This window comes from Streptomyces sp. (assembly GCF_019510245.1).
In the GTDB taxonomy this organism is placed as follows: Bacteria; Actinomycetota; Actinomycetes; order Streptomycetales; family Streptomycetaceae; genus Streptomyces.
In genome coordinates, this window is the sequence record NZ_JAEKKT010000152.1 from 1 (window position 1) to 54,701 (window position 54,701).

The following is a 54,701-nucleotide window of genomic DNA, read 5'->3' on the forward strand; positions in this document are numbered from 1 at the left end:
CGCCGTAGTGCCCGCCGTGACCGCCACCGTGGTGACCGCCACCGTGCGGGGCGCCCCAGGCCGGCGCGGGCGGGGCCGGGTACGCCTGTGGAGCCGGCGGCGGCACGGGCTTGGACCACTGCGCCTCCAGCTGGGTCAGCGCCTCCAGCTCGCCGTAGTCGAGGAAGATGCCCCGGCAACCGCTGCACTGCTCGATCTGGACGCCGTTGCGGTTGTAGGTGTGCATCGGCGCATGGCACTTCGGACACTGCATGGTCGGCTCAACTCCTCGCCGGTAAAAACTGCTTCACGTTCTTCCAGGACAGACTCCGTCCGACCCTGGCCGGTTGCAGCCTACTTCGGGAAATCGTGCGCCAACCGGGCCGGACGGAGGGTCATTCCGGTGCCATTCGGGCGCAGGCGTCGATCAGGGACTGCTCCACCGTGTCCAGGGGGCGATCCGCGGCGATCGCCTTCGCGAGGTAGCGCGCGCCGGTCTGGACGGTGAGGGCGCGGGCCGGGACGTCCAGGGCGGCCCAGGGGTCGCCGTCCTGCGGTACGGCCGGGCCGCCGGCCGCGCGGTAGGCGCCGAGGAAGCGGGACCACTCGTCGGGCGGAAGAAGGCCGCAGGCGTACCAGGCCGCGGGGCGGGCGAGGTCCCAGGCGGGGTCGCCGACACCGAGATCGTCCACGTCGATGAGCCGCCACGGGCCGTCCGGCGCCGGATACCGGACCAGCTGGCCCAGGTGCAGGTCACCGTGGCACAGGGTGCGGGGGCGGTCCGGCACGGGTGCCTCGGCGCGGGCCCAGGGGGGCAGGGCGGACCAGGCACGGAGGACGGGTGCGGCGGCGGGGTGGGCGCCCGTGGCGGCGAGGGCTTCCCCGAGCCGGGCCATGGCGTGGGCAGCCTTGGCGGGGCCGCGCATCGGGGGCGCGGCGGCGGTGGGCGGGGTGCGGTGGAGCAGGGCGAGGAGGGTGGCGGCGGCTTCCCAGGGGGCCTCCTCCGGGGCGTCGGGGTCCAGGGGGGCGCCGTACGGCCAGAGGGTGACGGGACGGTCGCCGACGAAGGCGGCGGGGGCCGGGGCGAGGGGCGGGAGGAAGACGTCGGGGAGGCCGGTGGCGATGGCCAGGCGGAGAGTCAGGGCGGTGGGGTCGGTGTCGGGGGCGTGGGCCTTGGCGACGGTTGCCGCGTGGCGGAGGACCGTGGTGTCGGGGCGGTGGGCGAGGGTGGTGGTGCCGCAGGCGCACGGGGACGTCGGGCCCGGGTGAGCGGCAGCTCTGATCCTGGCGGTCAGCTGGGGCAGTACGTCTGCGGTCATCGGGTCCCCCGGGTCTGCGGCTGTGCTGGGGTGAGGGTACGTGGGTGCGGTGGGCCGGGGTTCACCTGCGGCCGGGGTGGGGGCTGGGGTACCGGCGTGTCGCTCGCCCGCGCCTGCGGGGTGCCTCCCCCAGCCTTCGGCCGGAGGGGACCCCAGCACCCACCCGTGCCGCCCCGCGGCACGACTGCCCGCAGCTATGTATGTAGGACACGGCTGGGCAGCGCCCGTAAGGGGCGCTGGGGGTACCCCGGCCGAAGGCTGGGGGAGGAACTGCGCGATCAGCCCCCAGCCGCCCGCAGTCGACGACGCACGCCGCCGCCCCGCAGAAAAAGCAATGCCGGCGCAGCTCCCCAGCTGCGCCGGCATTTTGCCGTCCGCCGCACCCCCGTCCCCACGGGGTTTCATGGGTGGATGTCCCCGCCCGGACCGCTCTTCCGGGCCTGGGGTCGCCGCTCAGCGCCCCAGCATCACTCCCACGGACGACGCCTGTGTGGCCACTGTCTCCCAGCCGTCGAAGACGACGAGGAGCAGGACCGCCAGGGGAAGGGCCATCAGCGTCGCCACCAGTGGGTGGCGGCGGCCCTGTCGGCGGGGGCGGCTGGTGTGTGTCCGCTGTGCCGTAAGGGCCATGGTCCCTCTCCTGACCGTGCTCAGTTGTCGTTGGCAGCGGCGGGTGTCTGACCTCGGGGGACGAGTGCTGCACCCGCCGCTTGACCTCAAATCTAGGCGCGTGCCACCTCGCGGACGTCATGCCCTCGTACCGAATCGCGGGCCTCCGAGAGGATGAGCCGTGACCTGCGGTCTACTCCCCTGGGTGGAGACGGGTCCTACGTCTCGTCCTACCCCTCAGGGTCTTCCCGGAGGGGGTGCCCGGTCCTGCCCGGTTTTTCCGAGCTGTCCTCGCGGGGCACCGGCTGCTCCACGAGAGCCAGGACCCGGGTCGCCATGAAACGGGCGGTCCGGACGACGGCCCCGTTGCGCGTGACTTCGCTCACTTCCACCACCCCCCGTCGTACCGCCGTCTCCACCCGGCGCCCCGCCCTGCTCGCCACCACCTCGTACGTACGGGTCGTGTCGCCGGCGTCCACGACTATCTCCACGCGGTCACCCTTCACAGCATCAATCCCCCTTCTGTGACGGCTTGTTGGAGCAGACGGGTACTCAAAGGCGCCGATAACGGCGCCTTCCTGACCACTCCTCAAGTCTCGCACCCGGCACTGACAATCCATCGGGCCGAGAGGGCGCGGCCTCTGCGCACGGGCGGCCCGGTAAACGTAAGCTGTGCCACGTCAGACGGACCGGGCAGCGGGGATGAACATGGCGATGATGCGCCTGAGGCGCGAGGACCCGCGCGTCGTCGGCTCGTTCAGGCTTCACAGAAGGCTCGGCGCCGGCGGGATGGGTGTGGTCTACCTCGGCTCCGACAAGAAGGGGCAGCGGGTCGCGCTGAAGGTGATCCGGCCCGATCTGGCGGAGGACCAGGAGTTCCGGTCCCGCTTCGCCCGTGAGGTCTCGGCGGCCCGGCGGATCAGGGGCGGCTGCACCGCGCGGCTGGTCGCGGCCGACCTGGAGGCCGAGCGGCCGTGGTTCGCCACCCAGTACGTGCCCGGCCCTTCGCTCCACGACAAGGTCGCCGACGACGGCCCGCTCGGCGCGGCGGACGCGGCGGCGGTCGGCGCGGCGCTCTCCGAGGGCCTGGTCGCCGTGCACGAGGCCGGGGTCGTGCACCGGGATCTCAAGCCGTCGAACATCCTGCTGTCCCCGAAGGGGCCGCGGATCATCGACTTCGGCATCGCCTGGGCCACCGGGGCCTCCACCCTCACGCACGTCGGTACGGCGGTGGGCTCCCCCGGGTTCCTCGCGCCCGAGCAGGTGCGCGGGGCGGCGGTCACCCCGGCCACGGACGTCTTCTCGCTCGGCGCGACCCTCGCCTACGCCTCGACCGGCGACTCGCCCTTCGGACACGGCAGTTCCGAGGTGATGCTCTACCGGGTCGTCCACGAGGAGCCGCAGCTGCACGGCGTACCGGACGCGCTCGCACCGCTGGTGCGGGCCTGCCTGGCCAAGGACCCGGAGGAGCGGCCGAGCACGCTCCAGCTGTCGCTCCGGCTGAAGGAGATCGCCGCGCGCGAGGCGCAGGGGCTGGCCGACGTACGGCCGCCGGCGCCGCGTGCCGCGGAGGCGGACCGGCCGACCGGGCGGCTCGCCGACACCTACTCGACCTACCCGGATCCGCAGCGCACCCAGCGCCGGCCGCAGTCCTCGTCGGGTGCGTCGGGCGCGCCGGTGCGGGGCAACGCTCCCTCGCGCGGCGGCAGCGGTCCGCGCCAGGCCGGCGGTGTGCCGTCGCGGCCGAACGGCGCGCGCCCCACGCCCGCCCCGCGCGGCAACGGCACCCGGCCCGGGAACGGGACCGGCAACCGGCCCGCGTCGCGCGGTGGCAACGGGCGTCCGGCGCCGCGTCCCACCGGTACCGGACGGCGGCCGGCCAATCCCCGGCTGCTGCGCCAGCGGCTGTTCGTGTTCGTCGTGGTGACCCTGCTGGTGGCGCTGGGGATCGCGCTGGCCCAGGGCTGCTCAGGACCGGCGCACGGAATGGGCGTGCCCGGTACCGGTGCCGTACCGGCGAAGGCCATGGCCCTCAGGGAGTAGCGGGCCCGGCTACACCTCGGGGCGGCCGGCGGTCACCGCGTAGAAGGCGACTGCGGCCGCCGCGCCCACGTTCAGGGAGTCGACGCCGTGGGACATCGGGATGCGCACCCATTCGTCGGCGGCGACCAGGGCCTGGGTGGAGAGGCCGTCGCCCTCCGCGCCGAGCATCAGGGCGACCCTGTCCATCCGGTGCGGGGCGGCCTCGTCCAGACTGCGGGCCTTCTCGTCCGGGGTGAGGGCGAGCAGCGTGAACCCGGCCTCGCGGACCGAGTCCAGCCCCTTGGGCCAGGTGTCGAGACGGGCGTACGGCACCGAGAAGACGGCGCCCATCGAGACCTTCACGCTGCGCCGGTAGAGCGGGTCGGCGCAGTCCGGGGACAGCAGCACCGCGTCCATGCCGAGGGCGGCCGCCGAGCGGAAGATCGCGCCGATGTTGGTGTGGTCGTTGACCGACTCCATGACGACGACCCGGCGGGTGGTGCGCAGCAGTTCGGCCGCCGTCGGCAGCGGCTTGCGCTGCATGGAGGCGAGGGCGCCGCGGTGCACGTGGTAGCCGGTGACCTTCTCGGCGAGGTCCGGGCTGACCGCGTAGACGGGGGCCGGGAGTTCGTCTATGACGTCGCGCATGACGTCGACCCACTTGGCGGACAGCAGCATGGAACGCATCTCGTAGCCCGCGTCCTTCGCCCTGCGGATGACCTTCTCGCCCTCGGCGATGAACAGGCCCTCGGCCGGTTCGCGCTTGCGGCGCAACTCGACGTCGGTCAGGCCTGTGTAGTCACGGAGGCGGGGGTCGTCGGGATCCTCAACGGTGATGAGATCGGCCACAGGGTGATACTGCCTTGTCCTGGGTGGGGTGCCAATGGTCTGGAGCGGGTTGTGTTACCCGGGGTTACGCCGGCGCCCTTCAGGGCGCCGTCGGCGGGCCGACGTTCACGACCTCGCCGATCACGATGACCGCGGGGGGCTTCACTTCCTCCGTGCGGACGACGTCCGCCACCGTGGCGAGGGTCGCGTCGACCCGGCGTTGAGCGGCCGTCGTGCCTTCCTGGACCAGAGCGACCGGGGTGTCCGGGGACTTCCCGTGCGCGACCAGCGTCTCGGCGATCTTCCCGATCTTGTCGACGCCCATGAGGACGACGAGGGTCCCGGTGAGCTTGGCGAGGGACGGCCAGTCGGCCAGCGAGCGCTCGTCGTCCGGCGCGACATGACCGCTGACCACCGTGAACTCGTGGGCGACACCCCGGTGGGTGACCGGGATGCCGGCGGCGGACGGCACGGAGATCGAGCTGGAGATGCCGGGGACGACCGTGCAGGGGATCCCGGCCTCGGCGAGCGCCTGGACCTCCTCCATGCCGCGGCCGAAGACGTAGGGGTCGCCGCCCTTCAGCCGGACGACCGACTTGCCCTGCTTCGCGTGCTCGATCAGGGCGCTGTTGATGGCCTCCTGGGCCATGTAGCGGCCGTAGGGGATCTTCGCGGCGTCGATCACCTCGACGTGCGGCGGGAGTTCGGCGAGGAGGTCGCGGGGGCCGAGGCGGTCGGCGATGACGACGTCGGCGGCCGCGAGCAGGCGGCGGCCGCGGACCGTGATCAGGTCGGGGTCGCCGGGGCCGCCGCCGACCAGGGCGACGCCGGGGGTGCGGGTGCGGTGGTGGGGGGCGACGAGGGTGCCGTCGCGCAGGCCCTCGACGACGGCGTCCCTGATGGCGGCGGTGTGGCGGGGGTCGCGGCCGCGCGCGTCGGTGGTGAGGACGGCGACCGTGACGCCCTCGCTGTGGCCGGTCGCCGGGGTCCAGGCGGTGGCCTGGTCGGCGTCGTCGGAGCGCACGCACCAGACGCGGTGGCGCTCCGCCTCGGCGGAGGCGGCGGTGTTGGCGGCGGGGTCGCTGGTGGCGATCAGCGCGTACCAGGCTTCGCCGAGGTCGCCGTCCTGGTAGGGGCGCCTGGTCCAGGTGATCTCGCCGGCGTCGGCCATCGCCTCGACGGAGGGGGTGGCTTCCGGGGACACGAGGGTGATGTCTGCGCCGGCCGCGATGAGGGCGGGGAGGCGGCGCTGGGCCACCTGGCCGCCGCCGAGGACGACCACGCGGCGGCCGGAAAGGCGGAGGCCTACGGGGTAGGCGGGGTGTTCGGCCATGCGGTGCGGCTCCTCTTTCGGCGGCGGTGCGGTAGCCCTGACGTGCAGATTTTACGGGGCGGGGGTTTCGGTCGGCTGGGGTGTCCGGTGGCTGGGCTGCGTGGCCGGGTGCACGGCGGTGGGTGGTTGTGCCCACCCGTTCCGCCCTGCGGAACGCCTGCCCACAACCACCGGTCGGCCGACAGGGAGCCCGGCGCAGCCGTCCCGTAGCAGCCCAAGGCCCACAGCCGACAGCCGACAGCCAGCCATGCGCAACGGCGCAGGCGGTTCACAGCTACCGGCCGCCGGCCCACCAGCGTCCAGCCACCGGCATCCGGCCTCCCGACCACGGCCAACAGCATCGGCACCCGGCACCCGCCTCGGCAACCGATGCCGGTAACCGGCGTCGGCAACCGGCCACAGCCACCAGCCTCGGCAACCAGTAACGGGTGCCAGCAACCGGCGTCGGCACCCTACGGCAGGCCACCAGCCAGGGCTGCAGGAACGCGGTATCGCGGTTCCTACTTCTCCGTCACGCCCGCCGAATCGAACGTGGCCACCTCGTGCATGGCCCTCGCCGTGCTCTGGACCAGGGGAAGCGCGAGCAGGGCGCCCGTGCCCTCGCCGAGGCGGAGGTCGAGGTCGACGAGGGGGCGCAGGCCCAGTTTGTTCAGGGCTGCCACGTGGCCCGGTTCCGCGCTGCGGTGGCCGGCGATGCAGGCGGCCAGGACCTCGGGGGCGATGGCGCGGGCCACGAGGGCGGCGGCGCCCGCGCTGACGCCGTCGAGGATCACCGGCGTACGCAGGGACGCGCCGCCCAGCAGCAGCCCCACCATCGCGGCGTGTTCGAAGCCGCCGATCGCGGCCAGGACCCCGATCGGGTCGGCCGGGTCCGGCTGGTGGAGTTCCAGGGCGCGGCGGACCACCTCGGTCTTGCGGGCGAGGGTCTCGTCGTTGATGCCGGTGCCGCGGCCGGTGACCTCGGCGGGGTCGGCGCCCGTGAAGACGGAGATCAGAGCCGCGGACGCGGTCGTGTTCGCGATGCCCATCTCGCCGGTGAGCAGCGCCTTGTTGCCCGCAGCCACCAGGTCGCGGGCCGTCTCGATGCCCACCTCGATGGCCTGCTTGGCCTCCTCGCGGGTCATCGCGGGGCCGGTCGTCATGTCGGAGGTGCCCGCGCGGACCTTGCGGGGCAGCAGGCCCGGCGTGGCGGGCAGCTCGGCCGCGACACCGACGTCGACCACGCAGACCTCGGCGCCCACCTGGCTCGCGAACGCGTTGCAGACCGCTCCCCCGCCGAGGAAGTTGGCCACCATCTGGGCGGTGACCTCCTGCGGCCAGGGAGTGACGCCCTGGGCGTGCACCCCGTGGTCGCCCGCGAAGATCGCGACGGCCGCGGGCTCCGGGATCGGCGGCGGGCACTGCCGGGACAGACCGGAGAGCTGGGCGGAGATGATCTCCAGCATGCCGAGCGCACCGGCCGGCTTGGTCATCCGCTTCTGCCGCTCCCAGGCCTCGCCGAGCGCCTTGGCGTCCAGAGGGCGGACGCTGGCGACGGTTTCGGCGAGCAGGTCGTGCGGGTCCTCGCCGGGCAGCGCGCGGCGGCCGTACGTCTCCTCGTGGACGACCCACGACAGCGGGCGGCGCTTGGACCAGCCGGCCTGCATCAGCTCGGGCTCGTCCGGGAACTCGTCGACGTACCCGACGCACAGGTACGCGATGACTTCGAGGTGCTCCGGCAGCCCGAGGGCGCGGACCATCTCGCGCTCGTCGAAGAAGCTGACCCAGCCGACGCCGAGGCCCTCGGCACGCGCGGCGAGCCAGAGGTTCTCGACGGCGAGGGCGGCGGAGTAGGGCGCCATCTGCGGCTGGGTGTGCCGGCCGAGGGTGTGGCGGCCGCCGCGCGTCGGGTCGGCGGTGACGACGATGTTCACCGGGGTGTCGAGGATGGCCTCGATCTTCAGTTCCTTGAACTGCTTCGCGCGGCCCTTGGGAAGGGACTTGGCGTAGGCGTCGCGCTGCCGCATGGCCAGTTCGTGCATCGAGCGGCGGGTGTCGGCCGAGCGGATGACGACGAAGTCCCAGGGCTGGGAGTGGCCGACGGAGGGCGCGGTGTGCGCGGCCTCCAGGACGCGCAGCAGCACCTCGTGCGGGATGGGGTCACTGCGGAAGCCGTTGCGGATGTCACGGCGCTCGCGCATGACCTTGAGGACGGCTTCGCGTTCGGCGTCGTCGTAGGCGGGCGCGGCCGGGCCGGTGGACTGACGTGCTTCTGCCACGGGGGCCGTGCTCTCTTCCTGGTCGGCGGCCCTGGTGTCCAGGTCCTCCGCTTGCTGTACGACATCGGGGTGCTCCGGCAGCGGAGCGGGTTCGGCTTCACGGGGCGCGGGGACCGTCGCGGCCTGTTGGGGCACGGACGGTCCGCCCTGGTCCTGGGCGGGCAGGACCAGCGGGTGGGGCGGGGTGGGGGCGAGATGCGGGGTGGTCGGCACCTGGCCGTCGACGGGGACGAACTCACCCAGCCGGTGGTCCGCGGCGGGTTGGCCCGGGACGGCGGCCGCCGGGGCCTCCCCGGGGGTGAAAGCCGGGCCCTGGGTCTGCGGGCCGGCGAGGGGGACCTCTACCGGCTGGGCGGGCTCGGCGGGGAGTGCCTCGGGGGCCTCGGCCGTCGGCGGTGCGACAGCCGCCGGTACGTCGGCCTCGGTGGGCGGGGCGACCTGCTCGGCGTCCGGGACGACCGGCGCGAGGGGCTCCGCCGGCTCCGCCGGCTGGGGCGGCTGCGGGGCCTCGGTGGCGGCGATGGGCGCGGGGGCTGCCGGGGCGGATTCCTCGGCGGCGGCCTCCTCCGTCTGCACCGGCACGGCGGGCTCGGGCAGGCCGGGCTCGGCCGCGACGTCCTCCGGCGCCGGAACGGACCCGGGCGCAGCGATCTCCGCCACGACACCTTCCGGTACGACACCTTCCGGCGCAGCACCTTCCGGCCAGGCAACTTCTGCCACCACGGCTTCCGGTACTACGGCTTCCGGTACCACTGCGTCCGGTACCACTGCGTCCGGCACGGCGGCTTCCGCCATGACGGCTTCCGGCGCCGGGCCGCTCGGCTCGGGCGCCACGAGTTCCGTGGCCTGCTCCACCCCGACCGGTGCCACGACCTGCTGCTCCGGCGCGGCCGCCATGGCCTCCGCGACCGGCTCCGGCTCCGCGAGCGGGTGAGCGGTCTCCTCCGGTACCGGCGGGGTACCGCCGCCCGCTGTCGCGTCGGCGCCGGCCACCTGCGCGGTCTCCGCACTCACCACGCCCGCCTGAGCCGGCTGCGGCGGTACCGCGTCCGGCCCCTGCGGAGCCTCGGCCATCCCCGGAGCGTCCGGGAACTGCGGGGCCTGCGTCTCCTGAGCAACCTCCGGTGCCTGCACGGCCTGCGGCGCCACCGGCTCGGTCGCCGGCGCGGGAACACCTGCGTCGACCGGCTGGACGGCGCCCTGCGGACCGTACGCGTTCTCGGGCTGCGCGCCGACGCCGGCCGGCTGCACCTGCGGCTCGCCCGCCGTGCCCGTGGCCACGGCCGCCGTGGCGAGGCGGGCGACGGCCGCCTGCGCGGCACCGGCCGGGTCGAGCACGGGCTGCGGCTGCGGCTCGGCTTCCGGGACCACGGGCACCGCGGCCGCGACGGGAGCCGCGACAGTGGCCGTAGCCGTCTCCGCAGCCGTGCCGACCGGGGCAACCGTTTCGGCAGCCGGGGCCTGTGCGGCCACCTGTGCCACCGGAGCGGCCTGCGGTGCCGTCTGCGGCACGGCCTGCTGCGGCACGGCCTGCGGCGCACCCCAGGGCGCGGCGGACTGCGGTACCGCCTCGTGCAGCGGCTGGACGTCGAGGTACTCGGGACCGGCCGCCGGCGCACCCGGCTGCCGTACCGGTGCGCCGGCCGGGCCGCGGTCGGCGAGCGAGCGGACCGGGCTGGCGGAGGCGTCGGGGATCGGCGGGCCGAGGTGCAGCGGGCGGCGCGGGGCCGGGGCGGCCGCCGGGTCGTGCGGCACGGAGAGGATCGGGGACGCCGGTACCGAGTTGGGCAGCCGGACCGCGCTCAGGTCGACCGAGCCGCTGTCCCGGCCGGCCGTCTCGTGCGGGCCGGGTTCGTGGACGGTCTCGACGACCGGCTCCGGTGCCGGCGGTGGCACTTCGTTGCCCCAGGCGCCCTGGGCGCCGGGGAGCAGCAGGTCCTCTTCGTCCTCGGCAGGCGACTCGGAGAGGTAGGTGTACGCACCGTGCGCGGCAACGCCCGGCTGCTCCACCATGCCTGCACTCTCCGGCAGTCCCTCGCCCGGGACCTGGCCGGTGTCCGTCATGCGTACCCCTCGCCCATCGGTTAGTGCCTTCTACGACCAGCTCGCCCGGGGCGGCGCACCGACCGCCCCTGCAGTGAAGAACGAGCGTGCGTGCCCAGCGGCACGAACGACCCGCCGGAAAAGGCGACAAAGCCATTCAGTGGCATTGTCCCGGCCGTTCGACCGTCGCGACAGCGTGATCCGCGACAGCCCGCTGTGGACTGCGCCACGTTGCGCGTCCCCGGTTCTGCCGTACCACACCCGCCCCAAAAGGAGCGTGTTTTCCGGACATTGACGAACAGATTTCCGGGCCACCGGTGCGGTGCAGCGATCGGCCAGCCTACCGCGCGCAGTATGACAACAGGATCACGGGGCGCGCTCGGGGAGAACACCACTGAGCAGGAACGCGACGCTCCGCTCGGTCTCCGTCCAGGCCCTGGTGTCGAGTTCGACGGACTGCAGCAGGGCGCACTCCACCTGGTATCCGTGCTCGGTCAGGTCGCGGCCGACGAGTTCGGCCGCGTCGCGGGTGGCGGCGTGGGTGACGATGCGCTGCGGGCGGCGGTCGGCGACCGCGTTGACCACGGCCGCTCCCCCGCCGCCGACCCGGACGACGTCGGGTTCGGGCAGGTTCTCCAGCACGTGGGGCGCGCCGCCGTGCACGATCTGGAGCAGGACGCCGAACCTCCGGGCGGCCGTCTCGCTGCGCACGCAGGCCGCGAGGTCCCGGTCGACGGCGATGACTGCCGCTCCGGCGCGCGCTGCCTCCGTGGCGAACGCACCGCTGCCGCAGCCGATGTCCCAGACCAGGTCTCCGACCCGGGGTCCCAGCCGGGCGAGTTGGGCGGCCCGCAGCAGATCCGTTTCCCCTTCGCCGAGCGGGGCTCCGTCGCCGTACTCCGCGTCGGGCAGCACCCAACCGCGCGGGCCGGCCGCCGGATCGCGGCCGGCGATCCAGCCGCCGCCCTCGGGTACCGTCACCGCTCCGGTCGTGCCGCCGATGACGATGACGACGTTGGGGTCGCGCCAGGCGTGGTCGGCGGCCTTGTCGGAGGTGACGACGTGCACCTGTTCGCGTTCGGTGCCGAGTTCCTCACAGATGACGAAGGTGCGGTGCACGCCCTCCATCAGCAGGCCGAGTTCGGCGGGTCCGGCGCCTGGTGAGGTGAGGACGGCGACCTTGGTGTGGGCGCGGCACACATTCACCGCGCGTCGCAGGGTGCGCCGGTGTGCGACCACCACCTGTGCGTCGTCCCAGGGCATTCCGGCTCGTGCGAAGGCGGCGGCCACCGAGGAAACCGCGGGGACGACCTCGACCTCCAGGCCGAACTCGGGTGCGCGCAGGGTCCGTACGACGCCGAAGAAGCCGGGGTCGCCGTCGGCGAGCACCACGGCGGTGCCGCGGTGGCCGGCGATGCGGCGGGCCGCGAGGGCCACGCTGCCGAGACGGATGCGTTCCGCGCCGGGCGGCACCTCGGGGAGGGCTAGATGGTGGGCGGCGCCCGCAACGAGCGTGGCGGCGCCGAGCGCGCCGCGTCCCGCGGCGGTCAGGGGCGAGCCGTCCCAGCCGATCACCGTGACCCGGTCGGCCATCGTCGTCAGTCTCCAGGGTTCTCGCAGGTCGTCAGGGTCCGGGCCCGGAGGGCGGGCTCCCTGAGAGTACCTGGTGGAGGTGTACGGCACGCGACGGGGCGAGACCCGCCGCCGTCAGTTCCAGGACGTGAAACCGTCGCTTCCGGCGAGTTCCTCACCCGCGCCCTCCAGGTCCTCCGGGAGCAGGCTCCACACGATGTAGTCGCTGCGCACGTCCGCCCAGGTGCCGTCCTCGGTGCGGACGCGGACTATGCAGGCGTTGCGCAGCACGCCCTCGCTGATACAGCCGATCTTCTGTGCCACCTGCTGCGCGGCGGCGTTGTCGGCGGCGGTGCGCAGTTCGACGCGCTCCAGCTTCTGGTCGCCGAGCAGCCACTGGGCGGTGGCGAGCGCGGCCTCGGAGGCGTAGCCCTCGCCGCGGGCCCAGGGGGCGATGATGTACGACAACCCGGTCGACCGGATGTGCCAGTTGGTCCTGGCGAGCCGGACGACGCCGACCAGTCGCTGGGTCAGGAACTCGGTGACGGCGAGGTCGAGGCCCCGGCCGGCGAGCCGCTCGGCCGGGGCGTGCTCGGTGATCCAGCGCCGGGCGGCGTCCTCGCTGTACGGCTGCGGGACGCTGGTCCAGGCCGCCACCTGCTCGTCGTTCATCATCTCGGCCAGCGCGGGCACGTCGTCCTCGTCGAGGGGACGCAGCACCAACCGCTCCGTGCTGATGGAGATGTTGGGGAAGGTGCTAGTCATGCGCCGCTCCGTAACCTTCGGAAATCCTTCAGGGCCTGCGAACTGCCCAGCATGCAGCATGAAACCACTGAACCGCACGACGGGGGTCCACCCGTGGTGACCGAGTGGACCCCGTGCGTGGCGATACGCCGTATACGTGCCGCCGGAAGGACGGGACGGCTCAGAAGGACGGGATGACCGAGCCCTGGTACTTGTCCTCGATGAACTTCTTCACCTCGGGCGAGGTGAGGAGCTTGGCGAGCTTCTTCACCCGCGGGTCCTTCTCGTTGCCCTTCTTCACCGCGAGGAAGTTGCCGTACGGGCTGTCCTTCGCGGACTCCAGGACGAGAGCGTCCGCGGCGGGCTTGATGCCGGCCGAGATGGCGTAGTTGCCGTTGATGACCGCGGCGTCCACGTCGTCCAGGGAGCGCGCGGTCTGGGCCGCCTCGACCTCCTTGAACTTGAGGTTCTTCGGGTTCTTGGCGATGTCCTGCGGGGTCGCCTCGCTGCCGGCGCCGGCCTTGAGGGTGATGAGGTCGTTGGCGGCCAGCAGCTTGAGGGCGCGCGCCTCGTTGACGGCGTCGTTGGGGACGGCGATCGTCGCACCGCTCTTCAGCGCGTCGGCGCTCTTGACCTTGTGGGAGTAGAGGCCGAGCGGTTCCAGGTGCACCGTGACGACGGGCACGATGTGGGTGCCGCGCTTCTCGTTGAAGTCGTCGAGGTACGGCTTGTTCTGGAAGTAGTTGGCGTCCACCGAGCCGTCCTCGGTCGCCGTGTTCGGCGTGATGTAGTCGGTGAACTCCTTGACCTCCAGGTCGAGTCCGGCCTTCTTCGCCAGGTTGTCCTTGATGTAGTCGAGGATCTCGGCGTGCGGGGTCGGGCTGGCGGCGACGACCAGCGGCCCGCTGTAGTCGCCGGAGCCGGAGGCGGAGCCCTTGTCCGAGCCGCAGGCGGTGAGCCCGAAGGTGAGGGCTCCGGCGGCGAGGACGGCGGTGGTGAGCTTGGCGGTGTTACGCACGAAAAGTGCCTTTCCTTAAGGGTGGAGCGACCCCGCGGTGGGTGGTGCGGGGAGTGCTGGGGAGGGTCGGCTCAGACGGTCTTGCTCGTCGCGGTGGACGCCTTGAGCAGCCGGAGCCTCGGCACCGGGCCCGACTGACCGCCCCGGCGGTGCAGCGAGCGGGCCGCATAGTCGCCGGCGAACTGGATGACCGAGATGACGACGGCGAGGATGGCGACCGTGATCCACATCAGCTCGGTCTCGAACCGCTGGTAGCCGTAGCGGATGGCGATGTCGCCGAGCCCGCCGGCGCCGACCGTGCCGGCCATGGCGGAGTAGCCGATGAGCGCGACGATCGTGGTCGTGGTGGAGGAGATGAGCGAGGGCAGCGACTCGGGTACGAGGACCTTGCGTACGACGGTCCAGGTGTTGCCGCCCATCGACTGCACGGCCTCCACGAGCCCGCCGTCCACTTCGCGGACAGCCGTCTCGACGAGACGCGCGAAGAACGGGATGGCGCCGATCGCGAGCGGCACGATGGCGGCCTCGCGGCCGATGGTCGTCCCGGTGATCCAGCGGGTGAAGTTCATCAGCGCGACCATCAGGATGATGAAGGGCATCGAGCGGGCGACGTTCACGATCTGCCCGATGACCTTGTTGGCCAGCACGTTCTGGAGCAGGCCGCCCCGGTCGGTCAGGACGAGCAGGACGCCGAGCGGAAGGCCGCCGACGACGGCGATCAGCGTGGACCAGCCGACCATGTAGAGCGTGTCCCAACACGCCTGGGACAGCAGCGGCTGCATCGCAGACCAATCGGTCCAGGTCACTTGGCACCGTCCTTCACCAGCGCGGGCTCCTGGCCCAGTACGTCGATCTGCAGGCCCTGCTCGCGCAGGAAGCCGATGGGCACCACGTTGTCCTCGTAGCGGCCGGGCAGTTCGATGCGCATCCGGCCGATCTGGAGGCCGCCGACGGTGTCGATGGCGGCGCCGAGGATCGATATGTCGATGTGGTACGTGCGGGAGAGCTGGGAGATGACCGGCTGGGTGGCGGCCTCGCCGTGGAAGGTGACGTCGAGGACGGTGCGGTCGTCGCCGGAGGCCTCGCCGCCGACCGGGAAGAGCGCGGCGGCCAGCTCGGAGCCGGGGGTCGCGAGCAGTTCGCTGACGGTGCCGTGCTCGACGATCCGCCCCCTCTCCATGAGGGCGGCCGAGTCGCAGACGGTCTTCACGACGTCCATCTCGTGCGTGATGAGCAGGACGGTCAGGCCCAGCTGCCGGTTCAGGTCGCGCAGCAGCTGGAGGATGGAGCGGGTGGTCTCCGGGTCGAGGGCGCTGGTGGCCTCGTCGGAGAGCAGCACCTTGGGGTCGCCGGCCAGGGCGCGGGCGATGCCGACGCGCTGCTTCTGGCCGCCGGAGAGCTGGGCCGGGTGGGCCTTGGCCTTGTCGGCGAGCCCGACCAGGTCGAGCAGGTCAAGTGCCTTGCGGGAACGTTCCTTCCCTGACTTTCCGAGGATTTCCAGCGGCAGCTCGACGTTGTCCTGGACCGTCCGCGAGGACAGCAGGTTGAAGTGCTGGAAGACCATGCCGATCCGGCTGCGCGCCTGCCGCAGTTCCCGGCCGGCCCGGGGACCGCGGCCGGCGAGGGCGGTGAGGTCCTGTCCGTCGACCGTGACGGTGCCGGTGGTGGGGCGTTCCAGCAGGTTGACGCAGCGGATGAGCGAGGACTTGCCGGCGCCGGACTGGCCGATGACGCCGTACACCTCGCCTTCGCGGACGTGCAGGTCGACGCCGTCGAGGGCGGTGACCTCCCGGCCGGGGGAACTGTGGGACCGATAGATTTTCGTCAGGCCCGTGGTGGTGATCACGTGGGTTTCCGTCACTGTTGAGTGCGCGGGCGTGGGTGTGCCCGGGCGCACGGGTGCGTTCGTTCAGGGACGCGGCACGGTTCTCGCAGGGGCGCTGAACCGGGGAGAACATGTGCGCGGGGGGCGGCTTGCGTCACGTACGGGCGTCGTGGCCTCGTACGGACATGCCACCGGTCTCGCTTCGGGGCGCGAGCTCTGGGGTGGTGCGGGGGCCCTCTAGAAGGCGCACATTCGACACATACAACGAGCACCGGGCGTCATGGTCGCCTCGGTCGCAGGGGTGCGGTCGCTCGTCGTGGTCATGTGATCAGTAAACCAGACCTACGGTCCTGACGGACCGCCGCTGTCCGCATGGTGGACAGCGGCGGACACCCTTCAGCCGCGCGGCGATATCTCGACACCGCGCTCGGTGACCAGCGCGGACAAGGCCGAGAGGTCCTTCACCACCAGGTCCGCGGCCAGCTCGTGCGCCTGGTGGGTTGTGGCCAACGCCACGGTGGTCATGCCGGCCGCGCGGCCCGCCTGAAGTCCGGCGGGGGCGTCCTCGAACACCACGCAGTGCGCCGGGTCGACACCGAGTTGCCGGGCGGCGAGGAGGTAGGGCTCGGGGTCGGGCTTGCCGCGGGTGATGTCGTCGGCGCAGACCAGCGTCTTCGGCCGGATCCCGACCGCCTCCAGGCGGGCCTCGGCCAGGCGGCGGGTGGCGGAGGTGACGACGGCCCAGCGGTCGGCGGGCAGGCAGTCGAGCAGGGCGGCGGTGCCGGGGAGCAGGTGGACGCCGCCGTTGGGGACGTCCTCCACCTCCAGCTGTTCGACCCGGGCGACGGCCTCCGGTACGAGGGCCGGCGGGAGCAGGTCGGCGACGATGTCCGCGGCGGGCCGTCCGTGCAGTTCGACGCGGGCGAACTCCTCGGTGACGCCGTACTCCGCCGCCCACCGGGTCCAGCAGCGGTCGACCGATGCGAGGGAGGAGACGAGGGTGCCGTCGTTGTCGAAAAGCAGGGCTTGTGCGTGGATCGTCATGGTCTAGACCCTACGGTGTACGGCAGGGGCGACGGCATCGGGCCGTTTCGGCCGTAATAAGGTCACCGCATGCTCAATGCCCTGCTGCTGGTGACCGGAGTCGCCGCGCTGCTGCTCGCCGCGTGGTGCGGCTGGGCGGCGTACCGGGACCAGCCGACGAAGGACTGGCACTTCATCGGGATGGCCGTGGTGACGGTGCTGGCGGTGATCCAGCTGATCGCCGGCATCGTGCTGCTGGCGCGGGGCGAGAAGCCGGACCAGGGGACGACGATCTTCGTCGCCTATCTGCTGGGCGCGTTCGCGTGCGTGCCGGCCGCGGGGTTCATGTCGCTCGCCGAGCGGACGCGGTGGGGTTCGGTGACGGTCGCCGCGGCCGGTGTGGTGCTGGCCGTGCTGGAGGTGCGGCTCTATGACATCTGGGGAGGGTGAGATGACGGCCGTGGAAGAGAGGCCGAAGCGGCTGACCAGTGGGCCGGGGACGCTGCTGGTGTGGTTCTACGGTGTGATGGTCGTGGGGGCGGTGTCGCGATCTGCTTACCAGATCGCGACGGAGTTCGACCGGGCGCCGCTCGCGTACTCGTTGTCCGCCGTTGCCGGGGTGGTGTACGCGTTCATCACGTACACGCTGGTGCGGGGCGGCGAGACGGCCCGCAGGGTGGCGCGGGTGTGCTGCGCCGCCGAACTCGCAGGGGTGTTGATCGTGGGTACGTGGACCGTGGTCGACGCGTCCGCGTTCCCGGATGCGACCGTGTGGTCGGACTACGGGATGGGGTACGTGTTCATTCCCGTGCTGTTGCCGATTTCTGCGTTGTACTGGTTGCGCAAGGGCGCCCAGGAGGAAGCGGCTTGAGGAACGTGCGCGACTGCGGGTAGTCCCTGGCTGGTCGCGCAGTTCCTCCCCCGGTCTTCGACCGGGGGTACCCCCAGCGCCCCTGAAGGGGCGCTTCAGTGAGGGCGGTGAAAAGCTAGGCCGTTGTCGCGTAGGTACTGGCCGCCTTTTCCAGGACGATCATCGGGACGCCGTCCGCGCCCTTCGAGGTGCCTACGGTTTCGTAGCCGACGCGGCGGTACAGGCGGAGGTTGCCCTCGCTGCGGTGGCCGGTGAAGAGGCGGAACCTCTTGGCGCCGCGCTGTTCGGCGAGGGCCTCCTCGGCCGCGCGGAGCAGGCGGGCGCCGATGCCGTGGCCCTGCAGGCGGGGGTGGACGCAGAGCTTGCCGATGGCGGCGGCGCCGTCCTCGGTGACCGAGCCGCGGACCGAGCCGACGACCTCCTCGCCGAGGCGGGCGACGAAGACGCAGTCGGTGGCGAGTTCCTGGCGGACCGAGTCGAGGCTCTGGACGAGCGGGTCGATGCGGTAGTTGCCGTACAGCGCTGCCTCACTCTGGAAGCACAGGTACTGGAGCCTGAAGATCTGCTCTGCATCCTGCTCGGTCGCCACCGAGATGGTCACGCTCATGCCCATGTGCGCACGCCTCCCGCTCACCTGATCGCCTGTCGTCCTCACTCCTATCCCCGCGCTTCGCGGGGCGCAACCTCCGGCGTCAACAATCGGCGCAGACAACCCAGACATCTGGAGCGTTCCGGGCCGAGGCTGCCCTGTGAGATACCCAACTCCCCCGCGATTTCCCGGTATGTCAGGTCCTTCGGGGAGAGCAGAGCCTGCACGAGGCGGGGGCAGCGGCCGGGGAGGCGGGCGACCGCCTCGCGCAGGGCGCGGTGCCGGGCGGTGATGAGGACACGTTGTTCGGGGGTGGGGGCGCCGGGGTCGGCGGGGTCGGTGGCGTAGGGGTGTTCCCGGCGGGCGGTACGCCGGGTGCGGCGGGACTCGGCGCGCACGGCACGGCGCAGCCAGTCCTCCGGAGCCCGGGGTGGGCCGTGGGTCTCCAGGCGCTCCAGGAGGCGGAGCCAGACGCTCTGCTCGAGGTCGCGGGGGTCGCTGCCGCAGGCATGCGCCTCGGCGGCGGCCTCCGCGGTGAGCAGCGGGTGCAGGGCGGCGACCAGGTCGTTCGTCATATGCGGAACGACGCGGCCGCCCCGGCACGGGTTGCCGGGGCGGCCGGGAGACACCCCGAACGGGGTGCGGGGGCTCAGCCGTTGACGAAGTCGGCGCGGGCCAGCAGGGCGGTGTCGGCGTTGTCGGTGAAGACGCCGTCGATGCCGGTCTCGAAGTACTTCTGGAAGACCGGGAAGACGTTGCCGTAGGCGTCCGCGGCGGAGCCGTTGCGGTAGGCCGGCGGCAGGAAGGGATTCTCGTTGCGCATGGTGTACGGGTGCAGGATCAGACCGACCTTGTGCGCGTCCGCGACGAGGGTGCTCGGCGTGGTGAAGTTGCCGTTCGCGTCCTTCGGGATGATCAGGTCGAGGGTCGGGCCGATGCCCTGCGCGTAGCCGGCGATCTCGCGCAGGCCCTTGGGCGTGATCAGGTCGGCGACGGTGCGCGGGTCACCGGTCGCGACGAAGTCGTAGGGCCGGGTGGTCGCGCCGGACAGCAGGACCACCAGCGGGTTGTCGACCAGTGTGTTCAGGCGCTGGATGCTGGTCGGCTCGAAGGACTGCAGGATGACGGGCGAGTTCCGCTTGTCCTTGCCGTACTTGCGCAGCAGTTTGGCGACGCGCTCCTCGAGGCCGAGGCCGAGGCGGCGGAAGTAGGTGGGGTGCTTGGTCTCGGGGTAGATCCAGACCTGCTTGCCGCGCTTGCGGGTCTGCTCGTCCTGCCACTTGAGGACTTCCTCGAAGGTGGGGATCTCCCAGCGGCCGTTGTAGACCGTGTTGTGCGGGCGGTTGGCCGGGATGCGCTCGATCGCGCGCAGCGTCTTCAGCTCGGCGAGCGTGAAGTCCTCGGTGAACCAGCCGGTGGTGGGGACGCCGTCCAGCGTCTTGGTGGTCTTGCGGTCGGCGAACTCGGGGTGGTCGGCGACGTTCGTGGTGCCGCCGATCTCCGGTTCGTGGCGGCAGACCAGGTGGCCGTCCCTGGTGGGGACGAGGTCGCCGGCCTCGACGACGTCGGCGCCGAGGTCGAGGGCGAGGTTGTAGGAGCCGAAGGTGTGCTCCGGACGGTAGCCGCTGGAGCCGCGGTGGCCGATGATCGTCGGCTTCGGCAGGCTCTTCAGGCCGCCGTTGCCGTGACCGGCCTGCCTGGCCTCGGCCGCTCTGGCCGCGCCGGGCAGTCCGAGGACCGCACCACCGGCGCCCAGCACCGCGGCACCGAGCAGCGCCCGCCGTCCGGTCGTGCCGTTCACCTGCGTCCGCTCGTTCGACTCGTCCGTGTTCATGAGCGCCCTCCTGACCTTCCGCCCTTCGATGCCGGCTGATCGTAGGACTGCACATGTGACCGAAGGGAGACCGCCGGCCCAACGGCCGGATGACGCCGTATGGCTGGTGGACGGCGTGTCATGACGGTCCGTCGGCGACATCCGTCACATCGTCGCGGGCTCGTTACAAGCCGACTCCCGGGTGTCACCGCAGGTAAACCAGCGTCAACAGTACGTAAGACCTCGGTGAACCGGCCGTACCCGATGTGCGCTTCCCGCGGAGCCGCGAGTAATGTCCTCACCTGCACAGACTCATACCGCCCCTCGACATCGGAGGACCCGTTGTCCCGCTTCGCGCTCATCAAGGCAGTGCTCGGACCGATCATGCGCCTGATGTTCCGCCCCCAGGTGGAGGGCGTGGAGCACATCCCGGGGGACGGGCCGGTCATCCTCGCCGGCAACCACCTCACCTTCATCGACTCGATGATCCTGCCGCTCGTGAGCAAGCGGCAGGTCTTCTTCATCGGCAAGGACGAGTACGTCACCGGAAAGGGCTTCAAGGGCCGGCTGATGGCCTGGTTCTTCACCGGTGTCGGCATGATCCCGGTGGACCGGGACGGCGCGAGCGGCGGCGTCGCCGCGCTGATGACCGGCAAGCGGGTCCTGGACGAGGGCCGGATCTTCGGGATCTACCCGGAGGGCACCCGCTCCCCCGACGGCCGGCTCTACCGGGGCCGTACCGGCATCGCGCGGCTGACGCTGATGACCGGCGCGCCGGTGGTCCCCTTCGCGATGATCGGCACGGACAAGCTGCAGCCGGGCGGCGCGGGCATCCCGCGGCCCGGCAAGGTCACCGTCCGGTTCGGCGAGGCCATGGAGTTCTCGCGGTACGAGGGGATGGACCGGGACCGCTACGTGCTGCGGGCCGTGACCGACTCGGTGATGGCCGAGGTGATGCGGCTGTCCGGGCAGGAGTACGTGGACATGTACGCCACGAAGGCGAAGGCCGCCTGACGGCGGAGACGGGCTGACACCCTTTCGGCGCAAGGGCACGGACCGGTGGTCCGTGCCCTTCTGTCTGCCATCTGCCGGACACCCGTCCGGCGTCCGCCTGCCGGTGGAATCTGTCCCGACACATCGGTCATTCGCCCGCATTTACCTGCCATATGAGCACACAGCATGTCTTATTCAGACATGCAGAAACCTTCTCGGCGTACCCTGCTCCGTGCTCCGTTCGCTGCCGCCGGCGCGGGACTCCTCGCGGCATGTACCGACTCGGGCTCCGAACCCCGTTCCGGCCCGCAGCACACGGTCGGCACCGCGGGGTTCGTCCCGCAGGGGCCCAAGGGGTACGTCAACCCGTCGGACCCGGAGGTGCTCGCGGCCGAGCGGAAGCGCGGCTCCGGGCCCGTCCGCATGATCAGGTTCACGGCGGCCAGGAGCATGCTGGACCTGGGCGGGCGGTCGGTGCACAGCTGGGCGTACAACGAGTCGATCCCCGGGCCGCTGGTGCGCGTCACCGCCGGTGACGTCCTCAGCCTGACCCTCTCCAACCAACTGGCCGAGAAGACCACACTGCACGCCCACGGGGTGCGCCTGCGCTGCGACATGGACGGTGTCCCGGACCTGACCCAGCCGCCCATCCAGCCGGGCACGGACTTCATCTACCGGTTCGTCGCCGCCCACCCCGGCACCTATCTGCTCCACTCGCACGTCGGCATGCAGCCCGACCGGGCTCTCTACGCGCCGTTCATCGTCGACGACCCGAAGGAACCGCTCGCCTACGACCAGGAGTGGATCGTCGTCCTGGACGACTGGGTCGACGACATCGACGGCTCCAGCCCCGACCAGGTGCTCGACCAGCTCAAGCCGGGCGGGTCCATGGCGATGAACATGGGGATGGGCATGGGCCCCGGCCACGGGAGCCCGAGCCCGCACGGATCGGCGCACGCCTCCGCATCGCCGTCCAAGCCCTCGTCCAAGCCCAAGTCCAAGAAGCCGACGGGCCCCGACCGGATCCTGCACAACTCGCACAGCCAGCTGCTGCACGGCGAGGGCGGCAACGTCGCCTACCCGCACTACCTGGCCAACGGCCGCCTGCACACCGATCCCTCGGTCTTCCGCTGCCGCCCCGGCGACCGGGTCCGGATCCGCATCATCAACGCGGGCTCCGAGACCGCGTTCCGGGTCGCGCTCGGCGGCCACCAGATGACCGTGACCCACACCGACGGCTACCCCGTGCAGCACAAGAGGACCGACGCGCTGCTCATCGGGATGGCCGAGCGGTACGACGTCCTCGTCACCGCCAAGGACGGTGTCTTCCCGCTCGTCGCACTCGCCGAGGGCAAGAAGGGCAAGGCGATGGCGATCCTCCGCACCGACAAGGGGAAAAGCCTTCCGGCTCCGGATGTCCGCCCGGACGAGCTGGACCGCGAGATCGTGCCGGCGCGCCGCCTGCTGCCGGCCGAGTCCGTCGCCATGGACGACCGGGTCCCCGACCGCGACCTGCTCATCAGGATCACCGGCACGATGCAGCGGTACGACTGGGGGTTCGACCACACGCAGTACGACGTGCGGCAGCGGCACGAGGTGCGGTCGGGTGAGCGGGTGCGGCTGACGCTCGTCAACGCGACCGACATGTGGCACCCGATGCACCTGCACGGGCACACGTTCTCGGTCACCGGGATCAGCTCGGCGGGGGCGCGCAAGGACACGACGATCGTGTTGCCGCATCGCAAGCTGGTGCTCGACTTCGATGCCGACAACCCCGGGTTGTGGATGCTGCACTGTCACAACCAGTACCACTCGGAGAGCGGGATGATGACGGTGCTCGGTTACAAGAAGTGAGGGGGGAGGGGTTCGGTGGCATTTTGGGCGCGGGTGCGTCGTGGTTTCTCCCGCAGTTCCTCCCCCAGCCCTCGGCCGGGGGTACCCCCAGCGCCCCTGGGGTGTTGCGCCTACGCGGCACCTTCCAGTTTCTGGTTCCTGAGCAGGAACCAGGCCGCCAGTGCTGTTGCCAGGAGGACGGTGGCGCCTGCGCCCGAGGCCAGGTGGAGGCCGTGGGTGAAGGAGTCGCGGGCCGCTGTCAGCATGTCGGTCGCCGTGGGTGCGGGCATGGTCTTCGATGCCTCCAGCGCCGCGCCGAGCGATTCGCGGGCGGCGGGCGGGGTGCCCGGCGGGGCCGCGAAGCCGCGGTAGACGCCCATCACGATGGAGCCGAGCAGGGCGATGCCCAGCGCGGCACCCAGTTCGTAGGCCGTCTCGGAGACCGCCGAGGCGGCACCGGCCTGGTCCTTGGGGACGCTGGAGAGGATCACGTCCGCCGTCACCGTGAAGGAGAAGCCCGCGCCGACGCCGACCACCAGGAGGGCGGCACCGAGGACCGGGTAGCCGGTGGACTGCGAGAGGGTGGTCAGGGCCGCGAGGGCCACGCCCACGGCCGCCAGGCCGCCGGAGACCACCGCACGTACGGAGTGACGGCGCGCCGCCCGCCCGGCCACCAGGCCCGCCGCGATCGCGCCGACCGCTGCCGGCAGTTCGGCGAGGCCCGCCTCGAACGGACTCCTGCCCTGCACCAGTTGCAGGTACTGGGAGAGGAAGAACACCAGGCCGGACATGCCGAGCACGGTCAGCAGGTCGGCCAGGACCGCGCCGCTGAAGCCGCGGTTGCGGAACAGCCTCATGTCCAGCAGGGGCTCGGGCATGGTGAGCTGGCGGCGGACGAAGCCGTGGAGGGCCACGACGCCGAGGACGGCGGCGGCCGCGGTCCCGCCGGTGAGGCCGTGGGCCGCGGCCTCCTTCACCGCGTACACGACGGCGATCACGCCGACCAGCGACAGGACGACGCTGTTCAGGTCCCAGGGACCCGGGGCGGGGTTGCGGGACTCCGGGAGCGTCCGGAGGCCGACGAGGACCAGGACCACCATCACCGGCAGGTTGATCAGGAAGACCGAGCCCCACCAGAAGTGTTCGAGCAGGAAGCCCCCCACGATCGGGCCGACGGCCGTGCCGGCCGAGGCCGCCGCACCCCAGATGCCGACGGCGAGGCTGCGTTCGCGCGGGTCGTGGAAGAGGTTGCGGATCAGGGCGAGGGTGGCCGGCATCAGGGTCGCGCCCGCGACGCCCAGCAGGGCGCGGGCCGCGATCAGCATGCCGGGGGTCGTCGCGTACGCGTTCAGGACGGATATCGCGCCGAACGCCGTGGCGCCGACGAGCAGGATCCGCTTGCGGCCGATGCGGTCGCCGAGGCTGCCCATCGAGACCAGCAGACCGGCGATGACGAAGGAGTAGACGTCGCCGATCCACAGCAGCTGGGTGCCGGAGGGGTCGAGGTCTTCGCTGATGTACGGGGTCGCCAGGCCGAGGACGGTCGCGTCCACGGCCACCAGCAGCACGGCGAGCACGAGGGCGGAGAGGGCGAGCCAGCGGCCCGGCCGCTTCTCCTCCGTCTCCGCGACGCGCGCCGGCTGCACGGTGCTGGTCATGATTCCTCTCTTCGTCGTGCGCCGCCGAGCAACAGCTCGACGATCATGTGGGTGAAGTCCTTGGGGGCGACGCGGCCTTCGGAGACCGCCCAGGCGGCGGAGGCCAGCAGGCCGTACAGCGCCTCGGTGAGCCAGGCGGGCGTGAGGTCGATACGGAACTCGCCGGTCCGCTGGCCGCGCCTGAAGAGGGCCGCGATGCGGTCGTCGATCCGTGTCCAGCCCTGGTGCTGCCCGTCGCCCTCGAACAGCTGGTTCTCGGTGTAGAGGAAGGCGAGCAGGCCGGCGGCCGGTTCGATCTCGCGGACCAGACGGTGTACGGCGTCGGCCGCGGGGCCCTCGTCCAGGCGGGCCGCGTCCAGGGCCGCCTCGCACTCCTCGATGCCGAGCGCCTCCAGCGCGCGGACGAGCGCGTCGCGCCCCGCGAAATGCCGGTGCAGGGTGGCCCGGCTGATCCCGGCGGCCTTGGCGACCTCGTCCATGGTCGCGGTGGATTTGCGGGTCAGCAGGGCGGCTGCGCTGCGCAGGACATGGTCGCGGTCGAGGGCCATGAGACAAGAGTAACCCAGGTGAGACACTCACGTCTCACAAGGGTCATGGGTGACTCACCTGCTGGTCCGCGTCGAGGTCGACCACGGCCGCGTGCAGGTTGGAGGCGAGCTGGGCGACCGTCGCCGCGCCGGAGAGGACGACACCGGCCCAGGGCCGGCGCAGTACGACCGCGAGCGCGACGGCGTCGCAGCCGAGGCCGGTCTCCTCGGCCACGGCCCGCAGGGCTTCGGGGGCGTGCGGGGCGGCCAGCCGGCCGTTGGCCATGCCCTCCTTCACGATCACCGTGAGTCCGGCGTCGTGCGCCTCGGCGAGGGCCGGGCCCGCCGAGGTCTCCAGGGCGTTGTACGTCGACTGGACGGTACGGAAGAGGGGCTCGCCGTCGACCGTCACGGCGAGGGCGGCGCGGATCGCGTCGGCCTGGGCGGGGCCGCTGGTGGAGAAGCCGATGGTGAGGCCGGTGGCCGCCGCTTCGGCGAGGCGGGCGTGGAGGTCCTTGTCGGTGAGGGCGGGGCTGTCCGGGGTCACCGAGTGGATCTGGTAGAGGTCGAGCCGGTCCCCGAGCAGCTCGGCCGTCTCGGCGCGCTGACGGTCGTACGTCTGCGGGCTGTGGTCCTTGACCTCGTGCGTCTCGGCGTCCGCCGACCAGCCGGCCGTGTAGGTGTAGCCCCACTTGCTGCCGACGACGACGTCGGTGACGTCGGGGCGGGCGGCCAGCCAGGACGCGAGGAACTCCTCGCTGCGGCCGTAGGAGCGGGCCACGTCGAAGTAGCGGACGCCCTGGGCGTAGGCGGCGTCGAGGAGGTCATGGGTCCGGGCGCGGAGCGCTTCGACGCTGCGGTCCTCGCCGAGATCCTCCTCGCGGCCGAGGTTGATGTAGCCGGGGCGGCCGACGGCGGCGAGGCCGAGTCCGATGTGCGCGGTGGGCGTGGTCGCGGTGGCCAGACGGCTGAACGGCATGGGGGCTCCGGCACGATCGGCGTAGGGGATCTCTCGTCAGAAGAGTCAATCTACCCAGCTCCGCGCGGTTCAGCCCGCGCCGGGAGCGGTCGTCGCCTGTCCCGCCCGCGGTGCTTTCACTCCTGCGGTCCCGAGTCGAAAGCGTGCGCCGTGGGGAGGCACTCCCCATGTCTGTGATCTTCTTCGACATCGGGGGGACCCTCGCGGATCCCCGGGTGGAGCCCGACGGCTCGCTGCGGCTGCAGCCCCTGCCGCGGGTCGGTGCCGTGCTCGACGCCCTCGGGGAGGTGCGCGAGGGCATCATCTCCGACCCCGGGCCGGGCGACGGCGCCGCGGCGCGGGTGGCGGACGCGCTGGCGGAGGCGTTCCCCGGCCGTTTCACCGACCGGGCCCTCGTGCACTGGGGCGCGAAGGACGGTCGCGGGATCTTCGACCGGGCCGTCGCGAGCACGGGGGGAGCGCCGGCCGGCGCATGCGTCTTCGTGGGTGAGGACGCCCGGGAGCGGGCGTTCGCGCGGGAGGCGGGGATGCGTACCGCGCCGCATCCGGTGTTCACCACAGCCGCGATGGAGGAGCGTCCCGTGTTCCGGGCGCGGATCGCGTTGGCGGACGGCCAGGGCCCGCCCGCGTTGACCGCGGCCATGGACCGGACCGAGGCCGTTCCCGTGCGGGTGGTCTCCCCGCGGCTCGTGGTCGCCATGGTGACCGCGCTGGGCGGAGAGGCGCTCCAAAACGCCGTTTTCACGGTGGCCGTGCAGGGCCCGCTGGAGGACCTGGCGGCCGCCGAGAAGTTCGCCGAGGACCTGCTGACCCGCGGCGAGGCGGTCTTCGAGGGCGAGGAGCCGACGTCCGGGACGACACACGTGGTCAAGCGCGAGGACGACGGACGGCTCACCGTCCGTCGTCTGCGCTTTTCCCGGTGACGTCCCGGACCGGCTGATCAGTCGAAGCAGCGCCGGACGAGGGTCAGGCCCTCGCTGGTCGTGCTCCGGGTGATCTCGTGCGTCTTGAGCCGGTAGGGGCTGTCGTCTGCGAACGAGGTGGCGGAGCGGTGCTCTTCGGGCACGTGGACGCGGCCGCGGCGGAAGAGGTCCTCCAGGTACGAGGTCGCGACGTGGTCGGGGTCGGAGGGCCGCACCGAGCCGCCGGCGGGGTCGGAGCCCGCGATGCCGAAGCGTCGCTCCTGCGCCGGGGCGGAGAGGGTGATCGGCTGGGTGAGGCCGTACGTCGCCCCCTGGACCGTGACGGGCGTCAGCCCCTCGTCGTCGCCACCGCCCGGCGTCGCCTCGGCGATTCCGGCGCCCCGGCGGGCCACCTCCGGCTCGGTGATGGACGCGGCGGACTCCAGGGAGAGGATGCCGTGCCGGATGAACGCCGAGCGCAGGGACTGGCCGTACATCCCGCCGTTGCGGCGGTGGTCGGCGGCGATCATGTGTCCCGCGACCTGCGCGTAGTAGGCGGACACCACCGGTGCGGCCACGACGGCGTCCACCAGCAGCTGCCCCGCGATCTCGGCCGCCAGGCCCAGGCCGGCCTGGTCCTGGAGGTCCTGCTGCCGGAAGATCCCGGCGACGATCTTCAGGAACGCGCCGCTGAACAGCCGGGAGAACGAGTGCGGCTCGCTGGAGAGCCTGTTCGCGGGCTCGTTGGGCGACAGCAGCACCGGGTCGCGGTAGAAGAAGCTGTTGGACAGGTTGCGCAGGCAGTCCGGGTCCACCGCGTTCGGGTGGCCCTGCCGGATCGCCCAGCCCAGCTGCTCGGCCATCCGGGAGATCCGCGAGGACAGTTCGAGGTTGCTCTGCGTCTCGGCCAGTACCGCGATCCGCAGCGACTCCAGCTTGAGTGAGCCCAGCAGGGCGCTGATGTCGCCGAACGCCTCGTGGAGGGCGGCCGTCTCCGCGCTCGCCATGTTGAACAGCTGGGGCCGCAGGGCGTCGAGGACCGCGTGCCCCGCCTCGTGCTGGACGACCTCGTTGCTCTCGCACGCGGCGACGTTGACGCCCGCCACCGTGCTGCGGAAGAACCACAGGCCTTTGCGGTCGTAGAAGGCGTTCAGGTCGTCCCCCGCGTTGAGGTGCGCCGTGAGAGCGCGTCCGACCTGCGGATGCCACTTCGTCCCGGTCGGGACCAGCGGCCCCCAGGTCTGGGCGGCCCGGCTGAGCGAGTCGGCCGCCACCCAGTAGCGGAACGCCTCGGTACCGGGCCCGGCGCCGTTCGGCTGCGGGGCGGTCTCCGCGATGGCCGTCGGGAAGGGCTGGGTGTCCAGCTGGGGGACGGGATGCGGTACGGGCATGTTGATGTGCAGCGGGTCTCCGCCGGGGTCGTCCTCGAACACCAGGACCGTCGGCATGGTCGCTTGCTGTGGCTGCACCGTCATGGCGGCTCCATGTGGGGGTGGAATGAGGGGCGGTGGAATGCACCAGAAAGACGTCTTTGAACGAAATCGTCTCCTGGTTCAGTACGAGGCCCCGGTAGCCCGGTGTCAATTCGAACAGGAGCAGGCGGAGGCGCCTTCGCCCGGCGTCGGCGGCGGCTGGGCGGGGGCACCCCCTTGGCCTGCCCCCGCCGCGCGCGGCCCGCCGAATTCGGCGAGGTCGGCGGCCAGTCGGGGGACGGCCGGACACACCGAGAAGGGCCCGGACGGTGTGTCCGGGCCCTTCTGACTGCGCTGTGCGGGCTAGGCCGTCCTGGCCGTCGCCCACGCGTGCTGTGCCGCCACGTCCGCCTTGACCTCGGCGAGCTGGACCGCCACCGCGCTCGGGGCCGTGCCGCCCCTGCCGTTGCGGGACGCGAGGGCGCCCGGGACGTTGAGGACCGTCCGTACCTCCGGGGTCAGGTGGGCGGAGATCTTCGCGAACTGGTCGTCCGTCAGTTCGTCCAGTTCCTTGCCCTCGGCCTCCGCGGCCTTGACGCACTCGCCGGCCACCTCGTGGGCGACACGGAAGGGCACGCCCTGCTTGACCAGCCACTCCGCGATGTCGGTGGCGAGGGAGAAGCCGGCCGGGGCCAGTTCCTCCATGCGCTCGCGGTTGACGGTGAGGGTGGCCATCATGCCGGTGAAGGCGGGGAGCAGGACCTCCAGCTGGTCGCAGGAGTCGAAGACCGGCTCCTTGTCCTCCTGGAGGTCGCGGTTGTAGGCGAGCGGGAGGGCCTTGAGGGTGGCCATCAGACCGGTCAGGTTGCCGATCAGGCGGCCGGACTTGCCGCGGGCCAGCTCCGCGATGTCGGGGTTCTTCTTCTGGGGCATGATCGACGAGCCCGTGGAGAACGCGTCGTGCAGGGTCACGAAGGAGAACTCCTTCGTGTTCCAGATGATGACCTCCTCGGCGATCCGGGAGAGGTTCACGCCGATCATCGCGGTGATGAAGGCGAACTCGGCCACGAAGTCGCGGGAGGCCGTGCCGTCGATGGAGTTCGCGGAGCTGCCGTGCTCGAAGCCGAGGTCCTTCGCCACGGCCTCCGGGTCCAGACCGAGGGAGGAGCCCGCCAGGGCGCCGGAGCCGTACGGGGAGACGGCCGTGCGCTCGTCCCACTGCCGCAGCCGCTCGGCGTCCCGGGTCAGGGACTGGACGTGGGCCAGGACGTGGTGGGCGAAGAGCACCGGCTGGGCGTGCTGCAGGTGGGTGCGGCCGGGCATCGCCACGTCGGGGTGGGCCTCGGCGAGGCCGATCAGGGCGTCCTGGAGGTCGGCGATCAGGCCGCCGATGATGCGGGCGTGATCGCGCAGGTACATCCGGAAGAGGGTCGCTACCTGGTCGTTGCGGGACCGGCCGGCGCGGAGCTTGCCGCCGAGGTCGGGGCCGAGGCGCTCCAGCAGGCCGCGCTCCAGAGCGGTGTGGACGTCCTCGTCGGCGATCGTGCCCACGAAGGAGCCGTCGGCGACGTCGGCTTCGAGTTGGTCGAGGCCGGCGATCATGCGCTGGAGCTCGTCCTCGGTGAGCAGGGCCGCCTTGTGCAGCACGCGCGCGTGGGCACGCGAACCGGCGATGTCGTAGGGCGCCAGCCGCCAGTCGAAATGGACGGACGCGGACAGCTTCGCCAGGGCCTCGGCGGGACCGTCGGCGAAACGGCCGCCCCAGAGCCGTACGTCACCGCTGTTGCTGCTCACTTGCGTTGCTCCTAGAAGAGATACGGATGTGGCACCGCCTCCCCGGCCATGAACGGGGAGGCGGTCGTCACGCTACTGCTCAGGACGGGTCACGTCGGGCTACGCCCGCAGATCACGCCGTGCGGCGATCTTCGACGACAGGCTGTAGATGTCGATGAAGCCCTTGGCCGCGGCCTGGTCGAAGGTGTCGCCGGTGTCGTAGGTGGCGAGGTTGAAGTCGTAGAGGGAGGCCCCGGAGCGGCGGCCGGTGACGACCGCGCGGCCGCCGTGCAGGGTCATCCGGATGTCGCCGGTGACGTGCTGGTTCGCCTCGTTGATGAAGCCGTCCAGGGCACGCTTGAGCGGGGAGAACCACTGACCGTCGTAGACGAGTTCGCCCCAGCGCTGCTCCACCTGCCTCTTGTAGCGGGCGAGTTCGCGCTCGACGGTGACGTTCTCCAGCTCCTGGTGGGCCGTGATCAGCGCGATCGCACCCGGGGCCTCGTACACCTCGCGGGACTTGATGCCGACGAGGCGGTCCTCGACCATGTCGATGCGGCCGACGCCCTGGGCACCGGCGCGCTCGTTGAGCTCCTGGATCGCCTGGAGCACGGTGACCGGCCTGCCGTCGACCGCGACCGGGGCGCCCGCCTCGAAGGTGACGACCACCTCGTCGCCCTCGCGCGGGGTGGCCGGGTTCTGCGTGTACTCGTAGATGTCCTCGATCGGGCCGTTCCAGATGTCTTCCAGGAAGCCGGTCTCGACGGCGCGGCCGAAGACGTTCTGGTCGATGGAGTACGGGGACTTCTTGGTGGTCGCGATCGGGAGGTTCTTCGCCTCGCAGAAGGCGATGGCCCTGTCGCGGGTCATCGCGTAGTCGCGGACCGGGGCGATGCAGGTCAGGTCGGGCGCGAGGGCGACGATGCCGGCCTCGAAGCGGACCTGGTCGTTGCCCTTGCCGGTGCAGCCGTGGGCGACCGTCGTGGCGCCGTGCTTGCGCGCGGCGGCGACGAGGTGCTTGACGATCGCCGGGCGGGAGAGCGCGGAGACCAGCGGGTAGCGGTCCATGTAGAGGGCGTTCGCCTTGATCGCGGGGAGGCAGTACTCCTCGGCGAACTCGTCCCTGGCGTCGGCGACCTCGGCCTCGACCGCACCGCACGCGAGGGCGCGCTTGCGGATGACGTCCAGGTCCTCGCCGCCCTGGCCGACGTCCACCGCGACGGCGATGACCTCGGCGCCCGTCTCCTCGGCGATCCAGCCGATGGCGACGGAGGTGTCCAGCCCGCCGGAGTAGGCGAGTACGACGCGCTCGGTCATGGGTCCCTCCTCCCGTACATCCGCTTGCTATGCATGAGTATGCAGAGCTCTGCATGATTCGTCAATTCAATCGGCCTCGGCGGACCGATATGAAAAAGGTTTGAACAAACGAAACCGCTTACCCGTACCCATGCCTGAACGCTGGCGCCGCGTTTGTAAACCCACCTCTGACCCAAGTGAGGCATCCGCATGTCCAGGGCTCTTCCGAAGTACAACAAGCGTCGTGTCGCGCTCATCGGCGGTGCCGCCGCCGTGGCACTCTCCGGCGCGGTCATCGCCGGTTCGGCCCTCGCCGGTACGCCCGACAAGAGCAGCGACACGAGCAACGCACGCACTCTCGCCGCCTCCCCCGGCACCATCACCTGCCCGGACGTCGCCTCCAAGCTCCCGGCGATCCCCGCCTCCGCGAAGGCCGAGGTCGACAGAAACCTCACGCTCCTCCAGACCCAGATCCAGGAGGCCAACAAGCGGCTGGTCGACACGGTGGGCCAGGGCGGTCCGAACTTCGTGAACAACGCGATCCTCGGTCCCCTCAAGGACAAGCGGGTGGCGACCATCAACCGGATCGCGACCGCGATCGGCCGTACGGCCGCCAAGCCGACCGGCCTCGACTCGCTGGCGCCGTGCGCCCTGAACGCGAGCGGGACCGCCACGAACACGGGCAGCGGCACGGCCGCGGCCACGCCCACCACGGCGGCGACCCAGCAGCAGTCGACGGGCAGCACCGGCAACGCGGGCAACGCGGGCAACAGCGCGGTGGGCACCATCACCTGCCCGGACGTCGCCTCCAAGCTCCCGGCGATCCCCGCGTCCGCGCAGGCGGAGGTCACCCGCAACCTCACCCTGCTCCAGACGCAGATCCAGGAGGCGAACAACCGGCTCCAGACCACCGTCGGCCAGGGTGGCCCGAACTTCGTGCAGAACGCGATCCTCGGCCCGCTGGCGGACAAGCGGAAGTCGACCATCGACCGGATCGCCATCGCGATCGGCCGGACCTCGACCAAGCCGACCGGCCTCGACTCCCTGGCCGCCTGCACGCTCACCAAGTGACGTGACAGGCAGCTGTGGCCGCCCTGTGTACAGCGCCGGCCGGGGCGGCCACAGTGGGGCCTCATGGGAAAGACCTACGAACGCATCGACGGCAGGCTGCGCACGTTCATCGAGGCGCAGCCCCTGTTCTTCACCGCCACCGCCCCGCTCGCGGGCGACGGCACGGTCAACCTCTCCCCCAAGGGCCTCCAGGGCTCCTTCGCCGTACTCGACGAACTGACCCTGGCCTACCTGGACTTCGCCGGCTCCAACGCCGAGACCATCGCCCATCTGCGGGAGAACGGCCGCATCACCCTGATGTGGTGCGCCTTCCAAGGCCCGCCGAACATCGTGCGCGTGCACGGCCGCGGCGAGGCCGTCTTCCGTGACGACCCGCGCTTCACGGAACTGCTCGCCCGTTTCCCGGACATCGACCCGGCCCGGCACGGCCTGCGCGCGGTCATCGTCGTGCACGCCGAACTCATCCGCGACAGCTGTGGTTACGCGGTCCCCTACATGGCCTACGAGGCCGACCGCGAGCTGCACGAAAAGCGGTTCGCGCGCGAGGACGACGCCTCGCTGAGCGCGTACTTCGAGAAGAAGGACCACATCGCGGTGAGCCTGGACGGCCTACCCGGGCTGCCGTTGCCCCTGCCTCCGTCTAGCGTCTGAGCCATGCGTCCACGCGTCGTCGCCACCCTCCTGTCCGCGTCCCTGCTGCTGCTCGGTGCGGCACCGGGGAGCCGGGACGACTCGCCGCTGCCCGCCGAGATGGCCGACGCGGGCGGCGGCACCCAGCTGATCACCGCGGAGGCGTCCGCCCTGAGCTCGACGTCGGGCACGCTCACCTGGTGGGAGCGCCGGGACGGGGCGTGGGCGAAGGCGGGGTCCGCCGATGCCCGCTTCGGGGCGAAGGGGCTGGTCGAGGGGGGCAAGCGCCAGCAGGGTACGAACACGACTCCTACGGGGTTGTACGACCTTCCGTTCGGGTTCGGTCTCCAGGCGGCGCCCGCGGGGACAGCCGTCGAGTACCGGCCGGTGACGGCGGACTCGTGGTGGTGCCAGGACAACGACTCCACCTCCTACAACCGTTGGGTCGAGCCGTTGCCGTCCGACTGCCGGGCCGCGGAGTCGGAGAAGCTGTCGTCGTACACGACGCAGTACGGGTATGCGCTGGTGATCGGGTTCAACTATGCGCAGCCGGTGCGGGGGCGGGGGGCCGGGATCTTCCTGCACGTCAACGGGGCGGGGGCGACGGCCGGGTGCGTGTCCGTGCCGGAGGACGCGATGCGGCGGATTCTGCAGTGGGCGGATCCGAAGAAGGGGCCGCATATCGCCATCGGGACGGTGGGCGGGGACACGGCTCTCACCCGGTATTGAGGTTGTGTGTGTGGCTGGTCGCGCAGTTCCTCCCCCAGCCTTCGGCCGGGGGGACCCCAGCGCCCCTAGGTAGGTGACCCGAGCGGCAGTCGCACGGTGAACGTCGTCGAACCCGGGTGGCTCTCCACGGTCACCGTCCCCCGATGTGCCTCCACCACCGCCGCGACGATCGACAGCCCCAGGCCCGCCCCTGCCCCCGTCGCGTCCTGGCGGCGGCGGTGTTCGGCTCGGGTGAAGCGTTCGAAGACGCCCGGCTGGACGTCCTTCGGGACGCCGGGGCCGTCGTCGTGGACCCGGAGGACCGCTTGCCGGCCCTCCGTTTCCAGGGTCACCGTGACCTTCGTGCCGACGGGTGTGTGCAGCCGGGCGTTGGCCAGCAGGTTGGCCAGCACCTGCTGGAGGCGGTGGGTGTCGCCGGTGACCGTCACCGGGTCCTCGGGGAGGTCCAGGGTCCAGCGGTGGCCGGGGCCCGCGGCTCGCGCGTCCGTGACCGCGTCCAGGGTCAGGTGGGTGAGGTCGACCGGGTGGCTCTCCAGGGGGCGGCCGGCGTCCAGGCGGGCCAGCAGGAGGAGGTCGTCGACCATCTCGCCCATCCGGGAGGACTCGGCGGCGATGCGCTGCAGGGCCCGGGTGACCTCGGGGGGCACCGGGCCCGGGTGCAGCAGCGCCAGTTCCGCGTGGCCGCGGACCGAGGCGACCGGCGTGCGCAGCTCGTGGCTGGCGTCGGCCGCGAAGGTGCGCAGACGTTCCTCACTGGCGTGGCGTTTGGTGAGCGCGTCCTCGACGTGGCCCAGCATGCGGTTGAAGGCTGCGGCCATCCGGCCGACCTCGCTGCGCGTGTCGGACTCGGGGGCGCGGGGCGGCAGGGCGACCTCGCCGCTGGCCAGCGGGAGCTCGCTGACCCGGGTGGCGGTCGCCGCGACCCGGCTCAGGGGGCGCAGGGACCAGCGGACCCACAGGGCACCGGCCACCCCTGCCGCGGCGAGGGCGAGGCCGAAGACGCCGGCGGAGACCAGCTCCAGGCGGTGGACGGTGGCCCGGACGGGTTCCAGGGGCAGACCGGTCATCAGGACGTCGCCGTCGAGGCCGGCCCAGGCCACGGTCCGGTAGTCGCCGATCGACCTCAGGTGGACCGTGTGTCCCCTGCCGTCCACCGGTACCCCGGCAAGGGCCGTGCGGTCGCCGGCGGTGAGGCCGACGGTCAGGTCCGGGTCGTCGTCGGCCGGGATCAGGGCCGCGTTGGTGATCCGGCCGTTCAGCAGACGCGCTCCGAAGGTGCCGGCGGCCTGGCGGCGGGTGTCACCGTGCTCGTCGCCGTCCCGGTCGCTGGGCTTGTACCTGCCGTGTTCGAGGGACTGCGGGAAGTTCGGCCCGCTCTGCTGGAGCTGCTGGTCGAGGCGCCCGGTGAGGAAGCCGTTCAGCTCGACGACCGCGGCGACGCCGACGGCCGCGCAGCTCACGGCCAGCAGGACGACCAGGCCCGCGGTGAGGCGGGCGCGGAGGGTGCGGGGGCGGGGCAGGTGCCGTAGCCGTCGCAGGAGGTTCACCTGGTCACCGGCTTGAGGACGTAGCCCGCGCCGCGGACCGTGTGGATCATGGGCTCGCGGCCGGCGTCCACCTTCTTGCGCAGGTAGGAGATGTACAGCTCCACGACGTGTGCGCGGCCGCCGAAGTCGTACGACCAGACGCGGTCCAGGATCTGCGCCTTGCTGAGGACGCGGCGCGGGTTGCGCATGAGGAAGCGGAGGAGTTCGAACTCGGTCGGGGAGAGTTCGATCAGTTCACCGGCCCGGGTGACCTCACGGGCCTCCTCGTCCATGGCCAGGTCGCCGACGATCAGCCGGGGGCCGTCCTCCTGCTGGCGGGCCATGCCGGCGCGGCGCAGCAGGCCGCGCAGCCGGGCGACCACCTCCTCCAGGCTGAAGGGCTTGGTGACGTAGTCGTCGCCGCCCGCGGTGATGCCTGCGATCCGGTCCTCGACGGCGTCCCGGGCGGTGAGGAAGAGCACACACACGTCCGGCTTCACCTGGTGCAGCGAGCGGAGCACGGCGAAGCCGTCGGTGTCCGGGAGCATCACGTCGAGGATCACCGCGTCCGGCAGCAGCTCCCGGGCCACCGCCAGCGCGCTCGCGCCGTCGCCGGCCGCGCGGACCTCCCAGCCCTCGTAGCGCAGGGCACCGGTGAGGACCTCCGCGAGGTCGGGGTCGTCGTCGACGACGAGGACGCGGAGCTGGGTGCCGTCGGGTCGGGTGAGGGCGGGGCGGCCGGAGCGGGTCGTGTTCATCGCGTTTACCAGCATCCCTCGTCCCGGCGGCGACGAGTGGCCGCCCCCGCTCTGAGTTTCCTCTGAGCAGGCGCAGACGGTCCCTGTTCAGAAGGTGCTCAGAGGTTCGGCCTGCACAGTGGCGACCTGACCGGAGAAAGGACACGACTCATGACGACCGTGGACGAACGGCGCACGGCACCCGCCGTGCCCGTGGCCACGCGCCGCTCCCCCGCCGCCGCGGTGCTGGCCCTGATGTGGGCCGGGGCCGCGGCCGTGATCCTGCTGTGGTGGTCGGACACGGGCTCCGTCGTGGGGGCGGCGGGCTGGCTGACCGGGGCCGGCCGGATCGCCGGGCTGCTGTGCGGGTACTCCTGCGCGGTGCTCGTCGGCCTGATGGCCCGGGTCCCGCTGCTGGAGGTGCGGGTCGGTTCGGACCGGGTCGCCCGCTGGCACGCGATGGCCGGCCGGTACACGGTGTGTCTGCTGGTCGCGCACGTCGTGCTGATCCTGACCGGGTACGCGGCCCAGGACCACGACTCGATCGTCCACGAGACGCTGAACGTCGTCCTGGACTACCCCGACATGCTCAAGGCGACCGCCGGCACGGTGATCCTCTTCGCCGTCGGCATCACCTCGATGCGCGCGGCGCGCCGCCGGACCAGCTACGAGTTCTGGTACTACGTCCACCTGCTCACCTACGCGGCCGTCTTCCTCGCCTTCTTCCACCAGCTGACCCTCGGCAACGACCTCAACGGCAAGCCGGTCGCCACCGCCTTCTGGTACGCGCTGTACCTGGGGGTCGCGGCGCTGGTGCTGTGGTTCCGGATCCTGGCGCCGGTGCGGCTCAACCTCCGGCACCGGCTGCGGGTGCACTCCGTGCAGCAGGAGGCGCCGGGCGTGTACTCGGTGGTCGTCCAGGGCCGGCGGATCGGGGAACTGGGCGCCCAGGCCGGGCAGTTCTTCCGCTGGCGGTTCCTCGGCGGCGACGGCATGGGCTGGACGTCGACCCCGTACTCGCTCTCGGCGCCGCCGCGCGGCGACCTGCTGCGGATCACGGTCAAGGCACTCGGCGACCACAGTGCGGCCGTGCCGCTGCTGCGCCCCGGTACCCGGGTGTGGGCGGAGGGCCCGTACGGCTCCCTCACCGCGGACCGGGTGAGCAGCCACCGGACCCTGCTGATCGCGGCCGGCGTCGGTGTCACCCCGCTGCGGGCGCTCTTCGAGACCCTGCCCGGCGAGGTCACGCTGCTCTACCGGGCGCGTACGGCCGAGGACCTGGCCCTGGGCGGCGAGCTGGAGGCGATCGCGCGCTGGCGCGGCGCCCAGGTGCTCTACGCCCTGAACGGCCCGCGGGGCGAGCGCCCGGCCCTGACGGCGGAGTCGCTGCGGGCGACCTTCCCGGGCCTCGCGGGCTATGACGTGTACATCTGCGGTCCGCACGGCTTCGCCCAGGAGCTGTACGGGGCGCTGCGCGCGGCCGGGGTGCCGGACCGCCGCATCCACCACGAGTCATTCGAACTGTGAGAGCTGTGAGGCCCCTGTCGTGCACGCACTGAACAAGAACCGTCCCCTGCGTCGCGTCCTGCTGGCGAGCGCCGCTACCGTCTCCGGGATGGTGATGCTGCTGGCGCTGAAGCCGCACACCGCCCCGACGGTGATCACCGACTCGGCGGCCCCCGCCCCGTCGGCGAGCGCGAGCTCCTCACCGGGCGCGACCAGCGGCTCAGGCGATTCAGGCAGTTCCAGCGGTTCCGGCAGTTCCGGCGGCTCCGGCGGCTCTGGCGGCTCCGGCAAGTCCGGGAGCAGCAGCACCGGCACCAAGACCGTCACCGGGGACACCGTCCAGACCCGCTGGGGCCCCGTCCAGGTCAAGGTGACCATCAAGAACGGCAAGATCACCGACGTCACGGCGGTCCAGTACCCGTCGGACAACCCCCGGGACCAGGAGATCAACCAGTACGCCCTCCCGCAGCTGCGCAGCGAGGCGCTGGCGGCGCAGAGCGCGAGCATCGACACCGTCTCCGGGGCCACCTACACCAGCGAGGGTTACCAGCAGTCGCTCCAGTCCGCACTGGACTCCGCGGGACTCTGAACGCTCAGGCGGTACGGCACGTACCTGTGGGCCAAGGGTCAAGTCCCTACGGAGGAACCGTGACCACCACGCTCGCAGGCGGACGTGCCGCCCGCCGCCAGACGATGCGCCGCATCCGCCCGCGCCGCTCCCCGGCCGTACCGCTGCTGCTCGCCGTGTGGGCGGGCGCGGCGGCCGTGCTCTGGCTGTGGTGGCACAACACCCCGTCCATCGCCGACCAGAACGGCAAGATCCTCAACGCGGGCCGGATCACCGGCCTGCTGGCCGGCTATCTGATGGCCCTCGTGGTGCTCCAGATGGCCCGGGTGCCCGCCCTGGAGCGGCGGGTCGGCTCCGACCGCGTCGCCCGCTGGCACGCGATGAGCGGCCGCTACACGCTCTGCCTGGTCTTCGCGCACGTCTTCCTCATCATGTGGGGCTACGCGCTGCAGGCCGGCAAGACGCTGAACGACATCGTCCAGCAGACCATCGACTCCGTGAACCAGCTCCCCGACATGGGCAAGGCGGCCATCGGGACCGGCCTGTTCGTCGTCATCGGCCTGACCTCGATCGGGCCGGTGCGGCGCAGGATGCCGTACGACACCTGGTACCACGTGCACCTGCTGACCTACGCGGCGGTGTTCCTGACCTTCTGGCACCAGATCACCACCGGCAACGACTTCGCCCTCACGCCGATGGCCAAGACCTTCTGGTACGGGCTGTACGGCGCGGTGACCGCGCTGGTGGTCTGGTACCGGATCCTCACCCCGATCCGGCTCAACCTGCGGCACCGGATGCGGGTCGAGGCGGTCATCGAGGAGACGCCGGGCATCGTGTCGGTGCTGATCGGCGGGCGCAAGCTGCACCGGATGGGAGCGGAGGCCGGCCAGTTCTTCCGCTGGCGGTTCATGGCCCCCGGGATGCGGTTCAGCTCGCACCCGTACTCCCTGTCGGCGGCCCCGCGCCCCGACATGTTGCGGATCACCGTCAAGGCGATCGGCGACCACAGCGCGCGGCTGCGCGAACTACGGCCCGGAACCAAGGTGTGGGCCGAAGGGCCGTACGGGGCGATGACCGCGTCCCGGCGCAGCCGCGGCAAGGTCCTGCTGGTGGCGGGCGGTGTCGGGATCACGCCCATGCGGGCGCTGTTCGAGACGCTGCCCGGCGCCGCGGGCGACCTGACCCTGCTCTACCGGGCCAACACCACGCAGGATCTGGCCCTGTGGGACGAGCTGGCCAAGATCGCCAACGAGCGCGGGGCCCGGCTGATGTACGCGGTCAACAGCCCGGAGGGCGAGCGGCCGGACATCTCCGCGGAGAACCTCCAGCGGAAGATCCCGGACATCGTCGACCACGACGTCTTCATGTGCGGCCCGCCCGGGTTCGCGCAGGGCGTGTACGAAGCACTGCGCGGCGCGGGGGTTCCCGCCCGCCGCATCCATCACGAGTCGTTCGAGATGTGAGCGACGGGACCACACGGGAATCCAGGGAATCGGGAGTTCGGGAACGATGAGGAAGAGTCACCCCATCAGGCGTGTGGTGCTGGCCACCGCGGCGACCGTGTCCGGTGTCGTGCTGCTGCTGTCGCTGAAGCCGTCGTCGGACCCGGCGTCCGCGTCGGCCGCGGGCGCGGCCCCGTCGGCCGCGGCGGCCGGGCAGGAGTCGCCGCAGGGCGGCACCGGGGCCGCCGGCACCGCGACGGTGGACGGGGACGCGACCCAGACGCAGTACGGGGTCGTCCAGGTCCGGCTGACCGTCGCCAACGGCAAGATCACCCAGGCCCAGGCGATCCAGGCGCCCAAGGGCGGCACCAGCGACCAGAAGACCGCGCTGTCGGTGCCGCAGCTCAACAAGGAGGCGGTGGCGGCGCAGAGCGCGAACATCGACTCCGTCTCCGGGGCCACCTACACCAGCACCGGCTACAAGCAGTCCCTGCAGTCGGCGCTGGACCAGGCCGGTGGCTGAGGCGGTGGCCGAGTCCGCGGAGGCTCCCGCCGCGGTGCGTCATGCGGAGGAGGTCATGGGGACCGTCTTCTCCTTCGACGTCCGCGGCGGGGATCCGGATGCCGTACGGGCGGCTCTCGACGAGGCGGTCGCCGGGCTGCACCGGGTCGACGAGGTGTTCAGCACGTACCGGGAGGACAGCCAGGTGTCCCGGCTGGCGCGGGAGGAGATCGGCGTCGCCGACTGCGATCCCGAGGTGGCCGAGGTGCTGGAGCTGGCGGCCGAGGCGGAGCGGGTGAGCGACGGCTGGTTCAGCACCCGCTACCGGGGGCGGCTCGATCCCACCGGGATCGTGAAGGGCTGGTCCGCGGAGCGGGCCGCGCAGACGCTCGCGCGGGTGCCCGGGGTGAGCGGCGTGAGTGTGAACGGCGGCGGTGACGTCCAGATGTTCGGCGCGCCCGAGCCGACGCGGGCGTGGCGGGTCGGGATCGCCGATCCGTTGCGGCCGGGCGGGCTGGCAGCGGTGATCACGGCGGCGGGGGTGCAGGAACTGGCGGTCGCCACGTCCGGTACGGCGGAGCGGGGCGCCCATATCGTCGATCCGCGGACCGGGAAGTCGGCGGTGACGGATCTGGTGGCGGTGACGGTGGTGGGGCCGCGGCTGACGTGGGTGGACTGCTGGGCGACGGCGGCGTTCGCGATGGGGTCGCGGGCGGGGCTGGCTTGGCTGGAGTCGCTGCCGGATGTGGAAGGGCTGTTGATCACGGCTGGTGACGAGGTGCGGTGCACCGGGGGGCTGGCCGCGCGTCTGGGCTGAGGCCGGGGGTGGCGACGCTCACCGGCGCTTGCAGGGTGCTGCCCGCGCCCACCCGTGCCGCTCCCACCGGCCCGCAGCCGGACGACTGCCGAACGCCACCGCGAAGTTTTTCCGATTCGCCCCGCAAAACGCCATCCCGATCCCTCCCTCGGCCGTACCCCCTGTGAAGCAAGTTTCGGGAGGAACACCATGGCTGTCTTCAGCAACCTGATGCCGTTCAGGAACCGGGACCACAACCACGACCGCGACGACCGTCACGGGCACGACCACGACGACGGCGACCGGCACGACCACGGCGACCGGCACGACCACGGTCACGACCACGGCAACCGGCACGACCACGGCGACCACTACTGACCGCACCTGAAGGCTGAGCGGACCGGCGCCGGGTCAGCCGGTCCGCTTCGCCGACGGTCTCCGAGGAACCCCCCTCATGGCGCAAGTGCTGCGGCGTCTGCTGTCGGCCGGCGATCCCTCAGACACCGTGGTCACGGCCGCTCCCCGGCTCTCCCCACGCGAGGTCTTCCGGCGGTTCTGGCCGTACACCCGCGGCGGCCGCCGCTGGCTCCTGCCGCTCGTCCTGCTGAGCCTGACCGGCCCGGCCGTCGACGCCGCCGAGCTCTGGCTCTTCAAGTTCGTCGTCGACGACGTGCTCGTCGGCCGGGAGCTGCGGCCCTTCCTGTGGATCGCGCCCGCCTACCTGGGCCTCGTCCTGTGCTCCGGCGTGCTCGGCTACGCCGACGACGTCACCTCCACCTGGGTCGGCGAACGCTTCCTGCTCGCCCTGCGCGCCGACGTCTTCCGGCATGTCCAGGGGCTCTCGCTCGGCTTCTTCGAACGCCGGCGCCTCGGCGACGTGCTGTCGAGGGTGACGGGCGACGTCGACGCGGTGGAGACGTTCCTGCTCTCGGGCGTCGCGGACGCCCTGTACTACGTGATCAGCCTGGGCGTCTACCTCGGCCTGCTGTTCTACCTGCGCTGGGACCTGACCCTGCTCGCCCTCGTCGTCGTACCGCTGTTCTGGGGGGCGGCCCGCTACTTCTCGCGGCTGGTCAGGGAGGCCTCGCGGGAGCGCAGGCGGCGCGGCGGGGCGCTCGGCGCGATCGCCGAGGAGTCGCTGGGCAACGTCGTACTCGTGCAGGCGTACAACCGGCAGGCGTGGGAGGCACGCCGGTTCGAGCGGGAGAACGCCGGCCGGTTCCGCGCGGCGATGGCCTCGGCGCGGATCCGTGCCGTGTACGCGCCCGCGGTCGAGTTCGTGGAGGTGACCGGCGGCCTCGCGGTGCTGGCCCTCGGCACCTGGAAGCTGGCCCAGGGCCAGCTCACCCTCGGCGGACTGCTGGTCTTCCTGGCGCTGATCGGCAAGCTGTACGGCCCGGTCCACGGGCTGTCGGGGCTCGGCACCACCTTCTACACGGCGTCCGCCGCCGCGGAACGGATCATCGAACTGCTCGACGAGCGGCCCCAGGTGACCGAGGCGGCGGGCGCGCGCCGGCTCCGCCGGGCCCGGGGCGCGGTGGAGTTCGACGGGGTGTGGTTCCGCTATCCCGGCACGGCGGCCTGGGCCCTGTCCGACGTGTCGTTCCGGGCGGCTCCCGGGGAGACGCTGGCGCTCGTCGGGGCGAGCGGCTCGGGCAAGTCCACGCTCGCGAAGCTGCAGTTGCGGTTCTACGACCCCGACCGGGGCGCGGTCCGTCTGGACGGGACCGATCTGCGCGAGCTCAGTCTGACCGACGTCCGGGAGAGCATCGCGGTGGTGTTGCAGGAGACGCTCGTCTTCCACGGCACCGTGCGGGAGAACATCGCCTACGGCCGGCCGGCGGCCACGGAGGCGGAGATCGTCGCGGCGGCGCGGGCCGCGGACGCCCACGAGTTCGTCGAGCGGCTCCCGGACGGCTACGACACCCTCGTCGGACAGCGCGGCCGGACGCTCTCCGGCGGCCAGTGCCGTCGGCTGGCGATCGCCCGGGCGATGATCCGGGACGCCCCGGTGCTCCTGCTGGACGAGCCCACCGCCGGGCTGGACGTCCGCTCGGCGCGGCGGATCATGGAGCCGCTGCGCCGGCTCATGGCCGGCCGGACCACCGTGGTCATCTCGCACCAGCTGCCGACCGTCCGCGACGCCACCCGGATCGTGGTGCTCGACCACGGCCGGGTCGTCGAGGACGGCGCGCACGCGGATCTCCTCGGGCGGGAGGGGCCGTACGCCCTGCTGCACCGGCTGGGCTCGGGAGCGGCGCTGTCATGACACCTCCGGGGTCACCACCTCGCCCTTCTGCAGCCGGGCGGTGGCGAGGACGGAGCCGTCCGAAGAGGTCAGGTGGGCGGCGGAGTACTTGGTGAGGTCCACGGGGACCGCCACGCCCCAGTTGCCGCGTCCGGCGCGCAGGGGGAAGTCGCCGATCCGCGTGGTCGTACCGTCGGCGCGGGCGAGGAGGCAGGTGACCCTGCCGTCGTGGGGGGTGCCGGTGAGGGCGACGGAGACGAACATCCAGGCGGGGCTGCCGGGGTGGGCGTAGATCTCGCCGACGGGCTCTCCGCCGCCGGCCGGGATCATGTCCCCGACGAGCACGGGCTCGGACTCGACCGCGGGCGCCGAGGCGGTGACGGCCCCCTCGACGGCACTGCCGATCGCCCAGCCGGCGAAGCCGACCGCGACCGCGGCGGTGGCGGCGACCGCGGCGAGCCGCAGCCTCAGGCGCCGGACGCGGCCACGCCGGCCCTGAGCGGCGCGGGCGGGCCGGACCCCCTCCGCCCCCGCCACCTGCTCGGCCAGACTGCGCGCCACCCGGGTCCCGAAGCCGGGCGGCGGGTCGCCCTCCGGCAGCAGGCCGACCAACCGGTCGCCGATCCCGGTGAGCTGGCGTACGTACTCCCGGCAGTCCGCGCACCCGTCCAGATGGGCGACGGCCTCGGCCCGCTCGCGGCCGGGCAGGACGCCCAGCGCCAGTTCGGCGCCGACCTCGCGCAGCTTCCCGCAGTGCGCGTCAGCGGACATGGTCGCCTCCCTTCGGGGACGCGAGCGCGGTGCGGAGTTTCGCCATCGCCGCTCTGATCCGCGTCTTGGCGGTGCCCAGCGGGATCCGCTCCGCGTCGGCGATCTGCTGGGCGGTCATGCCGTAGATGCCGGCCATCATCAGGGCCCGGGCCTGCTCCCGCGGCAGCCGGGCCAGCGCGGCCCGCAGCTGGGTGGAGGCCTCGTCGGCCAGGGCCCACCGTTCGGGGGTCTCGGTGACGGCGTCGAGGAGGGGGTCGAGATCCTCGGGTGCCATGGGTTCCGTCCGCCGGGCCCGGACGGCGTCGACGGCGAGGTTGTGGGCGATGGTGGTGAGCCAGGTCCCGACCGAGCCGCGGCGCGAGTCGTAGATCTGGGCATGCCGCCATGCGCGCTCGAACGTCTGCTGGACGACGTCCTCGGCGAGCTGCTGGTCCCCGGTGACGGCCATCGCGACCCCGAAGACCCGGTGCTGGAATCTCCGTACGAAGACCTCGGCGAGCTCCGGGGCTCCGGTGGCCAGCCCGGACAGCAGAGCCTCGTCCGGGAGGCGGTCGACAGGGAACCGGAATCCCGACACACCCCTGTATACGTTCGGCGGCCGCCAGGGGATTGCCCGCCCGCCTGACCGCTCGCCGCGGAAGATCACACGGCCATTGTCCGTCGGCTGACCGGGCACCGCACGCGGGTCGGCGGCGGGCCCGGCGGCACCCGGTGCCCCTCGGGGGCCGTCAGTGGCCGTTCTGGGCGAGCCGCAGCAGGTGGTCCGCGAGGGCCTGCCCGCCGGTCGGCTCCCTGCTGATCAGCAGCACCGTGTCGTCCCCGGCGATCGTCCCGAGGATGTCGTGCAGCTCCGCCTGGTCGATCGAGGACGCGAGGAACTGGGCCGCGCCGGGCGGGGTGCGCAGGACGACCAGGTTCGCCGAGGCCTCCGCCGAGATCAGGAGTTCCTGGGAGAGGCGGCGCATCCGCTCCTCCTTCGCCGACTCCCCGAGCGGGGCGCGGGGGGTGCGGAAGCCGCCCTCGCTCGGGACCGCGTAGATCAGCTCGCCGTCGGTGTTGCGGATCTTGACCGCGTTCAGCTCGTCGAGGTCCCGGGAGAGCGTCGCCTGAGTGACCGTCAGGCCGTCGTCGGCGAGCAGCTTCGCGAGCTGGCTCTGCGAGCGCACCGGCAGCCGGTTGAGGATGTCCACGATCCGGCGGTGCCGGGCGGTCCGGGTCTGCGGCACGGCAGACCCCGTCCCGCCGGACTGGTCGAACTCCTGCGCCTGGCTCATCGTCGTCTCATTCTCCGGATCGTCCGTCCCCGCTCGCTGCGTCGAGGATGCCGGGCAGGGCGCGCAGCAGCGCGTCCGCCTCGGCGTCGCGGAGGTTCAGCGGCGGCATCAGCCGTACGACGTCGGGAGCGGGCGCGTTCACCAGGAACCCGGCCTCCTGAGCCGCCTGCTGCACCTGCGCTGCCCGCGGCTCGGTGAGCACGATACCCAGGAGGAGACCCGTCCCCCGGACATAATCGATCAACCGGTGGCCGAGACCCTCGATTCCGTCGCGCAACCTGCCGCTCTGCCGCTTGACGTTCTCCAGCAACCCCTCGTTCTCGATGGTGTCGAGGAGGGCGAGCCCGGCGGCGCAGGCGACCGGGTTGCCGCCGAAGGTGGTGCCGTGGTGGCCGGGCTGGAGCAGTTCGGCGGCGCGGCCGAAGGCCACGGTCGCGCCGAGCGGCAGACCGCCGCCGAGCTGCTTGGCGAGGGTGACGACATCGGGCAGTACGCCCTCGTGGGCCTGGTACTCGAACCAGGTGCCGGTGCGGCCGATGCCCGTCTGGACCTCGTCGAGGACGAGCAGTGCGCCGGTGGCGGCGGTGATCGCGCGGGCCGCCTTCAGGTAGCCGGCCGGGGGCACGACCACGCCGTTCTCGCCCTGGATCGGCTCGATGACGACGAGGGCGGTCTCCTCGGTGACGGCCGCGGCCAGCGCCTGCGCGTCGCCGTAGGGCACGTGCGTGACGTCGGCGGGCAGCGGCCGGAACGGGTCCTGCTTGGCGGGCTGTCCGGTGAGTGCGAGGGCGCCCATGGTCCGGCCGTGGAAGCCGCCGTCGGTGGCGACCATGTGCGTCCGCCCGGTCAGCCGGCCGATCTTGAAGGCGGCCTCGTTGGCCTCGGCACCGGAGTTGCAGAAGAAGACCCTGCCCTCCCGGCCGAAGAGCTGGACGAGCCGCTCGGCGAGGGCGACGGTGGGCTCGGCCATGAAGAAGTTGGAGATGTGCCCGAGGGACGCGATCTGCTTGCCGACGGCCTCGACGATCGCGGGGTGGGCGTGGCCGAGCGCGTTGGTCGCGATGCCGCCGACGAAGTCGTAGTAGGGGCGGTCCTCGGCGTCCCAGACCTTGACGCCCTCGCCGCGGACGAGGGGCAGCCGCGGGGTGCCGTAGTTGTTCATGAGGGCGCCCTGCCAGCGCGTGGTCAGTTCCTGGTTGCTCACGACTCCCCCTCCTGGTCCGGCACGACCATCGTGCCGATGCCTTCGTCCGTGAAGATCTCCAGCAGGATCGAGTGCTGGACCCGGCCGTCGATGACGCGGGCGGTGGTGACGCCGTTGCGTACGGCGTGCAGGCAGCCCTCCATCTTCGGCACCATGCCGGAGCTGAGTTCCGGCAGCAGCTTCTCCAGTTGGGAAGCGGTGAGGCGGCTGATCACCTCGTCGGAGTTCGGCCAGTCCTCGTAGAGGCCCTCCACGTCGGTGAGGACCATGAGGGTTTCGGCGCCCAGAGCAGCAGCGAGTGCCGCAGCCGCCGTATCAGCATTGACGTTGTAGACATGCCCCGAGTCACTGTCGTCCTGGGAGCGGGCGATCGAGGAGACGACCGGGATCCGGCCGTCGGCGAGCAGGGCCTCGATCGCGCCCGTGTCGATCGAGGTGATCTCGCCGACCCGCCCGATGTCGACGAGTTCGCCGTCGATCTCGGGCCGGTGCTTGGTGGCGGTGATGGTGTGGGCGTCCTCGCCGGTCAGTCCGACGGCGAGCGGGCCGTGCTGGTTGAGCAGGTTGACCAGCTCGCGCTGGACCTGCCCGGCGAGCACCATCCGTACGACGTCCATGGCGTCCTCGGTGGTGACCCTGAGGCCGGCCTTGAACTCGCTGACGATGCCGTGCCTGTCGAGGGCGGCGCTGATCTGCGGGCCGCCGCCGTGCACGACGACCGGCTTGAGGCCGGCGTGGTGCAGGAAGACGACGTCCTGGGCGAAGGCGGCCTTCAGGTCCTCGTCGATCATGGCGTTGCCGCCGAACTTGATCACGACGGTCTTGCCGTTGTGACGGACCAGCCAGGGCAGCGCCTCGATGAGGATCTGCGCCTTGGGCAGCGCGGTGTGCTTGCGCGTGGTGCTCATGACGAGTAAGCGCTGTTCTCGTGGACGTAGTCGGCGGTCAGGTCGTTGGTCCAGATAGTGGCGGTCTCGGTGCCGGCGGCGAGGTCGGCGACGATGTGCACCTCGCGGTAGCGCATGTCGACCTTCTCGCGGTCCTCGCCCACGCCGCCGTTCTTGCAGACCCAGACTCCGTTGATGGCGACGTTGAGCCGGTCCGGCTCGAAGGCGGCCCTGGTGGTGCCGATCGCGGAGAGCACGCGGCCCCAGTTGGGGTCCTCGCCGTGGATGGCGCACTTGAGGAGGTTGTTGCGGGCGATGGAGCGGCCCACCTCGACGGCGTCGTCCTCGGAGGCGGCGTTGACCACCTCCACCCTGATGTCCTTGCTGGCGCCCTCGGCGTCCCGGATCAGCTGCTGCCCGAGGTCGTCGCAGACGACACGGACGGCCTCGGCGAACTCCTCGTACTCCGGGGTGACTTCGGAGGAACCGCTGGCCAGCAGCAGCACGGTGTCGTTGGTGGACATGCAGCCGTCGGAGTCGACGCGGTCGAAGGTGGTCCGGGTGGCGGCCCGCAGCGCCTTGTCGAGGACCTCGCTCTCGACGACCGCGTCCGTGGTGAGCACGACCAGCATGGTGGCGAGGCCGGGGGCGAGCATGCCGGCGCCCTTCGCCATGCCGCCGACCGTCCAGCCTCCCCCAGACTCCGTCCGGGGGGACCCCCAGGTGACGACGGACGTCTTGTGCACGGTGTCGGTGGTCTTGATGGCGATGGCGGCCTTCTCGCCGCCGTGCTCGCTGAGGGCGGCGGCCGCGGTCTCCACACCCGGCAGCAGCTTGTCCATGGGCAGCAGCACACCGATCAGGCCGGTCGAGCAGACCGCGACCTCGATGGCGCCGCGCCCGAGCACCTCGGCGGCCTTCTCGGCGGTGGCGTGGGTGTCCTGGAAGCCCTTGGGGCCGGTACAGGCGTTGGCGCCGCCGGAGTTGAGGACGACGGCCGAGACCTGGCCGCTCTTGAGCACCTGCTCGGACCACAGCACCGGCGCGGCCTTCACGCGGTTGGAGGTGAAGACGCCCGCGGCGGCACGGCGCGGCCCGTTGTTGACCACGAGGGCCAGGTCCGGGTTGCCGTTCTCCTTGATCCCGGCGGCGATGCCCGCGGCCGTGAATCCCTTCGCTGCCGTCACGCTCACGGCGCAACTCCGATCGTGGTCAGCCCGGTGGTCTCGGCGAGACCCAGGGCGAGGTTCATGCTCTGGACGGCACCGCCGGCGGTGCCCTTGGTCAGGTTGTCGATGGCGCTGATCGCGATGATGCGGCCCACCGCCTCGTCGTGTGCGACCTGCACCTGAACGGCGTTGGAACCGTAAACGGACGCCGTGGCGGGCCACTGGCCCTCGGGGAGCAGGTGGACGAAGGGTTCGTCGGCGTAGGCCTTCTCGTAGACCGCGCGCACCGACTCCGCCGTCACCCCGGCGACGGCCTTGGCACTGCACGTGGCGAGGATGCCGCGCGGCATCGGCGCGAGCGTCGGCGTGAAGGAGACGGCGACCCGCTCCCCCGCCACCGCGCTCAGGTTCTGGATCATCTCGGGGGTGTGCCGGTGGCCGCCGCCGACGCCGTACGGCGACATGGAGCCCATGACCTCGCTGCCCAGCAGGTGCGGCTTGGGCGCCTTGCCCGCGCCGGAGGTGCCGGACGCGGCGACGACGAGCGCCTCGGGCTCGGCGATCCGGGCGGCGTAGGCCGGGTACAGGGCGAGGGAGACGGCGGTGGGGTAGCAACCGGGTACCGCGATGCGCTTGGACCCCTCCAGCGCGGCGCGGGCACCCGGAAGTTCGGGGAGGCCGTAGGGCCAGGTGCCGGCGTGCGGGGAGCCGTAGAAACGCTCCCAGTCGGCCGGGTCGGTCAGCCGGAAGTCGGCGCCCATGTCGACGACGAGGACGTCCGGGCCGAGCTGCTCGGCGACGGCGGCGGACTGCCCGTGCGGGAGCGCGAGGAAGACGACGTCGTGCCCGGCGAGGGCCTCGGCGGTCGTCTCCGCCAGCACCCGGTCGGCCAGCGGGAGCAGGTGCGGCTGGAGCGCGCCGAGGCGCTGGCCCGCGTTGGAGTTGCCGGTCAGGGTGCCGATCTCGACCTCGGGGTGCGCGAGGAGCAGCCGCAGGACCTCTCCGCCCGCGTACCCGCTCGCTCCGGCCACCGCCGCACGTACCGCCATGTCCATCCTCCTCCAGATGGCATGACTATACGGTCCGATGCACTTTTATGCAACGAGCCGTCGCAGTGCCGCGCCCAGGGCGTGCGACGGAGAGTTTTAGTTGGCACATGGAGAACACTGGTTGGCAAATCTTGGTCCCGTCACGCTGTGTTGCGGGCAGTACCGGCGAAACGCCCCCCTCGCCGGTCGAGTGGTGCTTCCCTGGATGAGTGGGCGAGGCAGCGAGAGCGAAGATCCCGTCGGATTCGAGTCAGCTGGACCACCTTGTCACGGCCTACGACGGGGACGCCGGACTGCGGGATCGGCTGCGGCTCGGGGACGACTGGCCGCGTCGGTGGAGTTCGACGTGGCAGGTGGGCGCCGAGGAGGTCTGCTGGCCGGTCCGGGACATGGCTCACGTACCGGTGATGTCATCCCGGCCGATGCGAGGGTTCACGTGGCGGGCGAAGCAGCGGCACCGCCCCGGCCTGGAGGCAATGGCGTCAGCGGGCGGGAAGCATGGCTTCGAGTCGCTGATGGAAGTGAGCCTGCTGGTCGCGCTGGACTTCTTGAGGGCATCGGAAGTGCTGTCGCAGCCGTTCCGGCTGGACTTCGAGCATGCGGGCGGGCGTGCCTGGCACATCCCGGATTTCCTGGCCGTGATCGGCGGTGGGATGTGGTTGCTGGACGTCCGCCCGATGGAGCTGATCAAGGAAGAGGACGCGCTGAAGTTCGCGGCGGCCAGGGAAGTGGCGGCTGCCTGCGGCTGGCGGTACTCGGTGGTCGCGGGATGGCGACCGCATGTCTGGAGCGTCCTTGACCACCTGTCCTCGCGCCGGCGGCCGGCGAGGGACTTTCTCGGCATGCGCGAGCAGCTGCTCACCGCTATCAGCGGGCAGCAGGGGCAGGCGATGACGTTCTCCGACCTGGCGGAGGCGACCAGCGTGCCTTCCGTTGGCCGGGCGAACATCGTCCGGCTGCTCTGGCACCGCGAGTTCGGCGTTGACCTGGGCAGTCCCTTGCGCCACAGCTCACTGATCTGGGCGGTGTGATGGCAGCGAGGGGGTTCTTGCAGATCGCGCCGGGTAGGCGGGTCGCGCTCAATGGCGTCGAGTGGACGGTTGACGACGTGCACGGCCAACTCGGCCGGCTCGTCCTCGTGGATGACGACGGCCGCGCGGAGACTCGCTCGTTCCGTTGGCTCATTAACCATGCTGACCTGCGGCTTCTTCCGGCAGTCGAGTCAGGGCGCCCACCGCCGGTCGCCCGGCAGCCGAGGACACTGGCCGACTTGACCAAGGACCAGTTAGAGCGGGCCCGGCTGCGGGCGGCGCACGTGCTGGAGGCCGAGACGGGGTTCCGGGAGGGCCACCCGGCTCGGGCCCTGCCGGGTGAGCCCCGGCCGGCCTACGACCCGGACCGCACGACGTTGACTCAGCGTCGGTACGCGAAGGCTGCGGAGATGGAGGCGATGCCCCGTCCGGAGGCGGTCCGGTGCGGTCTGCAGCACCTCAGCTACCGGACGCTGGTACGTCTGTCGGGATTGGTGGGCGACAGTCTCCTGCTGGCCTGCGCGGACGGGCGCTGGACGCGGCGACGCAGCGGGCACCGCACCATCACGAAGGAGATCCGGGAGGCGATCTTCGCAGTAAAGGCCGAGTGCGGCCCACGCGCCCGCCTGAGCCAGGGTGCCAAGCACCGGTTGATGCACCAGTACATGCGTGAGCGGTTCCCGACATTTCCCACTGAGAAGATCCCTTCCCGCTGGACGCTCGCGGCCGTCTGGAACGAGTGGTTCGGGCCCGGCGGAGCCCGGCCGCGTTACGGGCGGACGGCGGAGGCGGCCGCGGAGGCCGGGGTCTCCGGCCGGATGGTGGTCCACCGGCCGGGCCAGGTTCTGGTGCTGGACTCGACCCCGATGCCGGTGAAGCTGCGCGAGACCGTGTTCGGCGACGCGATCACCGCGACGCTGACGCTCGCACTCGATCTCTACACGCACGGGCTGCCGGCCTTCCGGCTTACGCCCCAGTCCGACACCTCGGTCGACATCGCGATGCTGCTGCGGGACGTGATGCTGCCGCTTCCGATGCGGGACGGCTGGGGCGAGGACATGGAATGGCCCTACGCAGGGGTGCCGGCCGAGGTGATCGCCGAGTTCACCGGTCACCGTGTCGCCGCTCTGCCGTTCTTCGCCCCGGAGACGGTCACCACCGACCACGGCGGCCCCTACAAGAATCACGACCTGGTGGAAGCCGAAACTGAGATCGGCTGCCGGATCCTGCCTGCTCGCGTCCTGCGGCAGACCGACAAGTTCGCGGTCGAGCGCCAGTTCCTCACCATCCAGACCATGCTCTTCGAGCACCTGCTGGGATTCACCGGCGGTGACGTCGCGGACCGCGGGGCCGACCCGGAACGCGATGCGAGCCTCACGCTCGCGCAAGCCGAGCACATCATCGCGACCTGGATCGTCCAGATCTGGCAGAACCGTAAACTAGGCGAATACGCCCCGAGTTGGGCGCCGGGTGAAGACCACAGCCCCAACACCCTGTTCGCTGCCGCGATGGAACAGGGCGGCTTCGACCTGGACTTCCCCGAACCGAGCTTCTACTACAAGGTCCTGCGCAAACACCACGTGAAGATCCATCCTCGTCGCGGGGTGAAGATCCTCGGGCTCTGGTATCACCACCCGGTCTTCGACGAGCCGCGCTTCCAGCAGCCCTCCGCCCGGGGCGGCAAACACGCGGGCAAGTGGGTTGTCCGCAGTGACCGGAGGGACCGCCGGCAGGTGTACTTCCAGGACCCTGCCGACCACGAGACCTGGCACATTCTGCGCTGGAGAGGACTGCCGCCCGAAGGTGAGATCCCTGCGTTCTCGGACAAGACTGCCGACGCCCTGCTGGCACGCGTGAGGGCGAACAAGATCAGGATCCATTCCGACAGCGAGCTCCTGGAACATCTGCTCGGGATCCTCGGCTCGGTCACCCCAGTCGACCAATGGCCCAGCCAGGCCAAGAGGAAGGCCGGAAAGAAGCAGCGCGTCGCCCAAGCCCGCGAGATCACCCGCGCACAGGCTGCGGCCGCTGACCGCCCCGTCGCACCCGCCATCGCGGATGCGCCAGCTCCGGCTGAGATGCCCGCGGCCTGGGCCGAGCACGCCCTCACGATCGACCACGCGGTCGACGCCGACCGCCGTCGACGACGCGAAGAAGCCCTCGCCGACGTCAAGCCCGTGGCCCCGGCAACGCTGCACGAGGCCCTGAACCGGCGTCCCATGTTCCGGCTTCCGCCCCCCGACGACTCGGAAGCCGATACACCTGTCCAGGAGGACGACACGTGACCCGAGCCCTCTCTCACGATGATCCGCTGGACGGTCTGCCTTCACGAGCCAGGATCGCCGAGCTGATCCTGGGCAGCCGCCCGCCCCTCGACACCTACGCCGGCTGGCAGCACTACCGCACCCACTACGACCTACTCGTCCCCGCTCCGGCGATCTCCCCGCAGCAGTGGTCGATCCTCCCTGAGAGCCGCCAGTACGACTACGACCTCTACAGGGAGCTGACGAACGCGAACCTCCCGCTGCAGGACACCCCCATGCACGACAAGGTCGGCAAGCTGATCCGGCGCCGGTTGAGCGGCAACACGAGGAAGAAGAACGACCCGACCCGCGCCGGCGTCATGATCAGCGGCTGGGGCAACTACGGCAAGACCGCGTCTGTCTGCTCAGCCGGAGCCGTCTTCGAAAAGCAGTGGCTGGAACTCCACAGCCACCTCAACCCCCAGGCTCTGCCGGGCACCCGTGATCTCCACGCACCGGTCGTCTATGTCTCGACCCCTGTGACAGCAACCCCGAAAAGCCTTTGCACATCAATCTTAGGCTTCTTCCGGGCCCCGACCCGAAAGTCGGCCACGCTGCCGGAACTGGTACGGCAGGTCGCCGACTCCCTTTATGACCACGGGGTCAAAGCTCTGATTCTGGACGACATCAGCCGGCTGCGGATGCACAGAGCCGACGACCAAGACGTCCTCGACCTGATGCGGGCCTTTATGAGCCTGGACGTCACTCTGATCCTGACCGGCGTAAACATCTCCGGCATCGGGCTGCTGCGTGAGGCCAAGTGGAACAAGAAGACCCGGCAATGGGAGATGCCACCGCTGGAGTCGACCCGCATCCACGGTTTGGAGGTCACCCAGACTGAACACCGCTTCGAGCTCATCGAGATCGACCGGTTCCGCTACACCACCCCGAAACAGATCGCGGCCTTCGTCAATCACCTGAAGGGAATCGAGAAGCACCTGCGGCTGATGAACGCGACGCCGGGCATGCTCACCGGCGGCGGTATGCCGGAGTACCTGATGCGTCGCACCGGCGGTGTCATCGGCCTGCTGGGACGCCTGCTCGAAGACGGCGCCCAGGAAGCCATGGAGTCGGGGAAGGAAATGATCGACGAAAGCCTGCTGGACGAGATCGTGCTCCGGCGGGACGAGCCCGAGCAGCCGCCGGACGAGCCCATCATCCCGGCCGCCCCGCGGAGCGCTGTCAAGAAGGCCACGCAGGCGAAACGACCCCGGAACACAGTTTTCGATGACCCTGGCCCGGCTGCCCGCGCGGGCGCCTGACGGATGGAGCCGTGATGCATCCACTGCCCCGGAGTCTCGAACCGCTATCGGGAGAATCCCTGGTCAGCTATCTGCTTCGGCTCGGACACCGTCTCGGCCTTTCGCCTCTGCACCTGATCCGCACGGCAGGCTGGACCAGGCAAGGCAACCCCAACCACTTCCCGGGCAGTCTGTTGCTGGACCTTCCCAAACCACAGGCCGAAGCATTCGCCCAGCTCACCGGACAGACAGCCAGGGAAGTCTCCGCTCTGACGCTGGCGCAGTGGAGAAACCGCTATCCGCCGATCGCCCGGTCCGTGCCAGGACCGGGTCGCCTGATGAGACCAGACGCCTGGCTCTATGTCGGTTCGCCCCGCTTCTGCCCCTCCTGCCTGGCGGGCGACGGCACTGTGGCCCAGCAATTGCACGGCGGGCCATGGCTCAAGCTCTGGCACCTGCCCATCGTCTTCGTCTGCATCAAGCATCGGATCTATCTGGAAGCCGAATGCCCGGACTGCGGTCAGCCGCACGACACGCAAGGTCCTCTGGTCCAACGAGCCAACGACCATACGCTGCATCCGGCGCAATGCCGCTGGACGGTCGACGCTCAGACGCCGACGAGGAGGTCTTTCGCCTGCGCCGGCAGACTCGATCAACGTACCGCCGCTGTGGCTGACCGGCCACAACCGACCGCCGACATCCTCCGCTTCCAGAAATCCCTCCGGGGCCGCCTGACATCGCCCACCCGAAACACGGACGCGTCCGAGTACTTCACGGATCTCCGTCTGGCCACCGCAC

General features: G+C 71.5%; 50 protein-coding genes and 1 pseudogene. 20 read left to right on the top strand and 31 right to left on the bottom strand.

Annotation, left to right across the window (positions count from 1 at the left end; translation table 11 throughout):
- The 4 genes from JF597_RS27580 to JF597_RS27595 form a co-directional block, all read right to left on the bottom strand.
- On the bottom strand, positions 1–253 hold a 253-nt coding region (locus JF597_RS27580), incomplete at its 3' end, for a zf-TFIIB domain-containing protein (RefSeq protein ID WP_294001437.1).
- Positions 254–374: 121 nt separating this feature from the next.
- Positions 375–1,298, bottom strand: coding sequence for a phosphotransferase (locus JF597_RS27585; protein WP_294001439.1), 924 nt, complete (start codon positions 1,296–1,298; stop codon positions 375–377).
- A gap of 453 nt (positions 1,299–1,751) precedes the next feature.
- Positions 1,752–1,928 carry a hypothetical protein gene (locus JF597_RS27590; protein ID WP_294001442.1) on the bottom strand — a complete coding sequence of 59 codons (177 nt, stop codon included), beginning with the start codon at positions 1,926–1,928 and terminating at the stop codon, positions 1,752–1,754.
- A 209-nt stretch (positions 1,929–2,137) separates the two neighbouring features.
- Positions 2,138–2,413, bottom strand: coding sequence for a hypothetical protein (locus JF597_RS27595; RefSeq protein WP_294001445.1), 276 nt, complete (start codon positions 2,411–2,413; stop codon positions 2,138–2,140).
- A gap of 196 nt (positions 2,414–2,609) precedes the next feature.
- Between JF597_RS27595 and JF597_RS27600 the strand changes: the two genes are divergently transcribed.
- On the top strand, positions 2,610–3,950 hold the full coding sequence (locus JF597_RS27600; protein ID WP_294001566.1) for a serine/threonine-protein kinase: 1,341 nt from the start codon (positions 2,610–2,612) through the stop codon (positions 3,948–3,950).
- A 9-nt stretch (positions 3,951–3,959) separates the two neighbouring features.
- On the opposite strand, the gene JF597_RS27605 is transcribed toward JF597_RS27600, so the two are convergent.
- From JF597_RS27605 to JF597_RS27645, 9 genes are all read right to left on the bottom strand, one after another.
- Positions 3,960–4,778, bottom strand: coding sequence for an RNA methyltransferase (locus tag JF597_RS27605; protein WP_294001447.1), 819 nt, complete (start codon positions 4,776–4,778; stop codon positions 3,960–3,962).
- 79 nt (positions 4,779–4,857) lie between these two features.
- Positions 4,858–6,090 (bottom strand): uroporphyrinogen-III C-methyltransferase, encoded by a 1,233-nt coding sequence (gene cobA / locus JF597_RS27610; RefSeq protein WP_294001450.1) that lies wholly within the window; start codon positions 6,088–6,090, stop codon positions 4,858–4,860.
- A 500-nt stretch (positions 6,091–6,590) separates the two neighbouring features.
- The gene (cobT, locus tag JF597_RS27615) at positions 6,591–10,412 is read right to left on the bottom strand and encodes a nicotinate-nucleotide--dimethylbenzimidazole phosphoribosyltransferase (protein WP_294001453.1); all 3,822 of its coding nucleotides are present in this window, start codon (positions 10,410–10,412) and stop codon (positions 6,591–6,593) included.
- Positions 10,413–10,757: 345 nt separating this feature from the next.
- Positions 10,758–11,984 (bottom strand): precorrin-6y C5,15-methyltransferase (decarboxylating) subunit CbiE, encoded by a 1,227-nt coding sequence (cbiE, locus tag JF597_RS27620; protein WP_294001455.1) that lies wholly within the window; start codon positions 11,982–11,984, stop codon positions 10,758–10,760.
- A 114-nt stretch (positions 11,985–12,098) separates the two neighbouring features.
- Positions 12,099–12,728: a GNAT family N-acetyltransferase gene (locus JF597_RS27625; RefSeq protein ID WP_294001458.1), complete on the bottom strand. Its 630-nt coding sequence runs from the start codon at positions 12,726–12,728 to the stop codon at positions 12,099–12,101.
- Between the two features lie 160 nt (positions 12,729–12,888).
- Complete coding sequence (locus tag JF597_RS27630; RefSeq protein WP_294001461.1) at positions 12,889–13,725, bottom strand: MetQ/NlpA family ABC transporter substrate-binding protein; 837 nt, start codon at positions 13,723–13,725, stop codon at positions 12,889–12,891.
- Positions 13,726–13,796: 71 nt separating this feature from the next.
- The gene (locus JF597_RS27635) at positions 13,797–14,507 is read right to left on the bottom strand and encodes a methionine ABC transporter permease (RefSeq protein WP_294001569.1); all 711 of its coding nucleotides are present in this window, start codon (positions 14,505–14,507) and stop codon (positions 13,797–13,799) included.
- 20 nt (positions 14,508–14,527) lie between these two features.
- A complete protein-coding gene (locus JF597_RS27640; RefSeq protein WP_294001463.1) occupies positions 14,528–15,571 on the bottom strand; it encodes an ATP-binding cassette domain-containing protein in 1,044 nt (347 codons plus the stop codon).
- A 375-nt stretch (positions 15,572–15,946) separates the two neighbouring features.
- Entirely contained in the window at positions 15,947–16,594 is a 648-nt protein-coding gene (locus JF597_RS27645) for an HAD family hydrolase (RefSeq protein WP_294001466.1), read from the bottom strand.
- Between the two features lie 69 nt (positions 16,595–16,663).
- Between JF597_RS27645 and JF597_RS27650 the strand changes: the two genes are divergently transcribed.
- Together JF597_RS27650 and JF597_RS27655 are read left to right on the top strand one after the other, a co-directional pair.
- Positions 16,664–17,023: a hypothetical protein gene (locus JF597_RS27650; RefSeq protein ID WP_294001468.1), complete on the top strand. Its 360-nt coding sequence runs from the start codon at positions 16,664–16,666 to the stop codon at positions 17,021–17,023.
- Position 17,024: 1 nt separating this feature from the next.
- Complete coding sequence (locus tag JF597_RS27655; protein WP_294001470.1) at positions 17,025–17,444, top strand: hypothetical protein; 420 nt, start codon at positions 17,025–17,027, stop codon at positions 17,442–17,444.
- Between the two features lie 115 nt (positions 17,445–17,559).
- Here the strand turns inward: JF597_RS27655 and JF597_RS27660 are convergent, their stop codons facing one another.
- From JF597_RS27660 to JF597_RS27670, 3 genes are all read right to left on the bottom strand, one after another.
- The gene (locus tag JF597_RS27660) at positions 17,560–18,057 is read right to left on the bottom strand and encodes a GNAT family N-acetyltransferase (protein WP_294001473.1); all 498 of its coding nucleotides are present in this window, start codon (positions 18,055–18,057) and stop codon (positions 17,560–17,562) included.
- A 44-nt stretch (positions 18,058–18,101) separates the two neighbouring features.
- Entirely contained in the window at positions 18,102–18,608 is a 507-nt protein-coding gene (locus JF597_RS27665) for a sigma-70 family RNA polymerase sigma factor (protein ID WP_294001476.1), read from the bottom strand.
- A 74-nt stretch (positions 18,609–18,682) separates the two neighbouring features.
- A complete protein-coding gene (locus JF597_RS27670; protein WP_294001478.1) occupies positions 18,683–19,867 on the bottom strand; it encodes a glycerophosphodiester phosphodiesterase in 1,185 nt (394 codons plus the stop codon).
- Positions 19,868–20,188: 321 nt separating this feature from the next.
- Here JF597_RS27670 and JF597_RS27675 point away from each other — a divergent pair, with 321 nt between their 5' ends.
- A complete protein-coding gene (locus tag JF597_RS27675) occupies positions 20,189–20,860 on the top strand; it encodes a lysophospholipid acyltransferase family protein (protein ID WP_089103180.1) in 672 nt (223 codons plus the stop codon).
- Between the two features lie 180 nt (positions 20,861–21,040).
- The gene (locus tag JF597_RS27680) at positions 21,041–22,693 is read left to right on the top strand and encodes a multicopper oxidase family protein (RefSeq protein WP_294001483.1); all 1,653 of its coding nucleotides are present in this window, start codon (positions 21,041–21,043) and stop codon (positions 22,691–22,693) included.
- 110 nt (positions 22,694–22,803) lie between these two features.
- On the opposite strand, the gene JF597_RS27685 is transcribed toward JF597_RS27680, so the two are convergent.
- From JF597_RS27685 to JF597_RS27695, 3 genes are read right to left on the bottom strand one after another with little or no spacing between them, the layout of a single operon-like run.
- Positions 22,804–24,330, bottom strand: coding sequence for an MFS transporter (locus JF597_RS27685; protein ID WP_294001485.1), 1,527 nt, complete (start codon positions 24,328–24,330; stop codon positions 22,804–22,806).
- Entirely contained in the window at positions 24,327–24,878 is a 552-nt protein-coding gene (locus tag JF597_RS27690; RefSeq protein ID WP_294001487.1) for a TetR/AcrR family transcriptional regulator, read from the bottom strand. The genes JF597_RS27685 and JF597_RS27690 overlap by 4 nt, the downstream gene beginning before the upstream one ends.
- A gap of 43 nt (positions 24,879–24,921) precedes the next feature.
- Complete coding sequence (locus tag JF597_RS27695) at positions 24,922–25,836, bottom strand: aldo/keto reductase (RefSeq protein ID WP_366916452.1); 915 nt, start codon at positions 25,834–25,836, stop codon at positions 24,922–24,924.
- A gap of 167 nt (positions 25,837–26,003) precedes the next feature.
- On the opposite strand from JF597_RS27695, the gene JF597_RS27700 reads away from it, so the two are divergent.
- Positions 26,004–26,759, top strand: coding sequence for an HAD family hydrolase (locus JF597_RS27700; protein ID WP_294001490.1), 756 nt, complete (start codon positions 26,004–26,006; stop codon positions 26,757–26,759).
- 17 nt (positions 26,760–26,776) lie between these two features.
- Here the strand turns inward: JF597_RS27700 and JF597_RS27705 are convergent, their stop codons facing one another.
- The 3 genes from JF597_RS27705 to JF597_RS27715 all read right to left on the bottom strand — a co-directional run bounded on the left by JF597_RS27705 (position 26,777) and on the right by JF597_RS27715 (position 31,240).
- Complete coding sequence (locus JF597_RS27705; RefSeq protein WP_294001493.1) at positions 26,777–28,213, bottom strand: hypothetical protein; 1,437 nt, start codon at positions 28,211–28,213, stop codon at positions 26,777–26,779.
- Positions 28,214–28,513: 300 nt separating this feature from the next.
- Positions 28,514–29,944, bottom strand: a complete 1,431-nt coding sequence (gene argH, locus JF597_RS27710) for an argininosuccinate lyase (RefSeq protein ID WP_294001496.1) — start codon at positions 29,942–29,944, stop codon at positions 28,514–28,516.
- Between the two features lie 99 nt (positions 29,945–30,043).
- Positions 30,044–31,240 (bottom strand): argininosuccinate synthase, encoded by a 1,197-nt coding sequence (locus tag JF597_RS27715; protein ID WP_294001499.1) that lies wholly within the window; start codon positions 31,238–31,240, stop codon positions 30,044–30,046.
- A gap of 189 nt (positions 31,241–31,429) precedes the next feature.
- On the opposite strand from JF597_RS27715, the gene JF597_RS27720 reads away from it, so the two are divergent.
- From JF597_RS27720 to JF597_RS27730, 3 genes are all read left to right on the top strand, one after another.
- Positions 31,430–32,290: a hypothetical protein gene (locus tag JF597_RS27720; RefSeq protein ID WP_294001502.1), complete on the top strand. Its 861-nt coding sequence runs from the start codon at positions 31,430–31,432 to the stop codon at positions 32,288–32,290.
- 63 nt (positions 32,291–32,353) lie between these two features.
- Entirely contained in the window at positions 32,354–32,941 is a 588-nt protein-coding gene (locus JF597_RS27725; protein ID WP_294001505.1) for a pyridoxamine 5'-phosphate oxidase family protein, read from the top strand.
- A gap of 3 nt (positions 32,942–32,944) precedes the next feature.
- Positions 32,945–33,649, top strand: coding sequence for a L,D-transpeptidase family protein (locus tag JF597_RS27730; RefSeq protein ID WP_294001508.1), 705 nt, complete (start codon positions 32,945–32,947; stop codon positions 33,647–33,649).
- A gap of 65 nt (positions 33,650–33,714) precedes the next feature.
- Here JF597_RS27730 and JF597_RS27735 read toward each other — a convergent pair whose 3' ends face one another.
- The gene (locus tag JF597_RS27735) at positions 33,715–35,196 is read right to left on the bottom strand and encodes a HAMP domain-containing sensor histidine kinase (RefSeq protein ID WP_294001511.1); all 1,482 of its coding nucleotides are present in this window, start codon (positions 35,194–35,196) and stop codon (positions 33,715–33,717) included.
- A complete protein-coding gene (locus tag JF597_RS27740) occupies positions 35,193–35,933 on the bottom strand; it encodes a response regulator transcription factor (protein WP_294001514.1) in 741 nt (246 codons plus the stop codon). Before JF597_RS27740 ends, JF597_RS27735 begins: the two co-directional genes overlap by 4 nt.
- Before the next feature lie 150 nt (positions 35,934–36,083).
- On the opposite strand from JF597_RS27740, the gene JF597_RS27745 reads away from it, so the two are divergent.
- The 7 genes and pseudogenes from JF597_RS27745 (at position 36,084) to JF597_RS27775 (ending at position 42,995) form a co-directional block, all read left to right on the top strand.
- A complete protein-coding gene (locus tag JF597_RS27745; protein WP_294001517.1) occupies positions 36,084–37,439 on the top strand; it encodes a ferredoxin reductase family protein in 1,356 nt (451 codons plus the stop codon).
- 19 nt (positions 37,440–37,458) lie between these two features.
- Positions 37,459–38,007, top strand: a complete 549-nt coding sequence (locus JF597_RS27750) for an FMN-binding protein (protein ID WP_294001520.1) — start codon at positions 37,459–37,461, stop codon at positions 38,005–38,007.
- Between the two features lie 59 nt (positions 38,008–38,066).
- Positions 38,067–39,449, top strand: coding sequence for a ferredoxin reductase family protein (locus JF597_RS27755; RefSeq protein WP_294001523.1), 1,383 nt, complete (start codon positions 38,067–38,069; stop codon positions 39,447–39,449).
- Between the two features lie 46 nt (positions 39,450–39,495).
- A pseudogene (locus tag JF597_RS27760) lies at positions 39,496–39,939 on the top strand (FMN-binding protein); the annotation flags it as partial.
- 4 nt (positions 39,940–39,943) lie between these two features.
- On the top strand, positions 39,944–40,747 hold the full coding sequence (locus JF597_RS27765; RefSeq protein ID WP_294001526.1) for an FAD:protein FMN transferase: 804 nt from the start codon (positions 39,944–39,946) through the stop codon (positions 40,745–40,747).
- A gap of 189 nt (positions 40,748–40,936) precedes the next feature.
- The gene (locus tag JF597_RS27770) at positions 40,937–41,104 is read left to right on the top strand and encodes a hypothetical protein (RefSeq protein ID WP_294001528.1); all 168 of its coding nucleotides are present in this window, start codon (positions 40,937–40,939) and stop codon (positions 41,102–41,104) included.
- A gap of 76 nt (positions 41,105–41,180) precedes the next feature.
- Positions 41,181–42,995 carry an ABC transporter ATP-binding protein gene (locus JF597_RS27775; RefSeq protein WP_294001531.1) on the top strand — a complete coding sequence of 605 codons (1,815 nt, stop codon included), beginning with the start codon at positions 41,181–41,183 and terminating at the stop codon, positions 42,993–42,995.
- Here JF597_RS27775 and JF597_RS27780 read toward each other — a convergent pair.
- The 7 genes from JF597_RS27780 to argC form a co-directional block, all read right to left on the bottom strand.
- Positions 42,990–43,745 carry a zf-HC2 domain-containing protein gene (locus tag JF597_RS27780; RefSeq protein ID WP_294001535.1) on the bottom strand — a complete coding sequence of 252 codons (756 nt, stop codon included), beginning with the start codon at positions 43,743–43,745 and terminating at the stop codon, positions 42,990–42,992. The genes JF597_RS27775 and JF597_RS27780 overlap by 6 nt on opposite strands.
- On the bottom strand, positions 43,735–44,322 hold the full coding sequence (locus JF597_RS27785) for a sigma-70 family RNA polymerase sigma factor (RefSeq protein WP_294001538.1): 588 nt from the start codon (positions 44,320–44,322) through the stop codon (positions 43,735–43,737). Before JF597_RS27785 ends, JF597_RS27780 begins: the two co-directional genes overlap by 11 nt.
- Positions 44,323–44,473: 151 nt before the next feature.
- Positions 44,474–45,019 carry an arginine repressor gene (locus tag JF597_RS27790; protein ID WP_294001541.1) on the bottom strand — a complete coding sequence of 182 codons (546 nt, stop codon included), beginning with the start codon at positions 45,017–45,019 and terminating at the stop codon, positions 44,474–44,476.
- A gap of 7 nt (positions 45,020–45,026) precedes the next feature.
- A complete protein-coding gene (locus JF597_RS27795; RefSeq protein WP_294001544.1) occupies positions 45,027–46,223 on the bottom strand; it encodes an acetylornithine transaminase in 1,197 nt (398 codons plus the stop codon).
- A complete protein-coding gene (gene argB, locus JF597_RS27800) occupies positions 46,220–47,131 on the bottom strand; it encodes an acetylglutamate kinase (RefSeq protein WP_294001547.1) in 912 nt (303 codons plus the stop codon). Before argB ends, JF597_RS27795 begins: the two co-directional genes overlap by 4 nt.
- Positions 47,128–48,303 (bottom strand): bifunctional glutamate N-acetyltransferase/amino-acid acetyltransferase ArgJ, encoded by a 1,176-nt coding sequence (gene argJ / locus JF597_RS27805; protein ID WP_294001550.1) that lies wholly within the window; start codon positions 48,301–48,303, stop codon positions 47,128–47,130. The genes argB and argJ overlap by 4 nt, the downstream gene beginning before the upstream one ends.
- The gene (gene argC / locus JF597_RS27810; RefSeq protein WP_294001553.1) at positions 48,300–49,328 is read right to left on the bottom strand and encodes an N-acetyl-gamma-glutamyl-phosphate reductase; all 1,029 of its coding nucleotides are present in this window, start codon (positions 49,326–49,328) and stop codon (positions 48,300–48,302) included. Before argC ends, argJ begins: the two co-directional genes overlap by 4 nt.
- Positions 49,329–49,681: 353 nt before the next feature.
- Here argC and JF597_RS27815 point away from each other — a divergent pair, with 353 nt between their 5' ends.
- From JF597_RS27815 to JF597_RS27830, 4 genes are all read left to right on the top strand, one after another.
- Positions 49,682–50,359, top strand: a complete 678-nt coding sequence (locus JF597_RS27815) for a TnsA-like heteromeric transposase endonuclease subunit (RefSeq protein ID WP_294001556.1) — start codon at positions 49,682–49,684, stop codon at positions 50,357–50,359.
- Positions 50,360–50,376: 17 nt separating this feature from the next.
- A complete protein-coding gene (locus JF597_RS27820; RefSeq protein ID WP_366916453.1) occupies positions 50,377–52,644 on the top strand; it encodes a transposase in 2,268 nt (755 codons plus the stop codon).
- Positions 52,641–53,924: a TniB family NTP-binding protein gene (locus tag JF597_RS27825; RefSeq protein ID WP_294001562.1), complete on the top strand. Its 1,284-nt coding sequence runs from the start codon at positions 52,641–52,643 to the stop codon at positions 53,922–53,924. The genes JF597_RS27820 and JF597_RS27825 overlap by 4 nt, the downstream gene beginning before the upstream one ends.
- A 14-nt stretch (positions 53,925–53,938) precedes the next feature.
- Positions 53,939–54,701 (top strand): TniQ family protein (locus JF597_RS27830; protein WP_294001564.1); only part of this gene is annotated, 763 nt, incomplete at its 3' end.

Excerpts from the sequence above, each read along its gene's own strand:
- JF597_RS27655 (WP_294001470.1), top strand. The coding sequence starts at position 17,025 with ATGACGGCCGTGGAAGAGAGGCCGAAGCGGCTGACCAGTGGGCCGGGG.
- cobA (WP_294001450.1), bottom strand. The coding sequence starts at position 6,090 with ATGGCCGAACACCCCGCCTACCCCGTAGGCCTCCGCCTTTCCGGCCGC.
- JF597_RS27775 (WP_294001531.1), top strand. The coding sequence starts at position 41,181 with ATGGCGCAAGTGCTGCGGCGTCTGCTGTCGGCCGGCGATCCCTCAGAC.
- JF597_RS27725 (WP_294001505.1), top strand. The coding sequence starts at position 32,354 with ATGGGAAAGACCTACGAACGCATCGACGGCAGGCTGCGCACGTTCATC.
- JF597_RS27730 (WP_294001508.1), top strand. The coding sequence starts at position 32,945 with ATGCGTCCACGCGTCGTCGCCACCCTCCTGTCCGCGTCCCTGCTGCTG.
- JF597_RS27790 (WP_294001541.1), bottom strand. The coding sequence starts at position 45,019 with ATGAGCCAGGCGCAGGAGTTCGACCAGTCCGGCGGGACGGGGTCTGCC.
- JF597_RS27770 (WP_294001528.1), top strand. The coding sequence starts at position 40,937 with ATGGCTGTCTTCAGCAACCTGATGCCGTTCAGGAACCGGGACCACAAC.
- JF597_RS27740 (WP_294001514.1), bottom strand. The coding sequence starts at position 35,933 with ATGAACACGACCCGCTCCGGCCGCCCCGCCCTCACCCGACCCGACGGC.
- JF597_RS27650 (WP_294001468.1), top strand. The coding sequence starts at position 16,664 with ATGCTCAATGCCCTGCTGCTGGTGACCGGAGTCGCCGCGCTGCTGCTC.
- JF597_RS27705 (WP_294001493.1), bottom strand. The coding sequence starts at position 28,213 with ATGACGGTGCAGCCACAGCAAGCGACCATGCCGACGGTCCTGGTGTTC.
- JF597_RS27690 (WP_294001487.1), bottom strand. The coding sequence starts at position 24,878 with ATGGCCCTCGACCGCGACCATGTCCTGCGCAGCGCAGCCGCCCTGCTG.
- JF597_RS27700 (WP_294001490.1), top strand. The coding sequence starts at position 26,004 with ATGTCTGTGATCTTCTTCGACATCGGGGGGACCCTCGCGGATCCCCGG.
- JF597_RS27625 (WP_294001458.1), bottom strand. The coding sequence starts at position 12,728 with ATGACTAGCACCTTCCCCAACATCTCCATCAGCACGGAGCGGTTGGTG.
- JF597_RS27645 (WP_294001466.1), bottom strand. The coding sequence starts at position 16,594 with ATGACGATCCACGCACAAGCCCTGCTTTTCGACAACGACGGCACCCTC.
- JF597_RS27715 (WP_294001499.1), bottom strand. The coding sequence starts at position 31,240 with ATGACCGAGCGCGTCGTACTCGCCTACTCCGGCGGGCTGGACACCTCC.
- JF597_RS27720 (WP_294001502.1), top strand. The coding sequence starts at position 31,430 with ATGTCCAGGGCTCTTCCGAAGTACAACAAGCGTCGTGTCGCGCTCATC.
- JF597_RS27665 (WP_294001476.1), bottom strand. The coding sequence starts at position 18,608 with ATGACGAACGACCTGGTCGCCGCCCTGCACCCGCTGCTCACCGCGGAG.
- JF597_RS27780 (WP_294001535.1), bottom strand. The coding sequence starts at position 43,745 with ATGTCCGCTGACGCGCACTGCGGGAAGCTGCGCGAGGTCGGCGCCGAA.
- argB (WP_294001547.1), bottom strand. The coding sequence starts at position 47,131 with ATGAGCACCACGCGCAAGCACACCGCGCTGCCCAAGGCGCAGATCCTC.
- JF597_RS27635 (WP_294001569.1), bottom strand. The coding sequence starts at position 14,507 with ATGCAGCCGCTGCTGTCCCAGGCGTGTTGGGACACGCTCTACATGGTC.
- argC (WP_294001553.1), bottom strand. The coding sequence starts at position 49,328 with ATGGCGGTACGTGCGGCGGTGGCCGGAGCGAGCGGGTACGCGGGCGGA.
- JF597_RS27745 (WP_294001517.1), top strand. The coding sequence starts at position 36,084 with ATGACGACCGTGGACGAACGGCGCACGGCACCCGCCGTGCCCGTGGCC.
- JF597_RS27585 (WP_294001439.1), bottom strand. The coding sequence starts at position 1,298 with ATGACCGCAGACGTACTGCCCCAGCTGACCGCCAGGATCAGAGCTGCC.
- JF597_RS27695 (WP_366916452.1), bottom strand. The coding sequence starts at position 25,836 with ATGCCGTTCAGCCGTCTGGCCACCGCGACCACGCCCACCGCGCACATC.
- cobT (WP_294001453.1), bottom strand. The coding sequence starts at position 10,412 with ATGACGGACACCGGCCAGGTCCCGGGCGAGGGACTGCCGGAGAGTGCA.
- JF597_RS27600 (WP_294001566.1), top strand. The coding sequence starts at position 2,610 with ATGAACATGGCGATGATGCGCCTGAGGCGCGAGGACCCGCGCGTCGTC.
- JF597_RS27685 (WP_294001485.1), bottom strand. The coding sequence starts at position 24,330 with ATGACCAGCACCGTGCAGCCGGCGCGCGTCGCGGAGACGGAGGAGAAG.
- JF597_RS27660 (WP_294001473.1), bottom strand. The coding sequence starts at position 18,057 with ATGGGCATGAGCGTGACCATCTCGGTGGCGACCGAGCAGGATGCAGAG.
- JF597_RS27590 (WP_294001442.1), bottom strand. The coding sequence starts at position 1,928 with ATGGCCCTTACGGCACAGCGGACACACACCAGCCGCCCCCGCCGACAG.
- JF597_RS27680 (WP_294001483.1), top strand. The coding sequence starts at position 21,041 with ATGCAGAAACCTTCTCGGCGTACCCTGCTCCGTGCTCCGTTCGCTGCC.
- JF597_RS27670 (WP_294001478.1), bottom strand. The coding sequence starts at position 19,867 with ATGAACACGGACGAGTCGAACGAGCGGACGCAGGTGAACGGCACGACC.
- cbiE (WP_294001455.1), bottom strand. The coding sequence starts at position 11,984 with ATGGCCGACCGGGTCACGGTGATCGGCTGGGACGGCTCGCCCCTGACC.